Source organism: Ornithinimicrobium humiphilum (assembly GCF_006716885.1).
Taxonomy (GTDB): Bacteria; Actinomycetota; Actinomycetes; order Actinomycetales; family Dermatophilaceae; genus Ornithinicoccus; species Ornithinicoccus humiphilus.
In genome coordinates this window covers 1084276-1140280 of the sequence record NZ_VFPU01000001.1, presented here as the reverse complement: position 1 = coordinate 1140280, position 56005 = coordinate 1084276, and the positions used below count along the sequence as shown (strand labels likewise).

Genomic DNA, 56005 nt, shown 5'->3' with positions numbered 1-56005 from the left:
GGCCTCTACGCCGAGATCTTCAAGCGCAACGTGCACGCCTCGGGCGTCATCCCGCAGATCTCCCTGGTCATGGGGCCCTGCGCCGGCGGCGCGGTCTACTCCCCCGCGATCACCGACTTCATCGTCATGGTCGACCAGACCTCGCACATGTTCATCACGGGCCCGGACGTCATCAAGACCGTCACCGGCGAGGACGTCACCTTCGAGGACCTCGGCGGTGCCCGCACCCACAACACCACCTCCGGCGTGGCCCACTACATGGCCTCCGACGAGGACGACGCGCTCGACTACGTGCGCGAGCTGCTGGGCTTCCTGCCGCAGAACAACCTCGAGGACGCGCCCGACTTCCACGTCGAGCCCGACGAGGAGGTCAACGACGCCGACCTCGAGCTCGACACGCTCGTCCCGGACTCGGCGAACATGCCCTACGACATGCACAGCGTCATCCGGGCGGTGCTCGACGACGAGGAGTTCCTCGAGGTCCAGGAGCTCTTCGCCCCCAACATCGTCGTCGGCTTCGGCCGCGTCGAGGGCCGCTCGGTCGGGGTCGTGGCCAACCAGCCGATGCAGCTCGCGGGCACCCTCGACATCGACGCCTCGGAGAAGGCCGCGCGCTTCGTGCGCACCTGCGACGCCTTCAACATCCCGATCCTGACCTTCGTCGACGTGCCCGGCTTCCTGCCCGGCACCGACCAGGAGTTCGGCGGCATCATCCGCCGCGGCGCCAAGCTGCTCTACGCCTACGCCGAGGCCACCGTCCCGCTCGTCACGGTCATCACCCGCAAGGCCTACGGCGGCGCCTACGACGTCATGGGCTCCAAGCACCTCGGCGCGGACGTCAATCTCGCCTGGCCGACCGCCCAGATCGCGGTCATGGGCGCCCAGGGCGCGGCCAACATCCTCTACCGCAAGCAGCTGCAGGCGGTCGCCGAGGCCGGCGGGGACGTCGAGGCCGAGCGAGCCCGCCGCATCCAGGAGTACGAGGACACCCTCGCCAACCCCTACATCGCGGCCGAGCGCGGCTACGTCGACGCGGTCATCGAGCCCTCCGAGACCAGGATCCAGGTCGCCCGCGCCCTGCGGCACCTCCGCTCCAAGCGCTCCAACCGGGCGCCCCGCAAGCACGGGAACATCCCGCTGTGACCGGCGACATCGCGGTCGAGCTCGGCGCCCTCGCGGCGTCCGAGGAGTCCTCCCCGTCGGCCCCGGAGCTTCCGGTGATCCGCGTCGAGCGCGGCAACCCCACCCCGGCCCAGCTCGCGGCGCTCACCGTCGTCCTGGCCGCCGCCTCGGGCGGCGAGCAGGCGCCGCCGCAGCAGCGGCGCACGCTGTGGACCGCCCGGTCCCGCTTCGCCCGTCCGCGCCCCGCCGTCGGTCCGGGCGGCTGGCGGGCCTCCGCGCTGCCGCGCTGACGGCATACCCCGGGGGTCGACCCGGCCGGCCGGTGCGCACTGACGGGCGCGCGCCTCAGAGGCGCGCGCCGACCCTCCGGGCCAGGCGCTCGTGGTACATCGCCGGGAGGCAGCGAGCCTCGACGACCCGGCGCGCGGCGTCGTCGTCGCCCATCGCGGCCGCGAAGGCGGTGCGCATGTCGACGTCGTGCGCCGGCGGCTCGAGCACCTCGATCCGGTCGCCGGGCGCGATGACTCCCGGCACCGCGACGCGCAGGTAGGTCCCGCACCGCCCGCGCTCGGCGAACCGCCGCACCCAGGCAGGCTCCCCCATGTGCCCGGCGAAGGTGGCGCACGGCGTGCGCGGCACCGACACCTCGAGCACCACCTCGTCGCCGACCCGGACGCGCTGGTTGACGAGCAGCGCCTCCAGGTCGACGCCCTCGGTAGTGAGGTTCTCGCCGAACCACCCGTCGGGGAGCCCGCGCTGCAGCTCGGCCTCCCACCGGTCCAGCTGCTCGCGGGCGAAGGCGTAGACCGCCTTCTGCGCCCCGCCGTGGTGCTTGAGGTCGCCGACGTGGTCGCCGGCCACCCCGGACCCGTCGCCGTAGGACGGACCGGGCGCGGAGACCACGATCTCGGGCACCGGGCGCTTGTCGATGCCGGTGCGGTAGCGGCCGTGGTTGGGCTCGGCCTTGGGGCGGCCGACGTTGGTCGACCGGATGCGCTGGGTCATGCGCACACGGTATGCGGTGCGCTCCCGGGCGCGGTCGGGGGCGGGTAGTAGCGTGACGGGCTGTGACCGACCAGACCCGCCAGCAGACCGAGATCGACCGCCTCGCCGAGGCCCACCTGGACGCCGCCGCGGCGCTGAGCCCGTTGGAGGCGACCTACCTGGGCATCCCCGGGCGGGACGGCGAGATCGACGACCTCTCGATCGAGGGCCGCCGCGCCGCGCGCGACCTAGCGGCGCGGACGCTGTCCTCGCTGGACGAGCTCGAGCCGCAGGACGACACCGACCGGGTCACCGCTGCCGCGCTGCGCGAGCGCCTGGGACTGGAGGTCGCCCAGCACGACCTCGTCCTCGAGGGGCGCGCCCCCGTCGACCTCAACGTCATCTCCTCCGACGTGCAGGCCGTCCGCGACATCTTCGACCTCATGGGCAAGGAGACCGCCGAGCACTGGGACGCCGTCGTCTCCCGTCTCCGCGCGGTGCCGCAGGCGCTGGAGCAGTACACCTCCTCGCTCGCCTGGTCGGCCGAGCAGGGCCAGGTCGTGCCGCGCCGCCAGGTGGTCAAGGTCACCGAGCAGTGCCGCGACCAGGCCGGCGACGGCACCAGCACCTTCGAGGTCCTGCTCCGCGAGGCGGAGGGTCAGCCGGAGGCGCTGCGCACCGCCCTGGAGGAGGCGATCACCGGGGCGAAGGCGGCCTACGGCGCCCTCGCCACCTACCTCGACGACGAGCTGGCGCCGCGGGCGCCGGAGTCCGACGCCTGCGGCCGCGAGCTCTACGCCCTGCGCTCGCGCGGCTTCCTCGGCGCCACGATCGACCTCGAGGAGACCTACCGGTGGGGCCAGGAGGAGCTGGCCCGCATCACCCGGATGATGGAGGAGACCGCCGAGCAGATCCGGCCCGGGGCGACCGTCAAGGAGGCCGTGGCGATCCTCGACGAGGACCCGGCCTACCAGCTCGACGGCACCGATGCCCTCCGCGAGTGGATGCAGGTCAAGGCGGACGAGGCGGTCGCCGAGCTCGCGGGCACGCACTTCGACATCCCCGAGCCGGTCCGCCGCATCGAGTGCATGATCGCGCCCAGCCAGACCGGCGGCATCTACTACACCGGCCCCTCCGAGGACTTCTCCCGCCCCGGCCGCATGTGGTGGTCGGTGCCCAAGGGCGTCACCCGCTTCTCGACCTGGCGCGAGCTGACGACCGTCTACCACGAGGGCGTCCCGGGTCACCACCTCCAGATCGCCCAGACCGTCTACCGCTCCGAGCTGCTCAACCGCTGGCGCCGGCTGGCTTCCTGGACCTCCGGCCACGGCGAGGGCTGGGCGCTCTACAGCGAGTGGCTGATGGCCGACCTCGGCTACATGGACGACCCCGGCAACCGGATGGGCCTGCTCGACGGCCAGTCGCTGCGCGCCGCCCGCGTCGTGCTCGACATCGGCGTGCACTGCGGCTTCGAGGCCCCCGAGGAGGTCGGCGGCGGCGAGTGGACCTACGACAAGGCGTGGGCCTTCCTCGAGGCGCACACCAACATGGACGAGGGCTTCACCCGCTTCGAGCTGGACCGCTACCTGGGCTGGCCGGGCCAGGCCCCGTCCTACAAGATCGGCGAGCGCCTCTGGCTCGAGCTGCGCGACGAGGTGGCCCGCCGCGAGGGCGACGCCTTCGACCTCAAGGCCTTCCACCGACGCGCGCTCGACATCGGCGGCGTCGGCCTCGACACGCTGCGGGCGGCGGTCCTCGGCGAGCTCTGAGCGCCCCGCTCGGGACGGCATACCTGGCCACCCCCGCACCGCAGGCCCGCACCAGGGGGGTCGGCCGGTCCCGGACGCTCGGCGCCGGGGACCGGCCGACCGCCCAGTAGCCTGACGCCCATGATCCCGCTCGTGCTGGCCTCGGCCTCCCCTGCCCGCCTGACGACCCTGCGCAACGCCGGCGTCGACCCCGAGGTCGTCGTCTCCGGCGTGGACGAGGACGCGGCGCTGGCGGAGGCCACCGAGCGCTTCGGCGAGCTGGAGCCGGCCGACATCGCCCTCACGCTCGCCCGCGCCAAGTGCGAGGCGGTCGTCTCGCAGGAGGACCCGGACTCCCTGGTCCTCGGCTGCGACTCGGTGCTCGAGCTCGACGGCGCGATCTACGGCAAGCCGGGCGACGCGGCCGTGGCCACCGAGCGGTGGCGGCTCATGCGCGGGCGCTCCGGCGTGCTGCACACCGGGCACTGGCTCGTGGACAACCGCGAGGGCGGCACCGGCGGCACCCTCGGCGCGACCGCGTCGACGGTGGTCCACTTCGCCGACCTCACCGACGACGAGATCGACGCCTACGTCGCCACCGACGAGCCGCTGCAGGTGGCCGGCGCCTTCACCGTGGACGGCCTCGGCGGGCCCTACGTCACCGGCATCGAGGGCGACTACCACACGGTCGTCGGGGTCAGCCTGCCGCTGCTGCGGGAGCTGCTCGGCGAGCTCGACCTGCCCTGGCACGAGCTGCGCGGCTGAGGTCCGGCGCGGCCTGCCGACGGGCTCGTCCGGGCCGCGGCGACGCGGGCGCCGGCGGCCTTCCACCGTGCCCCTCCGGGGCCGGGGACCCCGGTGCGGGACACCGTCTCCGGGGTGGGACCATGGATGCCGTAACGGTTCGACGAGGAGGTCGTTGGTGTCTGGCAGCGTGCGCAGGGTCGCAGTGGTCGGTGCGGGGATGGTCGGGCTGGCGACGGCCTGGTTCCTGCGGGAGCGGGGCGTGGAGGTCACCGTCCTCGACCGCAAGGGTGTGGCGGCCGGCGCCTCCTGGGGCAACGCGGGCTGGCTGACGCCGGCGATCGCGACCCCGCTGCCCGAGCCCGCCGTGCTGCGCTACGGCATGCGTGCCGTCCTCTCGGCCAACTCCCCGGTCTACGTGCCGCCCACCCTGGACCCGCGACTGGCGCGCTTCGTCGCCGGCTTCGTCCGGCACAGCACGGACAGCCGCTGGGAGAAGGCCATGCAGGCCCTCATCCCGGTCAACGCCAGGTCGCTGGACGCCTTCGACCACCTCGCCGCCCACGGCGTCGCGGCCGAGGTGCTCGAGGCCGAGCCCTTCGTCGCGGCCTACGACCGTGCGGGCGACGTGCAGGTGCTCCTCGACGAGTTCGTCTCCATCGAGAAGGCCGGCGGCAAGGTCGAGCACGAGCTCATCGGCGGGGACGAGGCGCGGCGCCGCGAGCCCGCGCTCTCCGACGCCGTCCAGGCCGCGATCATCATCCACGGGCAGCGCTACCTGCGCCCCGTCGAGTACGTCGACGCCCTCGCCGAGGCCGTCCGCGCCCAGGGCACCCCGATCCACGTCGGCACCGAGGTGCTCGGCATCGAGGACCTCGGCAGCGGCGGCGTGCGGGTGCAGACCTCGGGCGAGGGTGGCGGCACCTACGACGCCGTCGTCGTCGCGACCGGCGCCTGGCTGGGCGACCTGGCCTCCCAGTTCGGCGTCCGCCAGGTGGTCCAGGCCGGGCGGGGCTACTCCTTCAGCGTGCCCACCGAGCACATGCCCGCCGGACCGCTCTACTTCCCCGCCGCCCGGGTAGCCCTGACGCCGCTCGGCGACCGGCTGCGGGTCGCCGGCATGATGGAGTTCCGCCGCGCCGACGCGGCCCTCGACCCCCGCCGCATCACGGCCATCGTCGAGGCCACCCGCCCGTTGCTGCGCGGCGCCGACCTCGACGACCGGCAGGACGAGTGGGTCGGATCCCGACCGGTCACCTGCGACGGTCTCCCGCTCATCGGCGGCACCGAGTCCGAGCGCGTCTTCGTCGCGGGCGGCCACGGCATGTGGGGCATCACCCTGGGCCCGATCACCGGCCAGCTGCTCGCCGAGCAGATCACGACCGGTCAGACGCCCTCCGAGCTGGCGCCCTTCGACCCGCTGCGCCGCCTCAGCTGGGCACCCTCGCGCCTCACCGCGGCGCGGGGGCGCTGAGCGGCCGAGCCGGCGAACGGCATACCTCTGCAGACGTCGAAGCGCCCCCGGTGGACCACCGGGGGCGCTTCTGGTCCGTCACCCTGTGCAGGCGCGGCACGCCGCTCCCGCCGCCCCCCGACGGCGGGTCCGACGCGGGTTCTCAGGCGTCGTAGTCGATCTCGACGGTCTCCGTGAGGGGGTGCGACTGGCACATGAGCCGGTAGCCGCGCTCCACCTCGTCGGGCTCCAGGGCGTAGTTGCGGTCCATCCGCACGTCGCCGCTGACCACCTTGGCGCGGCAGGTGCCGCAGACGCCGCCGGTGCAGGAGAACGGCGCGTCGGGACGCTCGCGCAGAGTGGCGTCGAGGATCGTCTCGGCCCGCGTCGGCATCGGCACGGTGGTGGTGCGGCCGTCGAGGGTGACGGTGACGACGGTCTCGGCCGGGGCGCTCTCGTCGACCTCGACGACGGGCGGCGGGGCGATGCCACCGCTCTCGTCGACGTGGAAGATCTCGTGGTGCACGTGGTGCGGGTCGACGCCGCGCTCCCCCAGCACCGCACGGACGGTCTCGACCATGCCGAACGGGCCGCAGAGGTACCACTCGTCGACCTCGTCCTCGGGGACGAAGGTGGCGAGGAACTCCTCGAACTTCTCGCGGTCGATGCGACCGCTGAGCAGCTCGACCTCCTGGCCCTCGCGGGAGAGCACGATGAAGAGGCTGAACCGGGCCGGGAACCGGTTCTTGAGGTCCATGAGCTCCTCGAGGAACATCACGGAGTCGGTGCGCCGGTTGCCGTAGATGAGCGTGACCCGCGAGCCGGGCTCCTCCTCCAGCACGGACGTCAGCAGCGACAGGACCGGGGTGATGCCCGAGCCCGCGGCGACGCCGACATGGTGCTTGGTGGCGGTCGGGTCGGTGGGGCACACGAAGGAGCCGAGCGGCGACATGACCTGCAGGGTGTCGCCGGGACGGATCTGCTCGTTGAGGTAGGTGGACATCACGCCGCCGGGAACGCGGGCGGAGGCCACGCGCACCTCGCCGCGCCGCTGCGACTCACCGCGCGAGATGCAGCAGGAGTAGGAGCGGCGGACGTCCTCGCCGTCGATGGTGGCGCGCACCGTGAGGTGCTGGCCCGGCTCGAAGGTGAACTCCTCGCGCAGCTCCTCGGGCACGGCGAAGGAGATCGCCACCGCGTCGTCGGTGAGGCGGTCGACGCTGCGGACCGTGAGGTCGTGGAAGGTGGCGCGCCGACGCGTCGGCTGCTCGATCAGGGCCAACGTGGTCTCCTTCGGGACGGACCGGGCCTGGGCCGGGTAGGGGTGCGGACCGGCGCTCGGCCGGCGGTGGGTCAGATGGTCTTGAACTCGTCGAAGGGCTCGCGGCACGACCGGCAGCGGCGCAGGGCCTTGCACGCGGTCGAGCCGAAGCGGGCGATCTCCTCGGTGTCGTCCGAGCCGCAGTGGGGGCAGCTCACGACACGCAGCTGCAGGGTCAGGCCCACCGGCCCCTCGGCGTGGGCGCGCTGCCCGGTGGGCGGCGCGATCCCGAAGCGGCGCAGCGACTCGCGGCCCTGCTCGCTCATCCAGTCGGTGGTCCAGGCGGGGGCCAGGCGCGTGACGACCTCCACGGGCATGCCGTGGCGCCGGCCGACCTGGCGGACCGCCTCCTCGATCATCGACATCGCGGGGCAGCCGGAGTAGGTGGGGGTGATGGTGACGCGCAGGCCGCCGTCGATCCGCTCGACCTCGCGGACCACCCCGAGGTCCTCGATCGTGATGACCGGGATCTCGGGGTCGGGCACCGACCGGACCTCCCGCTCGACCTGCGCGAGCAGGTCGTCGGTGGTCTGGCTCTGCTCCCGGACCTCCATCACCCCTCCTCCGATCACCAGGTGGCGCCGGGGTGGCTCCGCGCGATGTGCTGCATCTCGGCGAGCAGGTAGCCCATCGCCTCGGAGTGGATGCCGTCCCGGCCGCCGCGGGCGTGCCAGCGCGGGGCGTCGGGCATCGTCAGCGTGGCCTGCTCCAGGACGCTCGCGACGTAGGCGTTGACCGGCTCGGCGAGGCTGGAGGGCAGCACGCCGACCCCGGACTCTGCGGCCCAGCGGGCGGCGTCGTGGTCCTCGCCCAGCTCGGCGACGTAGGGGTGGACGGCCTCCAGGCCGGCCTGCATGCGCCGGTGGCTCTCCTCGGTGCCGTCGCCGAGGCGCAGCACCCACTGGGTCGCGTGGTCGCGGTGGTAGACGGCCTCCTTGACGGCCTTGCCCGCGATCGCGGCGAGGGTCTCGTCGGAGGAGGTCAGCAGGCGGGTCCAGAGCTCGTTCTGGTAGGTGGCGAACCAGAGCATCCGGGCCATCTCCTGGGCGAAGTCGCCGCGGGGGCGCTCCACGAGGTGGACGTTGCGGAACTCGCGCTCGTCGCGCAGCATCGCCAGGGCGTCCTCGTCGCGGCCGCGGCCCTCGACCTCGCCGGCGCGGGTCAGCAGGGAGCGGGCCTGCCCGAGCAGGTCGAGGCCGACGTTGCCGAGGGCCATGTCCTCCTCGATCTGGGGCGCGTGGGTCAGCCACTCGCCCAGACGCTGGGCGTAGACGAGGGCGTCGTCACCCAGGCCGAGCAGGTAGCGCACGTGCAGCGTGGTGGCGTCCGGCTCGGCCGGGGCGCGGGTGCCGGCGACGGCGGCCGACGCGTGGTCGACGGTGCTCACAGGTACTCCACGTCCTCGGGGACGTCGTAGAACGTCGGGTGGCGGTAGACCTTGTCGGCGGCCGGGTCGAAGAAGCTGTCGCGCTCCTCCGGGCTGGAGGCGGTGATGTCCTCGGACTTCACGATCCAGAGGGAGACGCCCTCCTGCCGGCGGGTGTAGAGGTCGCGGGCGTTGCGCAGCGCCATCTCGGCGTCGGGCGCGTGGAGCGAGCCCACGTGCACGTGCGAGAGGCCGCGACGGGCCCGGACGAAGACCTCCCACAGGGGCCAGGTGGTGCTGCTCATGCCACGTCCTCCTTCGCGCGGGCGGCCTGCTTGTCGGCGTAGGCGAGCGCGGCCTCCCGCACCCAGGCGCCCTCCTCGTGGGCGGCGACCCGGGTGGCGATCCGCTGCGCGTTGCACGGACCGTCCCCCTTCAGCACGCGCCAGAACTCGTCCCAGTCGATCTCGCCGAAGTCCCAGTGCCCGCGCTCCTCGTTCCAGCGCAGGTCGGGGTCGGGCAGGGTGATGCCGAGCTTGATGGCCTGCGGCACGGTCATGTCGACGAACTTCTGACGCAGGTCGTCGTTGGTGAAGCGCTTGATGCCCCACGCCATGTTCTGGGCGGTGTGGCCCTCGGTGGCCTTCTCGCCGGAGTCCGGCGGGCCGAACATCATCAGCGCCGGCCACCACCAGCGGTTGGCGGCGTCCTGCAGCATCGCGCGCTGCTCCTCGGTGCCCTGCGACAGCGTCCAGAGCAGCTCGAAGCCCTGGCGCTGGTGGAACGACTCCTCCTTGCACACGCGGATCATCGCGCGGGCGTAGGGGCCGTAGGAGCACCGGCACAGCGGGACCTGGTTCATGATCGCGGCGCCGTCGACGAGCCAGCCGATCGCGCCCACGTCGGCCCAGGTCAGGGTCGGGTAGTTGAAGATCGACGAGTACTTCTGACGGCCCGTGTGGAGCTTGTCCAGCAGCTCGGCGCGGTCGACGCCGAGCGTCTCGGCCGCGGAGTAGAGGTAGAGGCCGTGGCCGGCCTCGTCCTGGACCTTGGCCATGAGGATCGCCTTGCGGCGCAGGCTCGGGGCGCGGGTGATCCAGTTGCCCTCCGGCTGCATACCGATGATCTCGGAGTGCGCGTGCTGGGCGATCTGGCGGATCAGCGTCTGGCGGTAGCCCTCCGGCATGGCGTCCCGGGGCTCGATGCGCTGGTCGGACTCGATGAGACCGTTGAAGTACTCCTCGAGGACGGAGGAGTAGTCCTCGGTCTCCGCAGCGTTGAGGGGCGCGTCGTTGCCGGGCCCGAAGTCGTTGCCGTACATGACTGACAGTGTGCCATGTCGAGAAGCAAATGTGACAACCGAACCGTCGAACGCCGTTCTGCGTGTCATAAACCTGCAGGTCGGTCCGGGTCGGCTGCCGTAGCGGCAGGTGGAGCGTGGGAAAATGGCCGGACCATGGCCTCCCCCGAACATCCCTCGTCCCAGCCGCACGCCTCCGACGGGCCCGACCACGGCCACGCGCACGGGCACGCGCACGGCCTCGAGCACGGCGCCGGCGCCCCCGGCCCGCTGGCAGACGCGGCGGTGCGCACGGCGCGGCCGAACGACGCCCCGGCGGTCGGCCTGGTGCAGGCGTTCGTCTGGCGGCACGAGTACGCCCGGCTGCTCGATCCCGAGATCCTCGACGCCCTGACCGGCCCGCGCTTCGCCGCCGGCTGGAAGGAGTCGCTGGAGCACCCGCCCACACGCCGGCACCGCCTCCTCGTGGCCACCGCCGGCCCGCAGGTCGTGGGCTACCTGGCCATCGGTCCGGCCGGCGACGAGCCCGGGCTGGACCACGGCACCACCGGCATGATCTACGAGGGCGGTGTGCACCCCGAGGCCCGCGCGGCCGGGCACGGCTCGCGCCTGCTCAACGCCGGCATCGACACGCTGCGCGCGGCCTTCGACGAGCTCACCGGTGTGGCGACGTGGGTGCTCGCCGATGCGGAGGGCACGCGCGCCTTCCTGCAGGCGGCGGGCTTCGCGCCCGACGGCGCCTGGCGGGACCGCGTCGTCTCCGACGACGGTCGCACCGCCCGGGAGGTGCGCCTGGTGACCCAGCCGTGAGCCCGGCTGCGGGCATGGAGGCCGGGGCTGCGCAGGCCCCGGTCTGGTGGCGCACCCCCGCGGCACGCGAGGGTATGGCGGTCGGCCTGGTCGGCCTCTACGGCGTCAGCGCCGGGGCGCTGGGCGTGGCCGCCGGGCTGTCGGTCTGGCAGACGATCGTCACCTCGCTCTTCATCTTCAGCGGTGGCTCGCAGTTCGCGCTCTACGGCGTCATCGGCGCGGGTGGCGGTCCGCTGGCGGCCGTGGCGACCTCCACGCTGCTCGGCCTGCGCAACGGGTTCTACGGCCTGGAGCTGTCGCGGCGCCTGCGCCCCGGGCCGCGGCTGCTGCCGATCAACGCGCACCTGACCATCGACGAGTCCACCGCTGTCGCGCTGGCCCAGCCGACCCAGCGCGACTCCCGGATCGGCTTCTGGACCACGGGGATCGGGCTCTTCGTGGTCTGGCAGTCGACCACGGTCGTCGGCGCGCTGGCGGGCGAGGCGATGGGCGACCCGCGTGACTACGGCCTGGACGCGGCCGCCGCCGCGGCCTTCGTCGCCCTCGTCTGGCCCCGGCTGTTCGCCCGCGGCGCGAAGGGCCGCACCGGGCCGATCGCCACGGCAGCACTGGCCATGGTCCTCACGCTCGTGTCCGCGCCCTTCGTCCCCACCGGCGTCGAGGTGCTGATCGGCGCCTCCGCAGCCGTCCTCATCGGGCTGCGCGACCTCGGTCGCGACACCGGCGACGGCACCGACGACGCGTCCGCCACGCGGCCCGTCCTCCGGGACGCGGCACGGCATACCCACGACCACACGGGCGACGCGGACCACCACTCCACGGCGCACCACGGTGACGACGACCGGGCAGCCCGCGACGGAGGGCCGACGGCATGACGCTGTGGATCGCGGTTCTGGCCGCGGGGCTCCTCGCCTACCTCATCAAGCTCGGCGGCTACCTCGTGCCCGAGCGCGTGCTCGAGGTGCCGTGGATCGAGCGGGTCGTGCCGCTGCTCACCGTGGCGCTGCTGTCGTCGCTGGTGATCACGCAGGGGTTCCTCTCCGACGGGATCCCCACGCTCGACGCGCGTGCGGTCGGGATCGTGGTGGCGGTCGTGGCGCTGCTGCTGCGGGCGCCGTTCCTCGTGGTCGTCGCCTCTGCCGCCGTGGCCGCCGCACTGGTCCGGGCGCTCGTCGGCTGAGCAGCGCGCACCCGGGCGTTCGTCGGCCGAGCAGCGCGCGTCCGGCAGACTGCTGACCATGCCGTCCGCCGCCGCCCTCCCCCGCGCTCGCGACCGGGTGGTGGGTGTCGATCTGGCCCGCATGCTCGCGCTGCTCGGCATGTTCGCGGCGCACCTGGTGCCGGCCTCGCCCGACGGGGAGACGGTCGAGCCGCTCTTCCAGGTGGTGGCCGGTCGCTCGTCGGCCCTCTTCGCGGTGCTCGCCGGCGTGGGCATCGCGCTGGTGACCAGGGACGCCTCGACCGATCCGCGCACCGCACGGGCCCGGCTCGCGGTCCGGGCCGGCGTCATCGCGGTGCTGGGGCTGGTGCTCGGGTCCTTCGACTCGGGTGTGGCGGTGATCCTCACCTGCTACGGCGTGCTCTTCCTCTGCGCCCTCCCCGTGCTGACCTGGCGTGCGAGTTCGCTCGCCGTGCTCGCCGCCGGGTGGGCGCTGGTGTCCCCGGTGGTCAGTCTGCTGCTTCGGCGCGAGATCGTGGCTCCGCCCAAGATCGTGCCCAACCTCCTCTCGCTCGCCGAGCCCGGGACGCTCGTCACCGAGCTGCTCCTCACCGGCTACTACCCCGTGCTGACCTGGGCGACCTACCTCTTCGCAGGTATGGCGGTGGGGCGGCTCGACCTGCGGCGTCGGCTGGTGGGCCCCGGGCTCGTGGTGGTCGGCGCCCTGCTGGCGTTGCTGGCGCTGGTGGTCTCGAACCTGGTCACCTCGTCGGCGTCGGTGCGCGCCGTCCTGCTCCAGCACCCACGCCGCCCTGTGGACGGCTGGGACGAGCTCGTGGTGCAGATGCAGTCGGGATTCTTCGGCATCCACCCGACCGGGACGGCATGGTGGCTGGGCGTCTGGGCACCCCACAGCGGCAGCGTCGTGGACCTGGTGCACACGACCGGCACGGCGCTGCTCGTGCTCGGCCTGGCGCTCTGGCTCGTGGGGTCGACGCCGTCGGTGCCGTGGCGGGTGATCGCGGGCGCCGGGTCCATGACGCTCACGCTCTACTCCACGCACGTGCTCGTCCTCGCCACCGCGCTCGGGGTGCACGGCACCATGCCCTTCGTGATCCACTCGCTCTTCGCCCTGGTGGTCGGGGCGATGTTCGCCGCGGTGCCGGTCAAGGGGCCGCTCGAGCAGCTGGTGAGCTACGCGACCAGGTTGGTCCCCGCAGTGGGTAGCGCTCGCACCCGGCGTTGATGCTCCTCGGCCGCGGCCGGAAACCGCTCACGCCGGGCGTCGGGGCGCCACACCACCGCTGGGCCCCGGCCAGGCGTCGGGGCGCCGCACCACCGCCGGGCTCCGGCCAGGCCGGCGGCGGGCCGCGAGGCTCCCTGGTGCATGCCGGACATGCCTGATCGCCCGGCCGCCTCGGGCCGGGCTCGGGGCGGGGTCATCTCAGGTGCCACCGAACACCGAGGTCGGTCACGGTCGCCGTCAGGTTGCGGTCGTGCACGAAGGTGTGGTGCCTCGGGCACAGCAGGGCGTAGTTCGACAGGTCTGATCGGCCACCCATCGCCCAGGGGATGACGTGGTGGGCGTCGCACCAGGTCGCGGGCACGGTGCACCCCGGGATGGTGCACCCCCGGTCACGCGCCGCGAGCCGGACCCGTTGGGCTGGGGTGACGAGACGCTTGCGGCGGCCCTGGTCGAGGATCTCGCTTGGTCCGCCGAGGACGACGGGGATGATGTCGGCCTCACAGGCCAGCTTGCGGATCGCCTCGGCCCGCAGCGGGGTGCCCTGGAGGGTGGCGCCGACACCGGGCAGGTGGCCACCGGTCTCGGACAGCTGACGCTTGAGCGTCTCGAAGTCCAACGTCACCATCAGCATCGCCTTCGGCGTGGTCGGCTGCCCCTCGGTCCCGGCGACACCACGGCGCATCACGGTCAGGAACGCGTCGTACCTGCGCTGGGTCGCGGTCCGCAGGTCGAACTCACCGGTGGCGTCCTGCTCCTCCTGCGACGCCGGCGCCGCCAGCGGGGAGTCGATGATCGCCTTCGCAGCTTCGTAGTCGGCGTCGTCACCGAAGGTGATGATCCACCGCTTCACCGACCCGTCCGCCAGGCTCGACTCGTAGATGCCCCGCATCGCGTGCTTCTTGCGGGCCTTCGCCTCGTGGTCCCGCTCGTCCACGCACTGCGCGACGAGCCGGTCCACGATCCTGCCGATGTCCTTGTCGTCGAACACCGGGTCGGACCCGGCCTTGGCCAGCAGCTCCACGGCGGCGGCGTACTCCTCCGGTGGCAGGCCCGGCCGGACCCGCTGCAACGCCCGGTGCAGCCTCGCCGCCCGCGCCAAGCTCATGTCACCGGACTTGACGCGTTCGATCAACGGCGCGTGCACCGGCTCACGACCCGCCTGCGCCAACCGCGCCAGGTCCATCAACGCCCGCCGCTCCAGGTCCGGACACCGCAGCGCCAGCCAGTCCACCACCGAGAACCCCCCGGCAAGGTGCAACCCCCGGTCCACCGCCTCCGTGGCCATCACCAACCGCGACCGCTCCAGGTCGGACACCGCCCGGGAGATCCACCCCAACGACTCGACCACCAGGTCGTCCTGCACCAGCTCCGGCCGGCTCACGTCCGCGGGAAGCTCGGCCAGCAGCCAGGACTGACCGGCCGCCGACTCCGTCCCCCTCGGCGGCCGCACCGTCCCCAGCGGTTGCTGCATACCTCGATCATATGTTCTACAGCCGACCGCGTGCGGCACCGTGCCCAGGCTGTGGACAACGGCGAACCGACGGCAACCCATGTTCACATCGCGTTCACCCAACCGAACGCCAGACCCGTGACCAGCGCATTCTTGGCGCACTCACCCACGAGCACAATGGCCTTTGTCGTCGCGCTCGTGTACGGTAGGTGAACACCAGATGAACGACCGCGCCGATCGAGGCCGACGGCGCGGTTCGACGCTTTCCAGGGAGGTGCACGTCATGACCGAGATGATCCGCGAGATCCGCAGCACGCGGCGTCCGGCGCCGCTGACGTGGGTCCCCGTGCAGGGCGCCGACGGCCGCGTGCGCATGGAGATGCGCTGGCAGGTCGGCTCCCCCGCCCGGACGACGCCGCAGTCCGTGGCGCCCGGCAAGATCGCCTGACCCCACGGCAGAGTCTCGCCCTAGCGCGACGAGCTTCGCCGACGACGCACAAGGGCGGGCCCGGAGAACCGGGCCCGCCCTTGCGGCGTCAGGAGTGACGATCAGGCGTCAGCGGACTCCTCCGAGCCACCCTCGCCGGCCTCGCCGTTGGCGCCGCGACCGCGGCCACCACGACGGCGGCGCTGGCGACGGGGACGGTCGCCGTCCTCGCCGTTCTCGTCCTCGGACGAGTCGTCGGCGACCGGAGCGGCGGCGTCCACACCGGGGAGCTCGGCGTCGACGTCGGCAGCGGGATCCTCGGCCGGGGCCTCGGACGCAGCCTCGTCGGAGCCACCCTCGACGACGGCGGCCAGCGAGAGCTTGCCGCGCGGGTCGATCTCCTTGAGCTCCACCTGGACCTTCTGGCCCACCGAGAGCACGTCCTCGACAGCGTCGATGCGCTTGCCGCCGACGAGCTTGCGGATCTCGGAGATGTGCAGCAGACCGTCCTTGCCCGGGAGCAGCGAGATGAACGCGCCGAAGGTCGTGGTCTTGACCACGGTGCCCAGGAAGCGCTCGCCGATCTCCGGCATCTGCGGGTTCGCGATCGCGTTGACCGCGGCCCGGGCGGCCTCGGCCGAGGGGCCGTCGGTCGCGCCAATGTAGACGGTGCCGTCGTCCTCGATCGAGATGTCGGCGCCGGTGTCCTCTTGGATCTGGTTGATCATCTTGCCCTTCGGGCCGATGACCTCGCCGATCTTGTCGACCGGGACCTTCACCGTGATGACGCGCGGAGCGTAGGGGCTCATCTCGTCGGGGGCGTCGATGGCCTCGGTCATGACGTCCAGGATGTGCTGGCGGGCCTCGTGGGCCTGGCCCAGCGCACCGGCGAGGACCTCGGCCGGGATACCGTCCAGCTTGGTGTCCAGCTGGATCGCCGTGACGAACTCACGGGTGCCGGCGACCTTGAAGTCCATGTCGCCGAAGGCGTCCTCGGCGCCGAGGATGTCGGTGAGCGCGGCGTAGCGCATCTCGCCGTCGACCTCAGCGGAGACCAGGCCCATCGCGATGCCCGCGACCGGGGCGCGCAGCGGCACACCGGCGTTGAGCAGCGACATGGTCGAGGCGCAGACGGAGCCCATCGAGGTCGACCCGTTGGAGCCGAGGGCCTCGGACACCTGGCGGATCGCGTAGGGGAACTCCTCGCGCGACGGCAGGACCGGCATGAGCGCACGCTCGGCGAGCGCACCGTGGCCGATCTCGCGACGCTTCGGGGAGCCCACGCGACCGGTCTCACCGGTGCTGTAGGGCGGGAAGTTGTAGTTGTGCATGTAGCGCTTGCGGGTCACCGGGGAGAGGGTGTCCAGCTGCTGCTCCATGCGCAGCATGTTCAGCGTGGTGATGCCCAGGATCTGGGTCTCGCCGCGCTCGAAGATGGCCGAGCCGTGCGCGCGCGGGATGACCTCGACCTCGGCGCTCAGCGCGCGGATGTCCTTGAGGCCACGGCCGTCGATACGCACGCCGTCGCGCAGGATGCGCTCGCGGATGAGCTTCTTCTGCACCGAGCGGAAGGCGGCGTCGAGCTCCTTGTCGCGACCGGCGAAGGGCGCGTCCGCGGACACGTCGCTGTCGCCGGCGGCGTCCCAGGCCAGGCCCAGGAGCTTGGCCTTCATCGCGACCTTGATCTCGTCGATGCGGCTCTCGCGCTCCTGCTTGCCGGCGATCTGCAGGGCCTCGGCGAGGTCGGCGGAGGTGGCCTCCTCGACGGCGGCGTAGGCGTCGTCCTCGTAGTCGAGGAAGCGCGGGAACTCCTGCACCTCCTTGGCGGCCTCGGTGGCCAGGCGCGCCTGCGCCTCGCAGAGGACCTTGATGAACTTCTTGGACTCCTCGAGGCCCTGGGCCACGATGTCCTCGGTCGGGGCCTGCTTGCCCTCGTTCTTGACGAGGTTCCAGGTGGCCTCGGTGGACTCCGCCTCGACCATCATGATCGCGACGTCGTCACCGACGACGCGACCGGCGACGACCATGTCGAAGGTGGAGCGCTCGCTGTCCGAGAAGTTCGGGAAGGCCACCCACTGGCCGTCGATGAGCGACACGCGGGTCGCACCGATCGGGCCGCTGAACGGCAGACCGGAGATCTGCGTCGAGGCGGAGGCAGCGTTGATCGCCAGCACGTCGTACTGGTGGTCGGGGTTGAGCGACAGGACCGTGATGACGACCTGGACCTCGTTGCGCAGACCCTTGGCGAAGGTCGGGCGCAGCGGGCGGTCGATCAGGCGGCAGGTCAGGATCGCGTCCGTGGAGGGGCGACCCTCACGACGGAAGAAGCTGCCGGGGATCTTGCCCGCGGCATACATGCGCTCCTCGACGTCCACCGTCAGCGGGAAGAAGTCGAAGTGGTCCTTGGGGTGCTTGCTGGCCGTCGTGGTCGACAGCAGCATCGTCTCGTCGTCGAGGTAGGCGGTGACGGAGCCGCCGGCCTGCTTGGCCAGGCGTCCGGTCTCGAACCGGACGGTGCGGGTGCCGAAGCTGCCGTTGTCGATCGTGGCTTCGGCGAAGGTGATCTCTGGACCCTCCATGTGGGCCCTCCTTTACGTGTCTCTTCCGACAGCTCGGGGCATCGTCGTTGTGCCCGGCTGTGTCCTACATGCAGGGGGCGCGTCTCCGCGGCCCCGGGCGGGTCGGACGACCCGCCAAACGCAGGAAGAGCGGCCCCCGACGGACGGGAACCGCTCCCCTGCGAAACTCAGCGGCGCAGGCCGAGGCGCTTGATCAGCGAGCGGTAGCGCTCGATGTCGGTCTGCTCCAGGTAACGGAGCAGGCGCTTGCGCTTGCCGACGAGCAGCAGCAGGCCACGACGGCTGTGGTGGTCGTGCTTGTGCTCACGGGCGTGCTCGGTCAGCTCCTTGATCCGAGCGGTCAGCAGCGCGACCTGGACCTCGGGGGAACCGGTGTCGCCCTCGGCCGTGGCGTACTCCTTGATGATTTCCTGCTTGGCGGCAGTGTCCATCGCCATAGGGCGACTCCTTCACTCTCGTTGCGCGGCGCATCCTGGGCATGTCCACCAGGGCACTCTCGATCCGCGGCCGTTCTGACGGCGTCTGTCAGGGTAACAGCGGGGGCGGCCCCCGGCCCAATCGACCAGAGCGCCCAGGCGCGATCGGTGGCAGGGTGTCCGGTATGACGCTCTCACCGTTCCCCTCCGACTGGCAGCGGGCGCTGTGCATCGCTGCGCACCCGGACGACCTCGAGTACGGCACGGCCGGCGCGGTCGCCCGCTGGACCTCCGAGGGCAAGGAGGTGACCTACCTGCTCGTGACCCGGGGCGAGGCCGGCATCGACACGATGGAGCCGGAGCAGGCCGCGCGGGTGCGGGAGCAGGAGGAGCGCGACGGCGCCCGCGAGGTCGGGGTCACCGAGGTCGACTTCCTGGACGGCTTCCCCGACGGGGTGGTCCAGAGCAGCCTGGCCCTGCGGCGGGCCCTGGCCCGCGAGATCCGTCGGCGCCGGCCCGAGGTGGTCGTCACCACCACCTACGCGATGCGCTTCGACGGCGGGCACCTCAACCAGGCCGACCACCGGGTCGTGGGGCTGGAGGTCGTCGACGCGGTGGCCGCGGCCGGCAACCGGTGGATCTTCCCCGAGCTCGTCGGCGAGGGCTTCGAGCCGTGGGGCGGCGTGCGCCTGATCTGCTGGGTGGGCGCCGGCGCGACCCACGAGCTGGAGCTGACCGAGGAGCACTTCGAGGCGGCGGTCCGCTCGCTCGAGGCGCACCAGGAGTACAACGCCGCCCTGCCCGCCGACTTCCCGTCGCCGAGGCAGGTCGTGACCTTCTCGCTGGGCGACGCCGAGAGCGCCGGGGACGACGGCCGTCCCACCCGCTTCCGCTGGACCGCGGAGGTCGCCGGGCGCTGACCGGCGCCCGCCGACCGGCGCCCGTCAGGTCCGCCGCTGGCAGTTGCCGCACCAGAAGAGGTTGCGGCCGGCGACGACCTTGTGCCGCACCGTCGCGCCGCAGCGCAGGCACGGCTCCCCGTTGCGCTTGTAGACCGCGAACTCGCGGGGTACCACCACGGTCTCGCCGGCGGTGATCCGCTCGCGCACGTCCTCGAGCACGTCGTCGAGGGTGATGATCGACCCGGTCCGCACGCCCCAGGGCATGAGGTGCACCAGGTCGTCCCAGACCAGCTGCCACGACGAGCGCTTGAGCGACCTCCCCGGGCGGAGCGGGTGCAGCCGGTGCCGCCACAGCACCTCGCACCGGTAGATGTTGCCGACGCCCGCCACCACCGACTGGTCCATGAGAAGCTCGGCGATGGTCTTCCCCGACCGCGAGATCTTGCGGTATGCCGCGTCCGGGTCCTGGTCGGGCTGCAACGGGTCGGGTCCCTGCCGCGACACCAGCCGGGCGACCTCCTCCTGGTCGACGACGACGCAGGCCATCGGTCCGCGGAGGTCGGCCACGTGCTCCTCGTCCAGGAGGCGCAGCCGGACCTCCCCCACCGCCGGCGGCTCGCTGCCCGGCGGGTCGACCGGCAGCACGAACCACTTGCCGATCAGCCCGAGGTGGACGTGCAGGGTGCGCTCGCCGGCGAAGTCGACGAAGAGCAGCTTGCCGTGCGCCCAGGCCCGCTCGAGGCGGCTCCCGTCGAGCAGCGCGGCGCCGTCGGCGAAGCGCCCCTGCGGGCTGCTGACCTCCGGCACGCCGCCGGCGAACGCGTCGTCCAGGGCACCGGCGAGGCGGTGGAGGGTATGTCCTTCGGGCATGCGCCCATGGTCTCAGGGGCGCGCGAGCCGGACCGACGCCGCCTGCGGCTCAGCCCTCGCCCGTGACCTCGCCCGTCACCGGGTCGACGAGCAGCTCGACGTCCTCCTGGTCGGGGGTGTCGACCACGACCTGCCAGGTCCAGCCGCCGTCCCGCTCGACCAGCGCGGCCGACTCGAGCTGGCCGCGGGCGGCGCGCACCGCCTCGACGACCGCCTCGGCGAGGGTGAGCTGCGCCTCCGCGAGCGCCTGGCGCCCGGGGTCGGGCAGGGCGTCGGGGGTCTGCGACGGCGTGCCGTCGACGGTGGTGCCGTCGGGCCCCACGGTGACCCGCATCGCGCCGTCGGTCGTCGCGACGTCGACCTCCCAGAAGCCGTCCTCGCGGTCGTCGACGTAGTAGGCGTTGCCCTCGACCTCGCCCAGGGCGGTCTCGACCGCGGCGAGCGCCGACGGCGTGAGGTCGGCGGCCGGGCCGCCCCCGACGACGCCGTCACCATCGTCGTCCACGCCGTCGTCGTCCGGGTCGTCGTCGGCCTCGGTCGCCTCCTCGGTCGGTGCGCCGGTGGCGTCTCCGACGGTCTCGGTGGCCTCCTCGGACGGCTCCTCGGTCTCCGTCTCGTCCTCGGTCGGAGGTGCCGACGTCTGCTGCTCGTCCGTCGGCGCGGCCGAGGTCTCGGTCGCCGTCTCCGGCGCGTCGTCACCGCCTCCGGTGCACGCCGTGAGCACGGCGGCCATCGACAGGATCAGGGCTGCGGGCAGGGTCCGGGAGCTCCTCATCCCTCGATCTTGCCAACCGGACCTGGGTGGTCGCCGGGTGGGACGACGCCCGCGCGTGTCTGCCTGCCCGGCAGGGGCGACCAGGCAGACGGGTCAGCCGGTGTTGCGCAGACCCGCCGCGATGCCGTTGACGGTGGCCAGCAGCGCCCGCTCCATCAGGGCGGCCGTCTCCTCGTCGACGTCGGCGTCCTCGCGCAGCCGGCGCAGCAGCTCGACCTGGAGGTAGGAGATCGGGTCGAGGTAGTTGTCCCGGACGGCCAGCGTGCGCTTGAGCACCGGCTCGTCGTCGAGCAGGTCGGTCTCGCCGGTCAGCTCGCGGATCTCGGCGACCGTCAGCTCGAACTCGGCCCGGATGTCGTCGAAGACGTGCCGCAGCTCCTCCGGCACCAGGGTCTGCACGTAGTGCGCCGCGATGTCGAGGTCGGTCTTGGCCAGCGTCATCTCGACGTTGGACAGCACCGCCGCGAAGAAGTGCCAGCGCAGGAGCATCTCGCGCAGAGTCTCGCCGTGCCCCGCCTCGCGCGCCGCCCGCAGACCCGAGCCCACGCCATACCAGCCGGGGATGATCTGGCGGGTCTGCGTCCACCCGAACACCCACGGGATCGCCCGCAGGCCGTCCAGCCCCTGACCGGTGTCGGGGCGCTTGCTCGGGCGGGAGCCGATGTTGAGCCGGCCCAGCTGGTCGACCGGGGTCGCCGCGACGAAGTAGGCGGGCAGGTCGGGGTCGTCGATGAGCCGTCGGTATGCCGTGTACGCCGCGTTGCTCGCCAGGTCCATGACGGCGCCGTAGCGCTCCCGCTCGGCCGCCGTCGTGCGGGGGTCGCGGTGCAGGGCCGAGGCGCGAAGCACGGCGGCGATCGCCAGTTCGAGGTTTTCCTTGGCCAGTGCCGGCAGGGAGTACTTGTCGGAGATGACCTCGCCCTGCTCGGTGAACTTGATCTCGCCCTCGAGCACGCCGTTCGGCTGCGCGAGGATCGCGTCGTAGGTGGGACCGCCGCCGCGGCCGACAGAGCCGCCGCGACCGTGGAAGAGCCGCAGCCGCACCCCGTGCCGGGCCGCCACGTCGCGCAGCGCCCGCTGGGCCTGGTGGATCGCCCACTGCGAGGTGAGCACGCCGGCCTGCTTGTTGGAGTCGGAGTAGCCGAGCATGACCTCCTGCACGTCGCCCCGCAGGCGCACCAGCTCGCGGTAGGACGGCGTCGACAGCAGGGCGTCGACGAGCTCGGCCGCGCCGCGCAGCTCGTCGATGGTCTCCAGCAGCGGCGCGAAGCCGACGCGGGCGAAGGCGCCCTCCCCGCCCGGTCCCCCGTGCAGGTCGACGAGGCCGGCTTCGCGGGCCAGGACGGCGGCGGCGAGGACGTCGTCCGGTCCCTGGGTCATCGAGATGATGTAGGTCTCGATGGCGTCCGGGCCGTAGGTGGTCACGGCCTCCCGGATCTCGTCGAAGACGGCGAGCGTGCGCCCGCGCGGGGCGGCCCGGGTGAGCAGCGGGCGCCGCGAGGCGAGCTCCTCGCCGAGGAGGCGGGTGCGCGCGGCCCGGTCGAGCGCGGCATACCCCCGCCCGCCGGTGGCCCCCACCGCGTCGAGCAGCGGACCGAGCTCGTCGTGGTGCTTCTCGGAGTGCTCGCGGACGTCGAGCGTGGCGAGGTGCAGGCCGGTGCCGGCGATGGTCTGGGCGGCCTGGGCCACCCGCCCGTCGGCGACCAGCTCGCCGCCGTGCAGGCGCAGCGAGTCGGCGACCAGCCGCAGGTCGGCGAGGATCTCCTCGCCGCCGGCGTAGTCGCGGCCGGGCTCGTGCGGCGTGCCGGTCTCGAGCCGGCGGGCCGTGTTGAGCAGCTTGGCCCGCACGCAGGTCAGCTTGAGGCGGTAGGGCTCCTGGGCGTTGAGCTCGAGCACGCGCGGGTCGAGCCCGGGCAGGTGCGCGAGGTCCTCGCGCAGCGACTCCTCCAGCTCCGGCTCGACGCCCACCACCACCGTCGACGACGACACCTGGGAGATGAGCACGTCCACCAGCGAGAGCGCGACGTTGACCGCGTGGCGTCCCTGCAGCTGCAGGATCTCGCGGGTGACCTCCGGCGTGACGAACGGGTTGCCGTCGCGGTCGCCGCCGATCCAGCTGCCGAAGCGCACCGGCGGGCGGGTGACGTCGACGTCCACCCCGTGCCCGGCGAGCAGGTCGGCGAGGTCGCCGAAGAGCTCGGGCACGGTGCGGGTCAGCACCTCGTCGAGGTAGTACATGGCGTTGCGCGCCTCGTCGATCGGCGTCGGCCGGGTCTGGCGCAGCTCGTCGGTCTGCCACACCAGATCGATGAGCTCGGCCAGGTCGCGGTCCTGGCGGCGGCGGGCGACGGTCTCGGGCTCGGTGGGGACCGCGAGCGCGTCGGAGAGGTGGCGCAGCTTGGTGAGCACGCTGCGGCGGGAGGCCTCGGTCGGGTGCGCGGTGAAGACCGGGCGCACGTCGAGCTCGGCCACGGCGTCGGCCAGCAGCTGCGGACCTCCGGCGGCCACGACGTCGCGCACCGCGGAGGTCAGCCAGCCCTCGTCCTCCGGGCGGGCGCCGAGGGTGCGGACGCGGTGCACCTGCTCGGCGGCGTTGGCGAGGTGGAAGTAGGCGGCGAAGGCCCGCACCAGCGACGAGGCGGTCTCCAGCGGCAGCTCGGCGAGCACCCGCCGGACCTCCTCGGCCGCGCCCTCGTCGCCCTCCTTGCTGGCCTTGGTCGTCAGGCGCACGCGCTCGACGGCGTCGAGCAGGTCCTGGCCGTGGTGGCGGACGAGGGACTGGCCGAGCAGGGTCGAGAGCCGGCGCACGTCGGCGCGCAGCTCGGGGCTGATCGGGTCGGTCGACCGTCCGTGGTCGGGCGCGCTCGCGGTCTGGCTCACCCGTCGAACCCTACCGAGAGGTGCCGTGGCGTCAGCCGGTCGGGCGCCCCGTCAGCCCTCGACCATCGCGCGCAGCTTGCGCACCGTGGCGAGGTTGCGCGCGGTGCCCGCCCCCGTCCCCGCCCGGCGCCGCATCGCCGGCCGGTCGAGCAGCGGGAAGAGCACGCTGCGCCCCATCCCGTCCGGCGTGCGGACGTAGACGACGCGGCCGCGCACGACGGCCTCGTCGGGCGAGCCCTTCCCGCGTGCCTCCGCGACGGCCTCCGCCACCGCCTCGGCAGCGGCCTCGGGCAGCGGGTCGGCGAAGACGAGCGCGTGCACGTGCCGCAGGTCCTCGACGTCGGGCCACGGGCAGTCCTCGTCGAGGGCGACCACCTGCGTGCGGGTGAGCACGACGACCGCGAGATCGAGGCCGGTGCGCTCGTGCAGCCCCTCGGAGAGCGCCTGCGCCAGCTGCCTCGCCCCGCCGCGCGCGCCGAAGACGAGGTTGCCCGACCGGATGTAGGTCGCGACGTCGGTCCAGCCCAGGTCGGTCGCGACCTGCCGCAGGACCTCCATCGGCAGCTGGTTGCCGCGCCCGACGTTGATGCCCCGCAGCAGGGCGGCGTGGGTGACGCTCAACGTCCCTCTCCCTCCTAGTCGCGCTCGCGCAGCACGTCCCAGATCGCCCGGGCCGCCGGGGCCGCGGCGTCGGCGCCCAGGCCGCCCTCCTCGAGGACGACCACGACGACGTACTCGGGATCGTCCGCCGGCCCGTAGGAGGCGTACCAGGAGGTCGCCTCCCTGCCGAAGGCCTCGGCGGACCCCGTCTTCCCCGCGAGAGGGTATGCCGTGTGCGGCCACCCGCGGAAGGCCGCGGCCCCCGTGCCGGTCACGTTGACCCGCTCCAGCCCCTCGCGCACGACCTGCAGCGCCCGGGCCTCCAGGGCCACGCTGCCGAGCGGCACCGGCTCGAGCTCCTCGAGCAGCTGCCCGTCCTGGGTCTGGAAGGCCGCGGCGACCTGGGGCTGCCAGAGCCGGCCGCCGTTGGCGATCGCGGCGTAGACGACCGCCATCTGCAGGGGCGTGGTCGCGACGTCGCCCTGGCCGATGGAGAAGTTGACGGCGTCGCCGGGACGCCACTGCCAGCCGTCGGCGCAGTTCTCCTCGGCCAGCTGCTCGAGGAACTCGCGCCGCTCCTCGTCCTCCACCTCGGGATAGCCGTCCTCCGCCCGTGCGCAGGTCGCCTCCCGGGTGGCCTCCCAGTAGTCCCGGCGCCACTGCCGGGACGGCAGCGTGCCGCCCACCTCCCCGGGCAGGTCGATCCCGGTGGGTCGGCCCAGTCCGAAGCCGCGCGCGACGGCCAGGAAGCGGTCGTGCTGGTCGGTCGACCCGTCGGTGCCGACGCCCCCGAGCGAGCGCCAGTGGTCGTAGGCCCAGCGGTAGAAGGAGGTGTCGCAGGAGACCTCGAGGATCTCCGGCAGGGTGAGCAGGCCGTAGGCCTCGGACTCGTAGTTGGTGAACCGCTGACCGGCGATCGTCACGGCCCCCGGGCAGGCGTAGCGCGCGTCCGGGTCGACACCGGTCTGGAGGGCGGCCGGCAGCGAGACGACCTTGAAGGTCGAGGCCGGCGGGAAGGTCTCGGCGACGAGCCGGTCGAGCAGCGGCTGCCCCCGCTCGGGGTCGAGCAGCGCCTCGTAGTCGGCCTGGCTCACGCCGGTCGTCCAGATGCCGGGGTCGTAGGTGGGCCAGCTGGCCGCGGCGACCACGGCGCCGTCGTCGGGCCGCAGCACGACCGCCGCGCCGGAGGTGGCGGGGGCGCCGCCTTTCCGCGCCCGGGCGACGGCGTCCGCCAGCGCCTGCTCGGCCGCGGCCTGCACCTCGACGTCGAGGTGGGTGCGCACGTCGGCGCCCGGCCGGGGGTCGGTGCTCGACAGCCGCCCGGTGACGATCCCGCGCGGGTCCACGGTCACGGTGGTGCGGCCGGGGGTGCCCCGCAGCTGCTGGTCGTAGACCTGCTCGAGGCCGGCCCGCCCGACCCGGTCCTGCGGGTCCAGCGAGCCGTCGGAGGCGTCGACCTCCTCCTGGGTCGGCCGGCCGAGGTAGCCCAGGACGTGCGCGGCGTTGACGCCCTCCGGAGCCGGATAGCTGCGCACGGGCAGGGTCCTCACCCCGATCCCGGCGAAGTCTTCCGGGTGCTCGAGGACGGCGAGCGCCCGCACGGGGTCGACGTCGAAGGCGAGCGGCACCGGCTCGTAGGGCGACCCCGAGAAGCAGAGCGGCACGGGCGGGGCGTCCGCCGTGCCGCAGAGGCGGGTCCGGCCCCAGAGCTCCTCCACGGGCAGCTCCAGCGCGTCGGCCACCGACGTGATCAGGGCCCGCCCCTCGTCCTCGGACTCCAGGAGCACCTCGGGCTCGACCGTGACCACCGAGGACGGGGCGTTGGCCGCGAGCGGCGTGCCGTCGGCGGCCAGCAGCCGGCCCCGCAGGGCGGGTGTGGTGATCTCGCGGGTGCTGACCTCGGCGGCGGCCACGGCGGCCTCCTCGTGCTCCACGAGCTGCACCTGGCCGAGTCGGCCGAGGAGCAGCCCGCCGAGCACCAGGACCGCGAGGATGACCGCCCAGACCGGGCGGGTGGCCAGCTCGCGCCGCACGCGGGGCGGGGTCACGACGGGACGCGGCACCCGGACGACGGGCCGGCGCCGCGACGGGGGCACCCGGTCAGGGCTCACGGCCACCCCCGCGTTGCACCGGCGCGGGAGGGCTCACCGCCACGGAACGGTTCGGCAGCGCGTCGCTCCAGCAGCACGAGCGGGGCCAGCAGGAGGGCGGCGACGACGGCGGTCGCCACCCACGACCACCACAGGTCGGTGGGCGTCGCCCGGCCGAAGCCGGCCGCGGCCGCCAAGCAGCGGACGCCGAGCAGCAGGGCCGCGGTGGCCACCGTGGCGAGCCAGGGCAGCAGCGGAGAGGCGGCGACATGGCGCCGCACCAGCCCGAGCGCGGCCCCGGCCGCGGCGTAGGCGAGGCCGCCGGCGCCGAGGGGCTCGGCGCCCGGAGGCACCAGGTCGAGCAGCCAGCCGCCGGCGAGCCCGACGAGCAGCCCGGTCGTTGGCCCCCGGACCAGCGCGGCGGCCGCCACCACGACGAGCACGAGGTCGGCGCGGGGCACGCCCGAGACGGCCGGCAGCGCGCTGGGGAGCAGGACCGCGGCGACGAGCAGCAGCGCCCGGGTCAGCAGCTGAAGGGCGCCGCTCACCGCCGGTCCTCCCCGGGCATCACGACCGCGACGAGGTCGAGGGTCGCGGTCTCGACGAAGGGTGTGACGACGGCCGTCCGGCCGAGCTGGCCGCGGTCGGGGTCGACGGCCGTCACCGTGCCGAGCGGCACGCGGGCGACGTAGGGCCGGTCGTCGGGGCTGCCGAGCGTCGTCACCGTGTCGCCGACCGCGATCGGGACGTCCCCGAGCGCGGTGAGGGTGAGCTCGTCCGGCCCGCGGGCGGGGAGCCCGGGCGGGGCGGTCGCCGCCACGCTCCCCAGCGCCCCGCCGGCACCCTCGTCGTCCTCGCCGTAGCGGACGCCCACGACGACGCCCGGGTCGCCGAGCAGCAGGACGTCGGCGCTGCGCGGTGCCGTGCGCAGCACGCGGCCCACCAGCCCGTCGGCCGAGACCACCGTGAGGTCCTCCTGCACGCCGTCGAGCTCCCCCACGTCGATGGTCACCGTGCGCCCGCCGACCGGGGAGGTCGCCGGCGAGAAGGCCACCACCCGGGCCGGGAGGAGAAGGTGGTCGCCCCACGTCGTGGCGCGGTCGAGGCGCTCGAGCTGCCCGTGCCTCCGGACCTCCTCGCGCAGCCGGATGACCTCGGCGGCCAGGGCGTAGCGCTCCTCGGTCAGCTCGCGCACCCGGTCGTCGTCCCAGCCCGCGAGCGCCCGCTGCACCGGGACGGTCGCGGTCGCGACGGCGGAGCGGAGGGGGTCGGCGACGCCGGGCCGCGCCAGGTCCGCGACCAGCGCGGCGGCGGTCACCGCCGTGAGCACCGCGGCTGTGGCGCGGAGCGCCCGGGGGCGGGACGGCATACCCCTGCCCCCTAGACCCGCGGCGCGCCGACGAGGATCCGCCGGAGCACCGCGAAGTCGTCCACGCACGCGCCCGCCCCGCGGATGACGGCGTGCTCGGCCGCGTCGGCGACGCGCACCGGCACCCCCAGCTCGTGGCGCAGGCGCTCGGTCCAGCCGCGCAGGAGCGCCCCTCCCCCGGTGAGCACGACGCCGCTGTCGAGCAGGTCGCCCGCGAGCTCGGGAGGGCAGACGTCGAGGACCAGTCGCACGACCTCGACGACGTGGGCGGTGACCGGCTCGATCATCCGGCGCACCTCCTCGCTGCCCAGCTCGATCGTCCTCGGCAGCCCGGTCTCGAGGTCACGGCCGCGCACCCGCACCGTGAGCTCCTGCGCGAGCGGCCACACCGACCCGGCCCGCAGCTTGATGTCGTCCGCCGAGCGCTCGCCGAGCAGCAGGCCGTGGGTCTCCTTGACGCCGCGCACGACAGCCTCGTCGACCTCGTCGCCGCCGACCCGGACGCTGCGCGCGTTGACGATGCCGCCCAGCGAGATCACTGCGACGTCGGTGGTGCCGCCACCCATGTCGACGACCATCGAGGCCCGGGCGGACTCCACCGGCAGCCTCGCACCGATCGCTGCGGCCATGGCCTCCTCGAGCACGTGCACCGAGCGCGCGCCGCACCGGATCGCGGCGTCCTCGAGCGCACGCCGCTCGACCGCCGTGACACCGCTCGGCACGCAGACCACGGCCCGGGGCCGCACCAGCCGCGAGGGGCGGACGCGTGCCACGAAGTGCCGCAGCATCTGCTCGGTCACGTCGGGGTCGGTGATCACGCCGTCGGACAGCGGGCGCAGCGTGACGACCCGGTCCGGGGTGCGCCCGAGCATCTCCTGCGCGGCGGTGCCGGCGGCGACCAGGCGGCCCGTGCGGGTGTCGACGGCGACCAGCGTCGGCTCGTCGAGGACGATGCCGCGGCCGCGGACGTGCACCTGGGTGGTGGCGGTGCCCAGGTCGATGGCCAGGTCCCGGCCGAGGGGCGTCCAGCCCCCTGACCTCCTGCCGCCACCCGTGTCCACCCGGCGATCGTAGACAACGCGGCCCGCCCTCCGGCGAGGGCGCGCTGGGGCGGCCTGGCCCAGAGGTCAGCGGGGGTCGAGGACGCGCACGACGCCGGGGACGGGGACCCGGGAGACCTTCGGCGCGACGGCCTGGCAGGTGAGCCGGGCCGGCGGGCGGTCGTGCTCGCGCACCTCCACCTCGGCATCGCGACCGTCGGGCAGGCGCAGCCGGACGAGGGACGCGGCGGCGACCCCGTCGGGCGCCTCGAGCGGCTCGCTGCCGACCGCCTCCACCGAGCCGCAGGGCAGCGGACCGAGCTGGTCGTGCACCGCCACGATCGCGGCCTGGACCGGGCGGGGATGGCCCACCACCCCGCGCAGGTATGCCGTGCGCGGGCGGCCCGCGTGGTGCTCGGCGAGGACCTCGCAGGCCTCCTCGACGCCCAGGCCCCCGTAGGTCGCGCCGTCGGGCAGCACCACCACATTGGCGGCGAACCGGTCACCGCCGGTGTGCGAGCACTCCCAGGTCGACCCCGGCCAGCGGGAGGCGAGGTCGAGGGCGACGGGGCGGCCCCGCACGGCGCAGCAGACGTCCTTCTTGCCGTGGGTGCACACGAGCACGAGCGTCTCGTCGTCGCCGGGCGTCGCGTCGGGCGGCGCAGCCCGCTGGCGGTCCCACCGGTCGAGCTCCTCGAGCCGTTCCACTGCGTGGAGCAGCTCCGACGGGGCGCTCCACGTGCCCCAGGTGACCCGGTGACCGGTCGGGGCTGCGGTGTCGACGACGCACCACGCCCGCCGGTAGCCGACGGGGTGCCTCCCGGGCCGGCGGATGAGCATGATCCGGCCACCGACGGCCGCGGCCCGCTGCTGCGCCTCGGTGCGGACCTCGACCGGCAGGGGCGCGGAGGCGAAGCCGTCGAACGCCCAGCCGCTCTCCTGCTCGACCAGCAGGAACCGGTGCTGCGGCGGGGCGGTGCCGAGCATGGGGTCCTGCCGCTCGCGGGCGGCGTCGCTGCACCGGAAGGCCTGGTGGTCCTCGGTCGTGGGCATGGGGGTCAGTCTCCCAGCCGTCCGCCGTCGACCAGGACGAGGCCGTGCCGCACGAGCCGGCGGCCCAGGTCGAGAGCCGTCGCCGGATCTGCCGCGAGATCGGCGACGCGGCCGGACCGGGCGTCGAGCAGGGCGCGCAGCGCGGGGACGTGGTGGCTGTCGAGCGTCAGGCGGCCGGCCCGGGACGAGACGACGACGGTCCCCTCCTCCGGCCCCGGCAGCAGGTCGACGAGGAGGGCCTCGCGGAGGCGCAGGACCGTGTCCGCCGTGAGCTCCTCGGCGGCGGCGAGCTGGGCGAGCGGGCCGAGCGGCTCGGGACGTTGCGCGGCCCGCTCGCGCCGCCGCAGCACCCGCAGCACCTCGGTGTCGGGCAGCTCCTCGATCGCGCGCAGCAGCGCCCGCCGCGCCCCGGCGACCTCCTCCGCGAGAGAGCCCAGGTCGGTGAGGTCGGGGCCGAGGGGCAGGGACGCCCGCAGGTCGGGGTCGTCACCCAGCCGTGTCGTGGCGCGCTCCACGATCGCCTCGGCCAGGTGGTGCCGGGTCCACTGGTGGATGCCGAACGTCAGGTGCGCCGTGACGCCCCCGAGCGCCCGGGCGGCGTGGATCCAGCCGCGGGGCAGGTAGAGGACGTCGCCGGGCGCGAGGTCCACGTCGAGGTATGCCGCTTCCCGGGCCCGCGCGGCGACCTCGGCCGCCCGGTCGGTCCAGGGCTGGTCGCGCAGCGGAGCCGGCAGGACGGGCTCGGAGATCGTCCAGCGCTTGCGGCCGTGGACCTGGACGACGACCACGTCGTGGACGTCGTAGTGGGCGGAGAAGCCCTGGTTCTGCGGCGGCGTGACGTAGGCGTTGACCTGGACCGGGTGGCCGAGGTCGGCGGCCAGCCCGGCCGCGGCCCGGCGCACCGGGTCCCAGGTGCGGTGCAGCCCCTGCAGCACGATCGTGGCCCCGTCGCCGAAGAGCTGGAGCAGCCGGTCCTCGCTGACCTGGTCGCCGATGCCGGCGCCGATCCCGCCGCCCGACGTGAACTGCCGCTCGGGCAGCGTGGACCCGTCCTTGGCCACCCGCAGGAAGGGCGTGCGCAGCCCACGGCGCGAGACGAGCTCGTCGACGGCCTCGAGGGAGAAGAGGTCGCCGACGTCGTCCCCGCCCCGCTCGGCAGCCGTGCGCAGCAGGGGGCGTCGGCCCCAGCACTCCACCAGTGCCTCCGGCCCGTCGGCGCCGAGGAGGCGCCGCAGGGTCGGGCGGTCGGTCACCGGGGCCGGAGGCTCAGCGCTCAACCGGCGTGCCCGTCGGCACCACCGTCGGCTCCGCCGTCCGCACCACCATCAGCGCCGCCGTCGGCACCGCCGTCCGCACCACCATCGGGACCGCCGTCAGCGCCACCATCGGCACCGCCGTCACCGCCGGACCCCGCGTGGCCGTCGGCGCCCACGGCACCGGTCAGCGACTCGCCCGCGCCACCTCCGCCACCGGAGCCGACATCCGCCCCGCCGTCGGCACCACCATCAGCGCCACCGTCCGCTCCCCCGTCGGCCCCGCCGTCGGCACCTCCGTCAGCCCCACCGTCGAGCGAGGCACCGCCCTCGGACGCCGCCTCCATCGACTCGAAGGCCTCGTGCACGTCATCGGCGCCCAGCCCTGAGTCGTCGAACTCCTCGGTGCCACCGGTCGGGTTGCTGCTGTCCTGCGTGCTCATGCTGCCTCCTCCGCGATCGGCCGCCCGGACGGGTGGCCTGGATCACACTCTTGCGAGGTGGGTTCCCGCGCGCAACCGGGAGGCGCAGCGGGATCGGGCGCGGGGACGCAAGGTGGGTCCCGGGTCGGGAGACAGCGACCCGGCAGGGCGATCCCCACGTCAGGGTCGCCCCCACGTCAGGGGGACGCCACCGACCAGGGCGAGCCCCAGGCGACGAAGGCCCCCGCGAGCGGCAGGTCGGAGGCCGACGCGGCCGCGGCGAGCGCCTCGTCGACCTCGAGCCCGTCGGCGAGCGCACGGTGGTAGCGCGGCATGACGTCGGCGGCGGTGGCGTCGGGCACGCGGCAGGGCGAGGCGACGACGCTCCCGACGCCGAGGGAGAGCAGCCCGCTGGCCAGACCGAGGGTCGCGGCACCACCACGCGCCTGGACCCGGCCCGCCTCGCAGGCCGAGACGACGACGTGCGAGGCGCTGCGGTCGGCGCGCTCCAGGTCGGCCAGGAAGGCCGGGCCGTCCTGCAGCCACAGCGAGGAGAAGAGCGGGCTGTCGGAGCGGTGGCTGCCGTGGGCGGCGACGTGCACGACGTCGGCACCCGCCAGGCCCGCGGACAGGTCCTGCGACACCGCCAGGTCGGCCGGCGGAGGGGCTCCCCACACGGAGCTCACCCCGCCCGTCTCCTCGAGGGCGGACGGGAGCCCGGGCCCGGCCAGGGCGACGGCCCGCGGCGAGGTGACCTCGCGGGCGCCGCGCACCCACGAGCCCAGGCTCGGCGCGACCGTGGTGGGCCGGCCCGAGCGCGACGGCAGCGTGCCCCAGGCCACGGCCGCCAGCGCGGGGACGGGCACGACGACGAGTCGTCCCTCGACGCGCAGCGGGGCGAGGACCCGATCGTCGAGCGCCCGCGCCGAGGCCGTCAGCGAGGCCTGGACGACCTCGACCATGGGCCCGGACCCCACCCGGACGCGGGCCTCGAGGTCGGCGGTCAGCCGCCGCACGAGCTCGTGCACGTCGCCCGCGGGGCCGAGGTCGACCCACCGGGTGCGTCGGCCGGTGACGACGGCGGCCCCGAGCCGGCCGTCCACCTCCGCGAAGCAGACGGCGGTGGCACCACGGTGCTCCAGCTCGGCGCGGACCAGCGGGAGCGCGACGGCGCGACGCGGGCCGTGGGTCGCGTCCGCGCTGCTCGCCCACGACGCCGCGGCGATGCGCCGCTCGAGCGCACGGATGCGGTCGCGCAGCTCGCCGGCCCGGTCGGGCTCGTCGCGCACCTCCTGCCCCAGTGAGCGCAGCTGGGCGACCTGCCGGGCGAGACCGGGGTCGGCCGGCGGACGCACAGCCGGGGTGCGGGAGGAGACGTCGTTCCAGCGCTCGATCGCGGCCAGCCGGGCCGCGGCTCCGTCGCCGGCGAGCTCGAGGTCCAGCCGGGCCAGGTCCCGGGCGTGCTGCACGGTCACCGAGCGCAGGTCGAGGCTGGCGCTGCCGGTCAGCGCGGTGGACAGGTCGCGCAGCGCGGCCCGGACGTGCCGCCGCGCCTCGCGCAGGTCCTCCTCCGCCCGCGCCGCGCGCGCCAGCACCGCCCGGGTGCGCATGCGGGTGCCGAGCGACCCGACGCGGGCCAGGTCCGCCGACCGGGCGAGCAGGTCGACGGCCTCGGTGTGCCGGCCGAGACGGGTGAGCGCCTCGGCGGCGAACAGGCGGGCCAGGTCGGCGGCGACGTGGTCACCGTCGCGGTCGAACTGCTCGGCCAGCCTGGCCCCTCGCGCCGCCACCCGCCCCGGGGCGGCGCCCGAGCGCAGCCGGGCGGTCAGGCGCACGAGCTCCGCCCGGCGCCGCAGGGCCGGGGCGCCGGCGCGGGTCAGGGCGCGGGCGGCGCGCTCCGCGGTCGCCATCGCGGCGACCGGGTCGTCCAGCACGAGCTGGCCCTGGGCCAGGTCGATGAGCGACTCGCCCGCCTGCATCTCCTGGCCGTCGGCCAGGGCCGCCTCGGTGCTGCGCTCGAGCAGCTCGACGGCCTCGACGAGCAGCCCGGCCTCGAGCAGCAGCAGCCCGCGGCCGTGCCAGGCGGGGGCGCGGGAGATGTCGGTCGGCAGCTCGTCGGCCGCGAGCATGAGCGAGAGCGCCCGGGGCAGGTCGCCGGCGTTGAAGAGGGCCAGCGCCTGGTTGTGCCGGGCCATGAACTCCTGGCGGACCAGCCCGTTGGCGGCGGCCAGCTCGGCCGCGGTGGCGAAGTCGGCCGCCGCACCGTCGGTGTCGGGCACGTCGAGGCGCAGGTAGCCCCGGGTGAGGAGGATCGGGAACTGCTCGCGCGGCCCGAGCGCGTCCAGCTGCTCGGCGGCCACGTCGAGCTCGGCGAGCGCGTCCCGGGGTCGGCCGGCGCGGGCGTGCAGGACGGCCAGCTGGGAGCGGACCAGCGCCCCGAGGGCGCGCCGGACCCCGGCCGCCGGGACCGTCTCGGCGGCGGCCAGCGCCTGCTCGACGAGCGGTCGTGCCGCCGTCGGGCCGTGACGCTCGACGACGGACGTGCTCAACGACAGGCATACGCGGACCCACGCCTCGAGGGCCCCCGCGGGCGCCTCGCCGAGGGCGGGGAAGGGCTCCTGGTCCTCGACGTCGGGCACCGGCCGTCCGGTCTCGAGGTGCTCGAGGGCGCGCCGCAGGAGACGTTCGGCCTCGGCCGGTCGTCCCGCCGTGTTGGTGACCCGTCCCTGCTCGAAGAGGGTGGCGACTCCGGCGGGCACCGCTGCGTCCGGGGAGGGCGTCATGTCCCCGGAATCTACGCGGTCGCGATCAGAGGGTGAACTGCGGCGTCACGACGGCGCGCCCCTGGTCAGGGCGGACGAGCAGGTGCGCGGGACCGTGCGGGAGGTCGGCCAGGACGAAACGGCCGTCCTGGTCCGCGGTCGTGCTGCGGGTGCCGTGCCCACCCAGGTCGAGCTCCACCTCGCCCGGCCCGCACGTGAGCCAGCCGTCCAGCCGGGCGCGACCGGTCGCGTCGTAGGACACGCTGACCATGATGCTCGTGCTGTCGGTGCTGTAGGTGATCGTCGTCGCCTGCGCCGGCTCCTCGGCGGCCAGCGCCCGCGAGACGAGCTCGGCCTGGGAGGTCAGCTCGGCGACCTCGGCCTGCAGCGCCCGCACGGTGAGTGCGAAGGCGATGCGGTCGGTCAGGTGGGCGGGGCAGGGGTCGAGCCGCGACGCGGTCTCGCGCAGCTCGCGCAGGATCGCCTCGTCGGTGCTGTCCAGGGGCTCCAGGCCCGTGTCGGTCATGTTCATGCGTCCACCCATCGTGGGTCGGCGGCGAGGGAGCGCCGCAGCTTGTCGAGGCACCGGCCGCGCGTGGGGCCGATGCTGCCCCGCGGCATACCGAGCGCCGTCGAGACCTGGTCGTAGTCGGGGCGGTCGACGAAGGCCACCAGCCGCAGGAGCACCCGGCAGCGCTCCGGAAGGTCGGACACGGCCGCCCACAGGGTGCGCTGCCGCTCGGTGAGGATGGCCAGCGTCTCGGGATCCTCGGCGGTCTCGCCCGGGTCGACGGTGCCGCTCTCGTCGTAGTTGTCGCGGCGCGCGGCCCGGCCGTCGCGCCAGGCCTCACGCTTGACCGCGGTGACGAGCCAGCCCAGCACGGCGCGCGGGTCGCGCACGTCGTCGGCGTGGTCGACCAGCCGCAGCCAGACCTCCTGCACGGCGTCCTCCGCGGCGTGGGCCGCGCAGCCGTGGGAGCGCGCGACCTGCCAGAGCATGGGCGTGAGCAGCTCGACGAGCTCGCCCATCGCCTCCAGGCGGCCGGCGCGGTAGTCGGCGAAGCGCTCGCCGGCACGCTGCGCCAGCGAGGGCCGGGCGGTGCCGGCCTCGGTCCCGGGGCCTCCGGTCACTCGGACCCGCCGTCGGTCGTGTCGGTCGTGCCGCCCGGGTCACCACCCTGCCCGGACAGGTAGCCACCCTTGCCGTCGCCCGTCTGGCCGCCGTCGTCGCCGGTGCTCGCGCCGCCGATGGTGCCGGGCTTGATCTCCTTGGGCATGTCGGTCCCCTCTCCCTGCGGTCAGGACACGGCCAGCGTAGTGCCGCGCACCCTGTCAGAGACAGGGGTGGCCGCCCAGATACATCGCCAGGACGACCGGGGTCGCCACCGGGTCCGTCCCGAGGATGACGGGGCCGACGACGAGGCCGATGACGAGGACCGGAAGGCACGCGCGCCGCCGCCCCGGAGGGACGGCGGCGCGCCGTGTGTCGTGCGGGGTCGGTCAGGCCAGACCGGGGAACCAGATGGCGATCTCGCGGGCCGCCGACTCCGGGGAGTCGGAGCCGTGCACGATGTTCTGCTGGACCTTGAGGCCCCAGTCACGGCCGAGGTCGCCACGGATGGTGCCGGGTGCCGCCGCGGTCGGGTCGGTCGCGCCGGAGAGCGAGCGGAAGCCGGCGATGCAGCCCTGGCCCTCGATGACGGCGGCGGTCACCGGGCCGGAGGACATGAACTCCAGCAGCGGCTCGTAGAACGGCTTGCCCTCGTGCTCGGCGTAGTGCGCCTCGAGCTGCTCGCGGGTGGGGGTGGTGACGGCCAGCGCCACCAGGGTGTAGCCCTTGGCCTCGATGCGGCGCAGGACCTCCCCCGACAGCCCACGGCGGAAGCCGTCGGGCTTGACGAGGACGAGGGAACGTTCGGTCTGGGGGTTGTCGGTCACGCCTCCCAGGGTAGTTCCCCCGGGACCGGTCCGACCTCAGGCCTCCAGGACGCCGAACCCCAGCAGGGCGAAGAGCACCAGCGCCAGCACGATCCGGTAGACCATGAACGGCGTGAAGGTGTGCGTGCTGATGTAGCGCATGAACCAGGCGATCACGGCATACCCCACGGCGAAGGCGATGAGGGTGGCCACGGCGATCGGCCCCCACGCGGTGCCGGAGCCGCTCGCGTCGCCCGCGACAACCTTGGCGACCTGGTAGCCGCCGCTGGCGATCACGGCCGGGATGGCCAGCAGGAAGGAGTAGCGGGCCGCCGCCTCGCGGGTGTAGCCCATGAAGAGACCACCGGCGATCGTGCCGCCGCTGCGCGACACGCCCGGGATCAGCGCCAGGGCCTGCCACAGACCGAAGGCGAGGCCGTGCTTCCAGGTCATCTGCGTGAGCTCGCGCTGCTGCTTGCCCCACCGCTCGGCGGCCAGGATGACGAACGCGAAGACCAGCAGCATGGTCGCGGTGATCCACAACGAGCGGAACTCCGCCTCGATCCAGTCCTGGAGCAGCAGCCCCAGCACCCCGATCGGGATGGTGCCGACGATGACCCACCAGCCGAGCAGGGCGTCGGGGTCGGTGCGCGGGATCCGGCCCGCCAGCGACGCGGCCCACGCCCGGATGATGCGCACGATGTCGCGCCAGAAGTAGAGCAGCACCGCCGCCTCGGTCCCGAGCTGGGAGATGGCGGTGAAGGCGGCGCCCGGGTCCTCAGCCCCCATCAGCCGCCCGACGATCGAGATGTGGGCGCTGGAGGAGATCGGCAGGAACTCGGTGAGCCCCTGGACGAGGCCGAGCACGATGGCGGTGAGGAAGTCCACGAAGGAGTGCTCCTAGGGAGGGGCGGTCGGACCAGGGAAGGGTATGCGGTGTCAGCCGGCCTGGGCGGCCAGGCGGGCCCGCTCGGCGTCGATCCGGAGGCCGTGGCGCACGCAGACCCACCACAGGAGACCGAAGAGCAGGGCGACGACGACCATCGCGGGCAGCACGAGCGCGCTGGCCAGCGTGAGCACCTGGCAGAGCCAGCCGAGGAGCAGGCCGACCCGGCTCCGCATGGCGCCGGCGGCGACGAGGCAGAGGACCGCCAGCCCCGACCCGCCCCACAGCAGCAGGTCGCCGGTGCCGCCGCCGAGGGCCTTGTCGAGCTGCCAGGCGACGAGGGCCCCGAAGAAGACGCTGATCGCCTGACCGAGCAGGACCGCGGCGCACAGCCGGCGGGTGATCTGGCCGGGGCGTCGGGCGGGCATGGACGGCGCGTCGGGGGAGGTCACCCGAGCGATTGTCCCAGACCCCTCACCAGCAGCCTCCCAGGCGGACCCCCTACCCTGTCCTCCAACGTCCGACGGAGCCGTTGGCTCCCCAGTGCCGAGCCAGGAGCAACGCGTGCCCCGACCCGACCGCGCCACCGCCAACGACCGCGCCTCCAAGGTGGCCCAGATCCAGAAGGCCAACGCCTCGGCCGAGCGCCGCCGCGGCGCGATCATCTGGGGCTCCGCCGCCCTGGTCGTCGCGCTCATCGTCGGCATCGTCGCCGCCGCCATCATCAGGGACAGCCCGGTCAACGCCGACCTCTCCGCGGTCAAGGTCTTCGACAACGAGTCCGCCGACCACCGCACCGAGCCGATCGAGTACGACTCCGTCGTCCCGGCCGGCGGCCCGCACCACCCGGCGTGGTGGAACTGCGGCGTCTACGACGAGCCGATCCGGACCGAGCACGCGGTCCACTCGCTGGAGCACGGCGCCGTCTGGCTGACCTACCGCGAGGATCTGCCCGAGGACCAGGTGAAGATCCTCAAGGACCTCGGCGACTCCGACTACATGCTGGTCTCCCCCGTGCCCGAGCAGGAGTCCCCGGTCATCGCGACCGCGTGGGACCACCAGCTCGAGCTGGACACCGCCGACGAGAAGACCCTGCGGGCCTTCATCCGCGAGTACCGCCAGGGCCCGCAGACGCCCGAGCCGGGCGCCGCCTGCACGGGCGGGACGTCGACCTCGCTGCTCGGGCGATGACCGGGCAGGGCCGCTTCGAGGACGCCCGGGTCGACGACGCGGGTGCGGGCGGTCCGGGCGTGCCCGGTGCCGACGTGGCGCCCCGTGCCGAGCTCCCCGCGCGCGACCGCTGGCGCACCTTCGGGGCCCCCGCCCTGGCGGTCGTGACGATAGCCGCGCTCTGCCTCGGCACGCTGCTGGGCTGGCTGGTCTTCGACCCGCACCACCCTGGCGACGACAGCGCGGAGGCCGGCTTCGCCCGCGACATGAGCGAGCACCACGCCCAGGCGGTCCAGATGTCGCAGCTGGTCATGCAGCGCACCGACGACGAGGACGTGCGCCGGCTGGCGATCGACATCGACAACAACCAGAACTTCGAGCGCGGGCAGATGGCGGCCTGGCTCATCGAGTGGGGCCTGCCCCGTGCCCGCGGCGGCGAGCCGATGGAGTGGATGGAGGGTCACGACCACGCCTCCATGGAGCTGCCCGCGGGCGTCTCCATGCCGGGTATGGCGACCCCCGTCGAGATCCAGGAGCTCACCGACGCGCAGGGCGAGGAGGCGGAGGTCCTCTTCCTCCAGCTCATGACGACCCACCACATCGCCGGCGTCGAGATGGCCGAGGCCGTGCTGGGCCTGGCCCGCGACCCGGAGGTCCTGGCGGCGGCCCAGCGCATGGTCGACGCCCAGGTCGGCGAGATCCGGCTGATGAGCGACATGCTGGCCGAGCGCGGATCGCAGACCCGCGAGGACGTGTCCGGCTGGCTGTCCGGGGACCGGGCCGACGTGGGCACGGGCGGGCACGAGAGCCACTCGGGCTGACGCCGGAGCTGCTGCCGTGAGACGAGGGCCGGCCGCCATGGCGCCCGTCCTCGCCGCCGCCGCGCTGCTGGTCGCGGCCTGCACCGGGGGCGACGAGCCGACGGGCCCGACGGATGCGGACGACCCGGTGGACGGGACGACCTCGCTCGACCCCGCGCCGACGACGGACGAGAGCGATCCGACGACCTCACCTCCTCCCGACGAGGCTGCGGCGACGTCCGGTCCCCCCGTCGGAGCGGGGCTGCCCGAGGGACCCCTGACCGCGCTCGTCGTCGGCACGGACGGGCGCGGGGACGACCCCGCGGGGCGGGCCGACGTCGTCGTGGTCGCCCAGCTCTCGGCCGACCATGACGCCCTGACGCTCGTCTCGGTCCCCCGCGACTGCCTGGTCGAGATCCCCGGCGTCGGGCCCGACAAGGTCAACGCGGCGTGGGCGCTCGGTGGTGCTCCCCTGCTGGAGGAGACCGTCTCCGACCTGCTCGGCGGGCTCGAGATCGACCTCGTGGCGACCTCGGACTTCGTCGTCTTCGAGGACCTGACCCGATGGCTGGGCGGCTTCGAGGTCGTCAACCGCCACGCCAGCACCGCGACCGACGCCGAAGGACGCGAGGTGGTCTTCCCCGAGGGCCGGATCCGCCTCGAGGGCGCCGAGGCGCTGGCCTACGTCCGGCAGCGGCAGGGCCTGCCCCTGGGTGACCTCGACCGTGCCGAGCGGCACCGGGCCGCGCTGCTCGGCATGACCGAGCGTCTCGCCCAGGTCCGGGCCGAGGACCCGGCCCGGCTGCTCGAGCTGCTGCCGCTGCTGCGCGACGGCGTCGACCTGCAGGGCGACCTGGGGCTGCCCGAGCTGCTGGCCCTGGTCGAGGTCGGCTCCCGGCTCGGCCCCGAGGGCATCACCTCGCTGTCCGTCCCGATCACCGGCTTCGGCACCACCGCGACCGGGGCCTCGGTGAACCTCCTCGACGAGGCCCGGCTCGCCGAGCTGGCCGCCGGGCTGCGCGAGGGCGACCTGTCCGGCTACGTGGCGACCTACGGCGCCGGCTACGCACCGACCGGGGGCTGAGGCAGCCGGGCCGACCGCGACGCCGGTCGGGTCGGCACGCCGAGGCGGAAGACCGCGATGGGGGCCCGGCCCCGGGCGGCGGGCCAGGCGGCGAGGCTCTCCGGGCAGTCCAGGAGCGCGCTCAACGGGTGCGCCGACCAGCCCCGGTCCGCGGCGGCCAGCCAGACGCGCAGCAGCGCCTCCCCGAGGCGGCCGCGGTCGCCGAGGCTCGGCCCCGCGGGAGCCGTCAGGGCCACGACGGTGCCGAGCGGGCGGGCCGTGGCGGACGAGGCGACGAGCCGGCCGGCAACGGTGCGGGCGAGGACGGCCCGCCCGGGACCGGTGACGGCCAGCCGCAGCCCGGCGGCCTCGATCCTGCTCAGTCCCAGGGCCTCGTCGGTCAGCCCGTCGAGCTCGTAGCGCGGGTGACGGCGCGATAGCCGCAGCCAGCGCGCCAGCTCGGCCGCGGCCGGCCCCTCCAGCGCCCAGCGGTCCGCGACCGGCAGCCAGGTGTCCACCCACGCGGGGTCGACGACCTCCAGCCCGACGCGGTCGGGCAGCTGCGCGGCGGCCGCGACCTCCACCACCTCGGCGGCGGTCAGCCCCGGCTCGCGGTAGGCGGACCGGGCGGTGCGACGGGCGACCAGGTCGGCCGAGGTCCACGGGACCGGGCGGTCGCCCTGCAGGGGGGCGGTGCGGTGGAGCGTGGCCGCGCAACGGGTGGCGACGTCCACCTCCCATCGCGCGCCCACCTGCTCCCCCAGGTCGGCGGCCACGACGACCAGCGACTGGACGAGGGTGCCGAGGGCCAGCAGCAGGTCGCGGCGCGTGGGGTCGCCGACCGCCAGGTGCCGGGCCTCGTCCCAGCCGACGCGCAGCACGTGGTCCTCGCCGTCCTGAACGACGGTCACCAGCCACGGCTGGGTGTTGTGCGCCGACGGCGCCCGGCCCCAGACCTCCCGACGGGCGAGGACCTCCTCGGCCCAGCTCACGGCATACCCCCGCGGCGTGCGGTCGTCGAGCCGCTCACGCGAGGTCCATCCGGTAGAACGTCACGCCGTGCAGAGGACGACCGCCCATCGCCGCGAACTGCGCGGCCGAAGCGGTGTTCTCCTCGCCCACGAAGGTCACCCGCAGCCGCTCGTAACCGCCCGCCCGCAGGTTGCGGAGCAGCTCGCGCGACAGCACCGACATCAGGCCCAGTCCCCGGGCCGACGGCACCGTGCCCTTGATGATGAGGATCGCCTCGCGGCGGTAGCGGCCGCGGGTCGCCAGCAGGCGCACCTGGTCGAGCAGGGTGAGACGGCCGCCGGTGCTCATGACGAACTCCGACAGGTCCGGCACGGTCAGCACGAACGCGAGCGGGTCGTCGCCGCGGGTGACGAAGAGCAGCAGCGACTCGTCGAGCAGGTGGGCCAGGCCGTCGGTCGCGGCCTCGAGCTCGTCGGCCTCGATCTGGGTGAAGTAGGGCAGCTCGGCGAAGCTGGCGTTGAGCATCGTGCGCAGCAGCGGCAGCTGCTCGTCGAGGTGCCTGCGGTCGCCGTGGCGCAGCTGCAGGTCGGGCGCGAGCTCGCCCCGCGGGAAGACCTCGTCGGGGTCGAGCGCGCCGAGGTCCTCGCAGATCCACGTCGCGGCGGGCAGAACGGGCTCGAAGCCGGCGCCCTCCCAGGCGGCCGGGACCCAGTCGGGGTTCCAGGGCGAGTCGAGGAAGCCGCGCTGGTCGAAGCCCGAGGTGATCACGCCCCCGGTCTGGTTCGGCAGCAGCGAGCAGGGCCCGAAGAGAGAGCTGCGGCCGGTGCGGGCGGCCTCGACCTCGGCGTGCCGCACGATCGCCCGCAGCGCGTCCGCGTCGTGCACCTCGACCGCGCCGAGCAGCAGCGTGGGCGCACCCAGCTTGTCGTCCATGCGCCGGTCGGTATGCAGTGTCGCCCGGCCGACGACCATCCCCTCCGCGTCGCGGGCCAGGACGAGGCGCACGTCGCCGAACCGGGTGTGGGGGCCGACGCCGCGGTGCCAGCCCCGGATCGTGCTCTCCCAGAGCGGCACGTGGTGGCTGCGGGGGTGCAGCCGCAGCGGGAGCCGGACGAACTCGCGCAGGTCGGCGCGCGAGCGCACCGGCGTGACCGTCGCGGTCACGGGGCCGCCCCGGGATCGGTGCCCGTGCCGGCCTCGACGCCCGGCTCACCACCAGCACCGGAGGTCGTCCGGCGACGTCGGACGACCGGCGGGCCCTCGACCTCCCGTCCGATCGGCGTGAAGGTCTCGATGGTCGCCATCACGTCGCCCTCCGCACGCCACACCCCGTTGGAGTAGCCGTGCGGGCTCGCCTCGTAGACGCGGATCCAGCCGCCGGTCGCGTGCTTGCGGTCGACCACCCACTCCATGAGCTCGCGGTGCACGCCGGTGCGGGCGAAGAGCATGAGGTCGTCCATCGTCTCGAACCAGGCGACCGTGCCCAGCGTCCACGGCGGCTGCCAGTAGGTGCGGTGGCCGCAGTAGCCGCGGAAGCGCTCCATCTGGCGGATCATCGTGCGGTAGCGACGCGCGTGCCGGGTCCACGCCAGCGGCCCGGTGTAGCGCGTGCCGCCGACGAACATCGCCCCCGCCTGCGCGATACGCGGGGCCCTGGAGAAGTCATCGGTGCGCATCGGCGTCCTCCTGGATCGTGCGGCGCGCGTCCTGCTCGACGCCGTCCGCGTCCTCGGCCGCCCCCGGCGGGTCGACCGCTCGGAACAGCCGGATGTAGCCGCCGGTCGCGCGCCGCCGGTCCTCACCCACGACCCAGGTCATGAGCTCGCGGTGCTCGCCGCTGCGGGCGAAGGTCAGCAGGTCCTCACGGGTGGCGAAGAAGCCGACCGTGCCCAGGCTCCACGGGGGCGACCAGTAGACGCCGTGCGCGCGGTAGCCGGGCAGGCGTCGCATCTGGGCCACCATCCGGGTCCACCGCGGAGCCAGCCGCAGCCAGGCCCGCGGCCCGGAGTAGCGGGTGGCCCCGACGAAGACGGCGTCCGCGCCGGTGCCGGGCGGCTCGTCCGCGGAGGCGCGCCAGAACCTCATACCCGCCCCTGGTCCTTGCGCAGGTAGACGCGCTTGAGCTTGGTGCTGCTGCCGGCGAACGGCCCCGTCCCGGCGGCGTGCACGAGCACCCGCACCTCGCCGGCCCGGTCGGACTCCTTGAGCGACTCGGCGAAGTCACGGGAGACGCGGGCCAGGTGGCCCAGCACGCCCTGCCGGACGGCATCCGCCAGGTCGGCACGGTCCGCCTCGGTGAGCTCGACGTCCTCGCGCAGCTCGACGTGGATGACCGGCTGCTGGCGGGTGGCGTCGCCCTCGACGTCCTCCAGGCTGAGCGTGAAGGAGGCGATCCGGGCGGCGTGCTCGGGGTCGTCGTAGAGGCCGTTCTCGACGTCCTGGGGGTAGATGTTGGCGCCCATGAAGGAGATCGTGGCGTCGGCCCGGCCGAAGAGCAGCAGCAGCGGGAGCTTCATCCCCTGCCGGGCGAACGCCTCGGCCGACCCGGCGGCCCAGTCGGGGCGCTGCGCGAGGACGCCCGACAGCTCCTGCCAGTCCATCAGCCGCGCCTCGTCGTTGATGTTGTAGCGCAGCTTGGGGCTGAGCACCGAGGTCGACGTGAGCGTGCACAGCAGCTGGCCCTGCTCGTTGACCTCGAGGTAGGTCTCGAGGGGGTTGTACTGGAAGACCATCGGCGTGCGCGTCTCGTCCCCGCCCAGGATCGCCGCGCGCAGCCCGGGGTCGTCGAGCAGCCGCTTGCGCAGCCAGACGGTCAGGTCGGTCTCGCCGCCGATCCCGATCGTCAGGTCGGAGGCGCCGTAGCCCGAGCGCACCGTGAGGAAGCGCTCCTCGCAGTAGTCGCGCAGCGCCTCGGTCATGCCCTCGCCGCCCACCAGCCCGTGCAGGCGGTGGGCGTCCCAGTCGAAGCCGTCGGCGTCGAGGCGGTCGCGCAGGTCCTTGAGGAAGGGCGGGTAGGCGGTGACGAGGTAGGTGAACCCCGGGCCGAAGTGCCGGATCGTGTCGACGATCTTGTCGAGGTCGGGGCCGGTGTTCTTGACCATCGCGACCTTGGCCATCGCGATGCCGGTGTTGGTGCCCGTCGCCCACGCGCCCATCGAGTAGGCGTTGATGACGAACAGGCGTTCCTCGTGGCGCATCATCAGCGAGGTGAAGCCGGCGACGTTGCGGTGGATGTCGGCCAGCTCGCGCCGCCCGCGCACCCAGTTGAACGGCGTGCCGCTGGAGCCGGAGGACTCGTCAACGAGCGTGCCGACCATCGACAGCCGCCCGTGCCAGCACCGCTGCTCCTCCGGGTAGGCCGTGACGTAGGCGGACTTGTCCGTCTCGGGGTAGTTGGTCAGGTCCCACCACCGGAAGCGCCAGTCGCGCTCCTGCAGGTAGTCGCGGTAGGCCGGCACGTGCAGCGCGCTCATCTGGCAGGTCATCCAGGCGTGCAGGCGGGCGAACTCCCCCATCCACGGCTGGTAGTGGGTGGCGGTGGCCCGCCAGGTGGCCGGATGGACCTTGTAGAGCGAGTAGGCCGAGGTGAGCGCCTTGGTGCCGGCGCGCAGCAGCCCCCGTCGGGTGCGCGTCAGCGGCGCCGAGGTCCACACCAGCTCCCCTACCCTGTAGATCGGCGCGGGCACCCGCTCGCGCAACGAAGCCCCGCCGCCCTGCCGGTCGGCCACCTGTCCTGCCGTCATCGACCCCTCCGTTCTGCGCCGGGATGGTCCCCCGGCGCGGTGGAGATCCATCCAACCATCCGTCAGCCCGCGTGGAGGGCGTCCAGCACCTCCTCCAGGCCGGGGTGGTCCGGTATGCGGTGCCTCGTCAGTGCCCCTGGGTCCACTGCAGCGGACCGGGCGGGGTGCGCAGGTCGAGCTCGCGCAGCACCCGGTCGGCCACCTCCGGGTCCACCCCGGGCTCCTGCCGGGCGCGCAGCACCTCGGCGCGCGCGGCCACCAACGCCTGACGGCGCACGTCGTTGGCGACGGCGCGCAGTCGGCTGAGCTCGCGCACCCGCTCGACGTGCTCCTCGGGCGCCTCGCCGGCGAGCACCTCGTCGAGGTGGCGCAGCGACTCCTCGACCCGGGCCAGGATCTCCTCGGGCACGTCCCCCTCGCGCTCCCGCAGCGAGGCGACCGCGGCGCGGCTGGCCCGGCGGGCCAGCTGGAGCTCGGCACGACGCTCGGCGCCGTGGTCGTCGGCCAGGGCGAGGGCGCGCACCAGCCACGGCAGGGTGAAGGCGGGCAGCACCAGCGTCGCCACCACGACGGCGGCCGCGATGACGAGCAGCTCGTCCCGGATCGCGATCGGGGTGCCGTCGGCGGCGACGGTGGGGATCGCGAGCGCCAGGGCAAGGGTGGCGAGGCCGCGCATGCCGCTCCAGGTGAGCAGCACCGCCTCCTTCCAGGTGCGGACGGGCAGGCTCTCGTCGGTCGACCTGCGCCGCGCCAGCCAGACCCCGGCCATCCACAGGGCGCGGGTGCCGATGACGACGAGGCTGACGACCAGCGCACGGCCGAGCATGCCGGTCAGCTCGTCCCCGGCCTCGACGACCACGTGGTAGACCTCGATGCCCACGAGGCCGAAGGCGACGCCGGTGACCAGCAGCTCCACGACGTCCCAGAAGGCCTTGCCGGTGAGCCGTTCCTCCACCTCGTCCTCGCCGCGCATGCTCGCCATCTGGACGGCGGTCACCACGACCGCGACGACGCCGGAGGCGTGCACCTCCTCGGCGAGCACGTAGACGGCGAACGGCAGCACGAGCGTGATCGCGTTGCGGCCGGCCGGGGCGCCGACGTGGTCGCCGAGCCAGCTCGCGCCCCAGGCGGCGGCGAGGCCGATCGCGACGGCCAGCACGAGGCCGAGCAGGAACTCGCCCACGATGTCGAGGCCGAAGGGCCGGTCGGTCTGCGTGGCGGACACGGCCGCGGTGAAGACGACGATCGCGACGGCGTCGTTGAACAGGCCCTCGCTCTGCAGGGTCGCGGTCAGCCGTCGCGGGATGCCGACCGGCCCGGCGACGGCCTCGACCGCGACCGGGTCGGGCGGCGCGACCGCCGCACCGATCGCGATGGCCGCGGCGAGCGTGACCCCCGGGACGATGGCCGCGACGGTGCCCGCCACCGTGGCGATGGTGACGGCGGTGAGGATGAGCGCCAGCCCCACGACCGCGCGCCACCGGTGCCGGAAGAGCGCCCACGACGTGCGCTGGGCGGTGGCGTAGAGCAGCGGCGGGAGGAAGAGCGGCAGGATCAGGTGCGGATCGATGGAGATCTCGCGCCAGGCGGGCACCAGGCCGACGAGCATCGCGAGGAGCACCATCAGCGCCGGCCACGGGAGCCGGAGCCGCTCCCCGACGCTGACCATCGCGATGGTGCCGAGCATGAGGGCGATGAGAAGTCCGAGCACGTCCACGCGCGAAGCCTAGAACCCTGGCTCTGCAGCGCCCCGTGTGGCGCCTCGGGAACGCAGAGACCGCGTTGCTATCCGCTCGGGGGGTCCGGATAGCAACGCGGTCACGGGATAGATCGTCGGGCGCACGGATTCGTTACACGGAAGAAGTGTGACGTGCGTCACGTGGCACCGCAAGGGCGCCGCGACACGGCATACCCGCCCAGGCAAGGGGCTGCCCGGACACGCAGAGACCGCGTTGCCATCCGCTCGGGGGGTCCGGATGGCAACGCGGTCACCAGGTACATCGCTCGAGGGGGGCGATTCGTTACCAGCCGGTAGCGTGAGGTGCGTCACAGCGGGGAACGGGCCGGTCCGGCCCGCCTTGGGAGTTAGCTGTCGGGCACGCTCGCCCGGGCCCTCCCGGGACATGCAGAGACCGCGTTGCTATCCGCTCGGGGGGTCCGGATAGCAACGCGGTCACGGGATAGATCGCTCGAGGGTCCGCATTCGTTACACGCCGTTGCTGTGACGTGCGCCACACGTTCTCAGGCCGTGGCGAACGGCCGCACCGTGACGCCGGCGGCATCCAGCGCGTCCCGCACCGCGCGGGCGATCTCGACGGCCCCTGGGGTGTCGCCGTGGACGCAGATCGAGCGGGCCTCGAGCACGAGGGTCCCGCCCCGGTGGTCTTCGATCCCCTGGCCCGTGGCCATCGAGACGCAGCGCTGCGAGATGACCTGCGCGTCGTGCAGGACCGAGCCGCCCTCGCGGCGCGAGACCAGCGAGCCCTCGGGGGTGTAGACGCGGTCGGCGAAGGCCTCGCCCACCGGGGTCAGCCCGGCGGCGGCCGCCGCCTCGAGCCAGACCGAGCCGGGCAGCCCGAGCACCGGCAGGCCGGGGCGGAACTCCCGCAGCGCCTCGGCGACGGCCCCTGCCTGCTCGGGGTGCTGGGCGATGGTGTTGTAGAGGGCGCCGTGCGGCTTGCAGTAGGCGACAGTCGTGCCGGCCCGCTGGGCGAAGGTCTCCAGGGCGCCGATCTGGTAGAGCACCTCGTCGCGCAGCGCCTCCGGCTCCATGTCGATGAAGCGACGCCCGAAGCCGTGCAGGTCGCGGTAGGCCACGTGGGCCCCGATCGCCACGCCGCGCTCGGCCGCGGCCGACGTCACCGTCCGCATGATCGAGGGGTCGCCGGCGTGGAAGGCGCAGGCCACGTTGGCGCTGGTGACGATGTCGAGCAGGGCCAGGTCGTCGCCCATCGACCAGCTGCCCAGGCCCTCGCCCAGGTCGGCGTTGAGGTCGATCGTCGCGGTGCTGGTGGTCATGGGGAGCGCTCCTTGCTGACGACGTCTTTCGCGAGGACGGGTGGGCCCGCCCTTCCTAGTATCGGACGCAGGAGGTCGTCCCACATGTCCGGTGAGCACCACCCCCTGGAGGTCGGACTCCGGGTGCCGCTGGGGGCGCCCCTGCCCGAGCTCGCCTCCTTCGCGGCCCGCGCCGAGCGGGCCGGGCTGGACGGCATCGGGGTGCCGGACCACCACCACACCGGCCGCGACGCCTATCTCGCGCTGGCCGCGATGGTCCTCTCGACCTCGCGCCTCCGCCTCTTCCCCGCCACCTCCAACGTGGTCACCCGGCATCCCCTCGTGCTTGCCGCGCTCCTGGCCTCGCTGGACGAGCTCGCGCCCGGCCGCGCGGAGCTCACCGTGGCCCCGGGCTTCCTGTCGGTCGAGAAGGCCGGGAGGCCCCGCGCCACCCGCGACGCGCTCGGCCGGGCGGTGCGCACGCTGCGGGGCCTGCTCCACGACGGCGTCGCCGAGCAGGACGGCCGGACCCCTACGGCCCGGGCAGCGACTTCACCGAGACCCTGATCGTGCCGATCGGCCTCGGCTCCCGCGAGGAGGTCCGGGCCTGGCCGCGCTGCTGGTTCCGGGAGGGGCAGCCCTGGCTGCACTACCCGAGCCGCTCCAACCTGCGCTGGCTCGCGGCCTCGGGACTCGACATACCCCCGCTCGGGCCCGACACGGGTGGCACCGACCCCGCAGACCTGCCCGACGAGCTCGTCGACGCCTGGGCCACGACCATCGGCCCGGCGCTGGCCGCCGCCGCACCCCCCGACCTTGCCGACACCAGGAGCTGAGTCCATGGACACCCGCACGTTGCCCGACCGCGACGCCCGCGCCGCGATGCCGCCCTCCCGGGCCCGCGCCCTCTTCGCCGCCGGCCTGGAGGTGCCGACGACGGGCTGGTCGGCCGGATACGCCCAGGCCAACCTCATCGCGGTGCCCAGGGAGCTCGCCTTCGACATGCTGCTCTTCGCGACCCGCAACCCCAAGCCCTGCCCGGTGCTGGAGGTCCTCGAGGCCGGGTCGGTGCGTGCACCCGAGGGCTCGGCGGTCTACGGCGACCCCGGGGCGGACGTGCGCGTCGACGTGCCCCGCTACCGGATCTGGCGTCACGGAGAGCTGGTCGAGGAGGTCCCGGACGTGCTCGACCACTGGCGCGACGACCTCGTGACCTTCCTCATCGGGTGCTCCTTCACCTTCGAGCACCCCATGACCGAGGCCGGCATCCCGATGCGCCACCAGGACGCCGGCCGCAACGTGTCGATGTACCGGACCAGCACCCGCTGCCAGCCCGCCGGGGAGCTGAGGGGGCCGCTCGTGGTCTCGATGCGGCGGGTCCCGGCGTCGCAGGTGGCCGACGCGGTCCGGATCACCTCCCGCTACCCCGCGGTGCACGGCGCCCCGGTCCACGTGGGCGATCCGGCCCAGCTCGGGATCACCGACCTGGACCGCCCGGACTTCGGCGACCCACCGGTCGTCGAGGAGGGCGACGTGCCCGTCTTCTGGGCCTGCGGGGTCACTCCGCAGGCCATGGTGCTCGAGTCGCGTCCCGAGATCGCGATCACCCATGCCCCCGGCCACATGCTCATCACCGACGCCAAGGACGTCGTCTACGCCGTGCCCTGACCCCCGACCCCCGCCTAGAGTTCCGAGGCGAGCCGTCCGCCACCCCATACCCACGTCCCGGAGGCGACATGCCCGACACCCCAGACCCCGCACCCCGCGCCGACGCACCACCGCAGCGCACCGCGACCGGGCGAGGCACCCTGCTCGGTGCGATCTTCCTCATGGCGACCTCGTCCATCGGGCCGGGGTTCATCACGCAGACGACGAGCTTCACCGTCCAGCTGGGCGCGGCGTTCGCCTTCGCGATACTCGTCTCGATCCTCGTCGACATCGCGATCCAGACCAACGTGTGGCGCGTGATCGGCATCTCGGGGATGCGCGCCCAGGAGCTCGGCAACGCGACGCTGCCCGGGCTCGGCTACGTCATGGCCGGCATGCTGCTCGTCGGCGGCATCGTCTTCAACATCGGCAACGTCAGCGGCGCCGGGCTGGGCATGAACATCATGACCGACCTGGACGTCCGGATCGGCGCCGTCATCCTCGCCGCGCTGGCCGTGGGCATCTTCTTGTCCAAGCGCGCCGGGATCGCCATGGACCGGGTGGTGGTCGTCCTCGGCGCCGTCATGATCGCCCTGACGCTCTACATCGCGCTCACCTCCGGCCCGCCCGTCGGCGCCGCGCTGCGCAACACGGTCATGCCCGAGACGATCGAGCCGCTGGCGATCACCACCCTCATCGGCGGCACGATCGGCGGCTACATCATCTACGCGGGCGTGCACCGCCTGCTCGATGCCGGGGTCTCCGGTCCCGGCGCGCTGCGGCAGCTGACCCGTGGCGCGGTCACCGGCATCGTCGTCACCGGCATCATGCGGGTCATCCTCTTCCTGGCGATCCTCGGTGTCGTGAGCACCGGCGCAGACCTCGACCCGGACCGTCAGGCCGCGAGCGCCTTCGAGGCCGCGGCCGGGGCCGTGGGCTACCGGCTCTTCGGCGTCGTCTTCGCCGCCGCGGCGCTGACCAGTGTGATCGGGGTGTCCTACACGACGATCACCTTCCTCACCTCGCGCACCCGCACGGCGCCGCGCACCACCAACTACCTCGTCGTGGGTTTCATCGCGCTGTCGACGGTGCTCTACCTGGTCATCGGCGCCGCGCCCGCGCAGCTGCTGGTCTTCGCGGGCGCCTTCAACGGCATCCTGCTGCCGGTCGGCATCGGCGTCATGCTGTGGGTCGCCTGGCGCCGCCGGGATCTGCTGCAGGGCTACGACTACCCGAAGTGGCTCGCCGGGATCGGCACCGTGGCCTGGCTGGTGACGATCTACCTGGCCTTCAACTCGGTGCGTCCGGCCATCGAGCTGGTCACCGGCTGAGGGGCGGGGCATGCGGATCCTGCCGAGCGGCTCGCGCGGCCTGCTGCTGGAGCTCGACAGCCTCGAGGAGGTGCTGCGCCACTACGCCGCCCTCGTCGAGGAGGACCTGCCGGTGCTCGACCTCGTGCCCGCGGGGCGCACCATCCTGGTCGTGGGCGATCGCGACACCGACCTGCGCGCGCTCGCCGACCGGCTCGGCCAGGTCCGGCCGGCCGAGCACGGTCGCGAGAGCGGCCCTGCCGTGGAGGTCCCGGTGCGCTACGACGGCGAGGACCTCGCCGAGGCCGCCGAGCTGCTGGGGTGCTCGCCGGAGGAGCTGGTCCGCCGTCACCAGGAGGAGGAGTGGACGGTGGCCTTCTGCGGCTTCGCCCCCGGCTTCGGCTACCTGGCGGGCTCGCGCTTCGAGTGGGACACCCCGCGCCGGTCCAGTCCCCGCACCCGGGTCCCGGCCGGCGCGGTGGCACTCGCCGGGGAGTTCACCGGCGTCTACCCCCGCGAGTCCCCCGGCGGCTGGCAGCTGCTGGGCCACGCCCTGGTGGACGTCTTCGACCTCGACCGCGACCCACCGGCGCTGCTGGTGCCCGGCGCGACCGTCCGTTTCGTGGAGGCCTCGTGACGACCCTGACGGTGATCGAGCCCGGCGCGCTGACGACGGTGCAGGACTTCGGCCGACCGGGGCAGGCAGCCCTCGGCATCGGTCGGTCGGGCGCCTGCGACCGTGGTGCCCACCGGCTCGCCAACGCGCTCGTCGGCAACCACCCCACGCTGGCCACCCTCGAGGTCACGCTCGGCGGGCTGACCCTGGAGACCGACGCCGACGTCACGGTCGCGACCGCCGGGGCCCGCTGCCCCGGGGCGCCGCACCTGTCCGCCTTCCAGCTGCGCGCCGGCGAGCGTCTCGAGCTCGGTATGCCGCAGGCCGGCCTGCGCACCTACGTCGCCGTGCGCGGCGGCATCGACGTCGAGCCGGTGCTCGGCAGCCGCGCGACCGACATCCTCTCCGGCCTCGGCCCGCCGGTCCTGTCCGCCGGGGACACGCTGCCCGTCGGCACGACCGAGCGGCCGGTGCCCGGCGTCGAGGTCGCCCCGGTGCCCGAGCCCACGGCCGACCTGCTCCTGGTGCCGATCACGGCCGGACCGCGACGCGACTGGTTCGACGACGACGCCTGGGAGCTGCTGCGCACCCAGACCTGGACGGTCGACAGCAGGTCCAACCGGGTCGGCGTCCGCCTCGAGGGCGAGCCCATCCCCCGCCGTCGCGAGGGCGAGCTGGTCAGCGAGGGCATGCTGCGCGGCGCACTGCAGATGCCGCCGTCCGGCCTGCCGGTGCTCTTCCTCGCCGACCACCCGGTGACGGGTGGTTATCCGGTCATCGCCTACGTCGACGACGAGGCGGTCGACCGCTGCGCCCAGCTCCGGCCCGGCCAGCAGGTGAGGTTCGTCCAGGCCTGAGCCCGCGGTCGCGGACCCCCGCGTGGCCACGACATACCCGACCCGGTCGACCTCAGGGGTGCAGGTGCGCGCTCCAGGTCGTCCGGCCCGGGCGTGTCCTGACCTTGGTCGCGGTCCGGGGCGTGGCCTGCCACGATGGGCGCCCGGGACGAGGAGGTCTCATGTCGAGGAAGCGGTGGCTGCTGACCCTCGCCGCGCTGCTGGTGGTGGGCGGCCTGGCATGGGGTGCACTGAGCGGGGAGTCGTTGCCGCTCGTGCTCGTCCTCGCGGGCGGGATCGTGACCGGGCTCGTGGCGCTCGGCCCCAGCGGCACCCGCGCCGACCCGCGAGACGCCGAAGAAGCGTCGCGGCGGATCGCGCAGCGGTCGCCGACCAGCGGCTGGAGCGTCTGAGCGGACCTTCCCCGGCCGGCTCTCGCACGCTACGGTGCGGCCGTGGCGGGAGAGGACGGTGCGAGCGCGGGGGCAGCGCAGCAGAAGCGGATGCGGCTGCGCTACGCCGGGGTATGCCGTGCCTGCGCCACCGGGGTGCCGGCCGGGACGACGGCGGTCTACGAGAAGGACACGAGGACCGTCCTCTGCCTCACCTGCGCGGCGACGCTCACCCACGCGGCCCCCGCCGACCGGTTGCATGAGGTCGACCGCACGGTCGACGGCATACCGGCCCCTCCGCCGAAGAGCCCGGAGTGCAGGCCGCCCGTCTACCTCGACGGCGTGGCGGGCGCGTCGGCCCGACGGGAGCACGAGCGCCGACGGCAGGCACGGGAGCAGCGGGTCCGGGAGCGGCACCCCAAGCTCGGCGGGCTGATCCTCGCCCTCTCCGACGACCCGCAGTCGACCACGGCCTGGGCCGCTGGCGCGCACGGGGAGGAGCGCCTCGGCCGCCGTCTCGACGGTCTCGCCGGACCCGAGGTCCGTGTGCTGCACGACCGGCGGATCCCAGGCACCCGCGCCAACATCGACCACCTCGTGGTGACCCGTTCGGGGGTCTACGTGGTGGACGCGAAGCGCTATCGCGGACGGCCCCAGCGCCGGGTCGAGGGCGGCCTGCTCTCTCCACGGACCGAGAAGCTCCTGGTGGGGCGGAGGGACTGCACACGACTGGTCGACGGCGTCCTGAAGCAGGTCGAGCTGGCGCGCCAGGCGGTCGGCGACCCTTCCGTAGCCCTGCACGGCGTGCTGTGCTTCGTCGAGGCCGACTGGCCGCTGGTGGGCGGGGACTTCACCACACGCGGGGTCCAGGTGCTGTGGCCGAAGAGGCTCGCCTCGCGGCTGACCGCCGCTGGACCGGTGTCCGAGACCCACATCAGCACGATCTGGCAACGCCTGGGGGCCGCCTTCCCGCCCGCCTGAGCCGGCACGGGAGCGACCTGCGCAGCTCCACCCGCGCTCACGAGGTAGCCCGCACGCAGGCCCCAGGACCGGCCGCCCGGTCGTGCTCAGGGAGCCGCGCCAGGACGCCTGTTGCCCCGGCGTAGGCTCTGGAGCCATGCCACGCATCAGCGAACCGACGCTCGCGCAGCACCGCGCCGCGCGCGAGCGGGCGCTGCTCGACGCGGCCCACGAGCTGCTGCTGGAGACCGGTGAGGCACCGACCCTGCCCCAGGTGGCGGCTCGCGCAGGGCTGGCGCGCACCAGCGTCTACCAGTACTTCGACTCCAAGGCCGACCTGCTCCAGGCCATGGTCCGCGACGTCTTCCCGCGCTGGACCGAGCGCGTGACCAGCGCGATGGCGTCCGCGCCGACCGCGCCGGACCGGATCCTCGCCTACGCCGCCGCCAACGTGCAGCTGGTCGCCGACGGCTCCCACGCCGTGGGGGCGGCGCTCGCGTCGCTCGCCCCGGGCGAGGAGCTCGACGAGCAGGCCGCCCGCCTGCACGACGCGATCCGTGAACCCCTCGTCACCGCGCTCGAGGAGGTCGGTGTCGAGGGGCCCGGGGAGGTCGCCGAGCTCATCGGTGCCCTGGTCCACGGCGCCACCCGCATGCTCGAGGCCGGCGCGGACCATGAGCCGGTCCTGCACAGGCTGGGCGTCATCCTCGCGCCGCTCGTGCGCGAGCTCGGGGGCACCGGCCAGCTGCCCACGGAGGCCTGACCACCTGATTTCAGGCCACGGGTCCCGGTGTGTCACCATGGAGATATCCCGACACGCTGTCGACAAACCCCTCCGCCCGGAGGTCGTGGAGCGGCGGCGACCGACACCGAGAGCTGTGATGTTCCTAGCACTTCGTGAGCTGCGCTTCGCCCGCGGCCGGTTCGGTCTCATGGGCCTGGTGATCGCCCTCATGGCGGTCCTCATGGTCATGCTGACCGGCCTGTCCGCAGGGCTCGTCAACGACGGCGTCTCCGGCCTCAAGGCCATGCCCGTCTCCGCCTTCGCCTTCGACGAGGGGACCAAGACCGACAACGCCTTCTCCCGCTCCGTCGTCGACGCCGACCAGGTGGAGACCTGGCGGTCCCACCCGCAGGTGACCGCCGCCGAGCCGATGGGCGTCTCCATCGTCAACGCCGAGACCGAGTCCGGGGAGCAGGTCGACCTGACCCTCTTCGGCGTCGAGCCCGGCTCCTTCCTGGACCCGGCCGTCAGCGAGGGCGAGGGCATCGGCGACCCCGCCGGCCTGGTCCTCTCGACGACCGCCAAGGACGCCGGGATCGAGCTCGGCACCGTCGTCACCCTGGACCGCCTCGGCACCGAGTTCGAGGTCGTCGGCTTCACCGACGGCCAGGCCACCTTCGGCCACGTCGACGTCGCCTACCTGCCCCTGGGCACCTGGCAGCTGATCGCGGCCGGTCAGGCACCCGACGGCAGCATGCCGACCACCGAGCAGATCGAGGCGCTGGACTTCGACCAGGCCTCCGTGGTCGCCCTGCAGGCCGCCGACGGCTCGGCCCTGGCCTCGGGGGACGCCGACGTGCTGGCCGCCGGCGACGCCGAGGCCTCCACGACCACGATGACCCTGACCAAGGCGTTCAACGCCTCCCCCGGCTACCAGGCCGAGACGCTGACGCTCGACATGATCCAGTGGTTCCTCTACGCGATCGGCGCCCTGGTCGTCGGAGCGTTCTTCACCGTGTGGACGATCCAGCGCGGCCACGAGCTCGCCGTGCTGCGCGCCATGGGCGCCTCGGTCCGCTACCTGCTCGGCGACTCCCTGGCCCAGGCCGCGATCCTGCTCGTCACCTTCACCCTGGTGGGTCTGGCGGCCGGCATCGGGCTCGGCGCCCTCATGCCCGACGGTATGCCGTTCGCCCTCGAGGCGGGCCCGATCGCCGTCGCGAGCATCATCACCGTCCTGCTCGGGCTGCTCGGCGCGGCGGTCGCCGTGCTCCGCGTCGCCCGCATCGAGCCGCTGTCCGCCCTGGGAGGCAACCGATGAGCACCAGCACCGAGACGCAGAACGCGGCCGGCACCCCGGCCACGGAGGGCCCCGCGCTCCTCCTGCGCGACGTCGTCCTGGAGGTCGGCGACGGCGACGGCCGCATCCGGGCCCTCGACGAGGTCAGCTTCGAGGTCGCCCCCGGCGAGTTCGTCGCGGTGATCGGCCCCTCGGGCGCCGGCAAGTCCTCGCTCCTGGCCGTCGCCGGGGCGCTCGCCGCGCCGACCTCCGGCGACGTCTTCGCCCTGGGCCAGGACCTGGCCGAGGTGCGCCGCCGGGGCCAGGGCGCCCTGGCCCGCTTCCGCCGCCAGAACCTGGGCTTCGTCTTCCAGTCCGGCAACCTCATCCCCGCCCTCACGGCCGCCGACCAGCTGCGCCTGGCCCGCCGCCTGGGTCGGCGCCGGGGCGAGAGCACGCCCATGGACCCCATGCCGCTGCTCCGCGCCGTGGGCATGGAGCACCGCGCCTCGCACCGGCCCGGCCAGCTCTCCGGTGGCGAGCGTCAGCGCG

General features: G+C 74.1%; 59 protein-coding genes (2 of these 59 running past the window's edge). 26 read left to right on the top strand and 33 right to left on the bottom strand.

Features of this window, described 5'->3' with window-relative positions:
* Both FB476_RS05305 and FB476_RS05300 read left to right on the top strand, forming a co-directional pair.
* On the top strand, window positions 1-1143 hold the 3' portion of the coding sequence (locus FB476_RS05305; protein WP_141817853.1) for an acyl-CoA carboxylase subunit beta. 489 nt of this gene lie to the left of the window's left edge; only the last 1143 of its 1632 coding nucleotides appear in the window; the start codon falls outside the window, past its left edge; the stop codon is at window positions 1141-1143.
* Complete coding sequence (locus FB476_RS05300; RefSeq protein ID WP_202876907.1) at window positions 1140-1412, top strand: acyl-CoA carboxylase epsilon subunit; 273 nt, start codon at window positions 1140-1142, stop codon at window positions 1410-1412. The genes FB476_RS05305 and FB476_RS05300 overlap by 4 nt, the downstream gene beginning before the upstream one ends.
* A 55-nt stretch (window positions 1413-1467) precedes the next feature.
* Here the strand turns inward: FB476_RS05300 and FB476_RS05295 are convergent, their stop codons facing one another.
* Window positions 1468-2127: an MOSC domain-containing protein gene (locus FB476_RS05295; RefSeq protein ID WP_141817852.1), complete on the bottom strand. Its 660-nt coding sequence runs from the start codon at window positions 2125-2127 to the stop codon at window positions 1468-1470.
* A 62-nt stretch (window positions 2128-2189) separates the two neighbouring features.
* On the opposite strand from FB476_RS05295, the gene FB476_RS05290 reads away from it, so the two are divergent.
* The 3 genes from FB476_RS05290 (at window position 2190) to FB476_RS05280 (ending at window position 6072) form a co-directional block, all read left to right on the top strand.
* Complete coding sequence (locus FB476_RS05290) at window positions 2190-3875, top strand: DUF885 domain-containing protein (RefSeq protein ID WP_141817851.1); 1686 nt, start codon at window positions 2190-2192, stop codon at window positions 3873-3875.
* Between the two features lie 120 nt (window positions 3876-3995).
* Window positions 3996-4619, top strand: a complete 624-nt coding sequence (locus FB476_RS05285) for a Maf family protein (RefSeq protein WP_141817850.1) — start codon at window positions 3996-3998, stop codon at window positions 4617-4619.
* 157 nt (window positions 4620-4776) lie between these two features.
* Window positions 4777-6072, top strand: a complete 1296-nt coding sequence (locus tag FB476_RS05280; protein ID WP_272949389.1) for an NAD(P)/FAD-dependent oxidoreductase — start codon at window positions 4777-4779, stop codon at window positions 6070-6072.
* Between the two features lie 142 nt (window positions 6073-6214).
* Here the strand turns inward: FB476_RS05280 and paaE are convergent, their stop codons facing one another.
* The 5 genes from paaE to paaA all read right to left on the bottom strand — a co-directional run bounded on the left by paaE (window position 6215) and on the right by paaA (window position 10059).
* Window positions 6215-7333, bottom strand: coding sequence for a 1,2-phenylacetyl-CoA epoxidase subunit PaaE (gene paaE / locus FB476_RS05275; protein ID WP_141817849.1), 1119 nt, complete (start codon window positions 7331-7333; stop codon window positions 6215-6217).
* 71 nt (window positions 7334-7404) lie between these two features.
* Window positions 7405-7926 carry a 1,2-phenylacetyl-CoA epoxidase subunit PaaD gene (gene paaD, locus FB476_RS05270; protein WP_141817848.1) on the bottom strand — a complete coding sequence of 174 codons (522 nt, stop codon included), beginning with the start codon at window positions 7924-7926 and terminating at the stop codon, window positions 7405-7407.
* Window positions 7927-7940: 14 nt separating this feature from the next.
* The gene (paaC, locus tag FB476_RS05265; RefSeq protein ID WP_170233530.1) at window positions 7941-8759 is read right to left on the bottom strand and encodes a 1,2-phenylacetyl-CoA epoxidase subunit PaaC; all 819 of its coding nucleotides are present in this window, start codon (window positions 8757-8759) and stop codon (window positions 7941-7943) included.
* Window positions 8756-9043, bottom strand: a complete 288-nt coding sequence (gene paaB / locus FB476_RS05260; protein WP_141817847.1) for a 1,2-phenylacetyl-CoA epoxidase subunit PaaB — start codon at window positions 9041-9043, stop codon at window positions 8756-8758. The genes paaC and paaB overlap by 4 nt, the downstream gene beginning before the upstream one ends.
* A complete protein-coding gene (gene paaA / locus FB476_RS05255) occupies window positions 9040-10059 on the bottom strand; it encodes a 1,2-phenylacetyl-CoA epoxidase subunit PaaA (protein ID WP_141817846.1) in 1020 nt (339 codons plus the stop codon). Before paaA ends, paaB begins: the two co-directional genes overlap by 4 nt.
* Window positions 10060-10194: 135 nt before the next feature.
* On the opposite strand from paaA, the gene FB476_RS05250 reads away from it, so the two are divergent.
* From FB476_RS05250 to FB476_RS05235, 4 genes are read left to right on the top strand one after another with little or no spacing between them, the layout of a single operon-like run.
* Entirely contained in the window at window positions 10195-10848 is a 654-nt protein-coding gene (locus FB476_RS05250; protein WP_141817845.1) for a GNAT family N-acetyltransferase, read from the top strand.
* Entirely contained in the window at window positions 10845-11723 is an 879-nt protein-coding gene (locus FB476_RS05245) for an AzlC family ABC transporter permease (protein WP_238329562.1), read from the top strand. Before FB476_RS05250 ends, FB476_RS05245 begins: the two co-directional genes overlap by 4 nt.
* On the top strand, window positions 11720-12028 hold the full coding sequence (locus FB476_RS05240; protein WP_141817844.1) for an AzlD domain-containing protein: 309 nt from the start codon (window positions 11720-11722) through the stop codon (window positions 12026-12028). Before FB476_RS05245 ends, FB476_RS05240 begins: the two co-directional genes overlap by 4 nt.
* Window positions 12029-12086: 58 nt before the next feature.
* Entirely contained in the window at window positions 12087-13253 is a 1167-nt protein-coding gene (locus tag FB476_RS05235; RefSeq protein WP_141817843.1) for a heparan-alpha-glucosaminide N-acetyltransferase domain-containing protein, read from the top strand.
* Window positions 13254-13446: 193 nt separating this feature from the next.
* Here the strand turns inward: FB476_RS05235 and FB476_RS05230 are convergent, their stop codons facing one another.
* Window positions 13447-14724 carry an HNH endonuclease signature motif containing protein gene (locus FB476_RS05230; protein WP_238329561.1) on the bottom strand — a complete coding sequence of 426 codons (1278 nt, stop codon included), beginning with the start codon at window positions 14722-14724 and terminating at the stop codon, window positions 13447-13449.
* A gap of 262 nt (window positions 14725-14986) precedes the next feature.
* Here FB476_RS05230 and FB476_RS16375 point away from each other — a divergent pair, with 262 nt between their 5' ends.
* On the top strand, window positions 14987-15151 hold the full coding sequence (locus tag FB476_RS16375) for a hypothetical protein (protein ID WP_170233529.1): 165 nt from the start codon (window positions 14987-14989) through the stop codon (window positions 15149-15151).
* A gap of 101 nt (window positions 15152-15252) precedes the next feature.
* Here the strand turns inward: FB476_RS16375 and FB476_RS05225 are convergent, their stop codons facing one another.
* On the bottom strand, window positions 15253-17709 hold the full coding sequence (locus tag FB476_RS05225; protein ID WP_141817841.1) for a polyribonucleotide nucleotidyltransferase: 2457 nt from the start codon (window positions 17707-17709) through the stop codon (window positions 15253-15255).
* 167 nt (window positions 17710-17876) lie between these two features.
* Window positions 17877-18146 (bottom strand): 30S ribosomal protein S15, encoded by a 270-nt coding sequence (gene rpsO / locus FB476_RS05220; RefSeq protein ID WP_141817840.1) that lies wholly within the window; start codon window positions 18144-18146, stop codon window positions 17877-17879.
* Between the two features lie 164 nt (window positions 18147-18310).
* On the opposite strand from rpsO, the gene FB476_RS05215 reads away from it, so the two are divergent.
* Window positions 18311-19045, top strand: a complete 735-nt coding sequence (locus tag FB476_RS05215; protein WP_141817839.1) for a PIG-L deacetylase family protein — start codon at window positions 18311-18313, stop codon at window positions 19043-19045.
* A gap of 24 nt (window positions 19046-19069) precedes the next feature.
* Here FB476_RS05215 and FB476_RS05210 read toward each other — a convergent pair whose 3' ends face one another.
* The 10 genes from FB476_RS05210 to FB476_RS05165 all read right to left on the bottom strand — a co-directional run bounded on the left by FB476_RS05210 (window position 19070) and on the right by FB476_RS05165 (window position 30957).
* Entirely contained in the window at window positions 19070-19897 is an 828-nt protein-coding gene (locus FB476_RS05210; protein WP_141817838.1) for an Fpg/Nei family DNA glycosylase, read from the bottom strand.
* A 49-nt stretch (window positions 19898-19946) separates the two neighbouring features.
* A complete protein-coding gene (locus FB476_RS05205) occupies window positions 19947-20672 on the bottom strand; it encodes a PepSY domain-containing protein (protein ID WP_141817837.1) in 726 nt (241 codons plus the stop codon).
* A 93-nt stretch (window positions 20673-20765) separates the two neighbouring features.
* Window positions 20766-23552 (bottom strand): phosphoenolpyruvate carboxylase, encoded by a 2787-nt coding sequence (gene ppc / locus FB476_RS05200; RefSeq protein ID WP_141817836.1) that lies wholly within the window; start codon window positions 23550-23552, stop codon window positions 20766-20768.
* A gap of 51 nt (window positions 23553-23603) precedes the next feature.
* Entirely contained in the window at window positions 23604-24173 is a 570-nt protein-coding gene (locus tag FB476_RS05195) for a DUF1697 domain-containing protein (RefSeq protein ID WP_170233528.1), read from the bottom strand.
* 14 nt (window positions 24174-24187) lie between these two features.
* A complete protein-coding gene (mrdA, locus tag FB476_RS05190; protein ID WP_238329560.1) occupies window positions 24188-26200 on the bottom strand; it encodes a penicillin-binding protein 2 in 2013 nt (670 codons plus the stop codon).
* A 59-nt stretch (window positions 26201-26259) separates the two neighbouring features.
* Window positions 26260-26790 (bottom strand): rod shape-determining protein MreD, encoded by a 531-nt coding sequence (gene mreD, locus FB476_RS05185; protein ID WP_141817833.1) that lies wholly within the window; start codon window positions 26788-26790, stop codon window positions 26260-26262.
* On the bottom strand, window positions 26787-27611 hold the full coding sequence (mreC, locus tag FB476_RS05180; RefSeq protein ID WP_141817832.1) for a rod shape-determining protein MreC: 825 nt from the start codon (window positions 27609-27611) through the stop codon (window positions 26787-26789). Before mreC ends, mreD begins: the two co-directional genes overlap by 4 nt.
* Before the next feature lie 11 nt (window positions 27612-27622).
* A complete protein-coding gene (mreB, locus tag FB476_RS05175) occupies window positions 27623-28672 on the bottom strand; it encodes a rod shape-determining protein (RefSeq protein ID WP_141817831.1) in 1050 nt (349 codons plus the stop codon).
* A gap of 66 nt (window positions 28673-28738) precedes the next feature.
* Window positions 28739-29704, bottom strand: a complete 966-nt coding sequence (locus FB476_RS05170) for a sucrase ferredoxin (RefSeq protein ID WP_141817830.1) — start codon at window positions 29702-29704, stop codon at window positions 28739-28741.
* 5 nt (window positions 29705-29709) lie between these two features.
* The gene (locus tag FB476_RS05165; protein WP_238329559.1) at window positions 29710-30957 is read right to left on the bottom strand and encodes a cupin domain-containing protein; all 1248 of its coding nucleotides are present in this window, start codon (window positions 30955-30957) and stop codon (window positions 29710-29712) included.
* A 29-nt stretch (window positions 30958-30986) separates the two neighbouring features.
* Between FB476_RS05165 and FB476_RS16370 the strand changes: the two genes are divergently transcribed.
* Window positions 30987-31346, top strand: coding sequence for a hypothetical protein (locus tag FB476_RS16370; RefSeq protein ID WP_170233527.1), 360 nt, complete (start codon window positions 30987-30989; stop codon window positions 31344-31346).
* Between the two features lie 230 nt (window positions 31347-31576).
* On the opposite strand, the gene FB476_RS05155 is transcribed toward FB476_RS16370, so the two are convergent.
* The 7 genes from FB476_RS05155 to FB476_RS05130 all read right to left on the bottom strand — a co-directional run bounded on the left by FB476_RS05155 (window position 31577) and on the right by FB476_RS05130 (window position 37396).
* The gene (locus tag FB476_RS05155) at window positions 31577-34162 is read right to left on the bottom strand and encodes a CHAT domain-containing protein (protein ID WP_141817828.1); all 2586 of its coding nucleotides are present in this window, start codon (window positions 34160-34162) and stop codon (window positions 31577-31579) included.
* Between the two features lie 25 nt (window positions 34163-34187).
* A complete protein-coding gene (locus tag FB476_RS05150; protein ID WP_141817827.1) occupies window positions 34188-34673 on the bottom strand; it encodes a hypothetical protein in 486 nt (161 codons plus the stop codon).
* Window positions 34670-35272, bottom strand: coding sequence for an RNA polymerase sigma factor (locus FB476_RS05145; RefSeq protein ID WP_238329558.1), 603 nt, complete (start codon window positions 35270-35272; stop codon window positions 34670-34672). The genes FB476_RS05150 and FB476_RS05145 overlap by 4 nt, the downstream gene beginning before the upstream one ends.
* Entirely contained in the window at window positions 35269-35418 is a 150-nt protein-coding gene (locus FB476_RS16365; RefSeq protein WP_170233526.1) for a hypothetical protein, read from the bottom strand. The genes FB476_RS05145 and FB476_RS16365 overlap by 4 nt, the downstream gene beginning before the upstream one ends.
* Before the next feature lie 223 nt (window positions 35419-35641).
* The gene (ndk, locus tag FB476_RS05140; RefSeq protein WP_141817826.1) at window positions 35642-36079 is read right to left on the bottom strand and encodes a nucleoside-diphosphate kinase; all 438 of its coding nucleotides are present in this window, start codon (window positions 36077-36079) and stop codon (window positions 35642-35644) included.
* A gap of 36 nt (window positions 36080-36115) precedes the next feature.
* A complete protein-coding gene (locus FB476_RS05135; protein ID WP_141817825.1) occupies window positions 36116-36946 on the bottom strand; it encodes an undecaprenyl-diphosphate phosphatase in 831 nt (276 codons plus the stop codon).
* A 51-nt stretch (window positions 36947-36997) separates the two neighbouring features.
* Complete coding sequence (locus FB476_RS05130; protein ID WP_238329557.1) at window positions 36998-37396, bottom strand: DUF4233 domain-containing protein; 399 nt, start codon at window positions 37394-37396, stop codon at window positions 36998-37000.
* Between the two features lie 112 nt (window positions 37397-37508).
* Between FB476_RS05130 and FB476_RS05125 the strand changes: the two genes are divergently transcribed.
* The 3 genes from FB476_RS05125 to FB476_RS05115 are packed head-to-tail and all read left to right on the top strand — an operon-like array spanning window position 37509 to window position 39998.
* Entirely contained in the window at window positions 37509-38135 is a 627-nt protein-coding gene (locus FB476_RS05125; RefSeq protein WP_141817824.1) for a DUF3105 domain-containing protein, read from the top strand.
* A complete protein-coding gene (locus FB476_RS05120; protein ID WP_141817823.1) occupies window positions 38132-38935 on the top strand; it encodes a DUF305 domain-containing protein in 804 nt (267 codons plus the stop codon). Before FB476_RS05125 ends, FB476_RS05120 begins: the two co-directional genes overlap by 4 nt.
* A 37-nt stretch (window positions 38936-38972) precedes the next feature.
* Entirely contained in the window at window positions 38973-39998 is a 1026-nt protein-coding gene (locus FB476_RS05115; protein ID WP_141817822.1) for an LCP family protein, read from the top strand.
* On the opposite strand, the gene FB476_RS05110 is transcribed toward FB476_RS05115, so the two are convergent.
* From FB476_RS05110 to FB476_RS05080, 7 genes are all read right to left on the bottom strand, one after another.
* The gene (locus tag FB476_RS05110) at window positions 39977-40969 is read right to left on the bottom strand and encodes a hypothetical protein (protein ID WP_141817821.1); all 993 of its coding nucleotides are present in this window, start codon (window positions 40967-40969) and stop codon (window positions 39977-39979) included. The two genes, FB476_RS05115 and FB476_RS05110, sit on opposite strands and share 22 nt — an antisense overlap.
* 34 nt (window positions 40970-41003) lie before the next feature.
* Entirely contained in the window at window positions 41004-42113 is a 1110-nt protein-coding gene (locus FB476_RS05105; protein WP_141817820.1) for a hypothetical protein, read from the bottom strand.
* Window positions 42110-42625, bottom strand: a complete 516-nt coding sequence (locus FB476_RS05100; RefSeq protein WP_202876906.1) for a DUF4188 domain-containing protein — start codon at window positions 42623-42625, stop codon at window positions 42110-42112. The genes FB476_RS05105 and FB476_RS05100 overlap by 4 nt, the downstream gene beginning before the upstream one ends.
* A complete protein-coding gene (locus tag FB476_RS05095; protein WP_141817819.1) occupies window positions 42612-43034 on the bottom strand; it encodes a DUF4188 domain-containing protein in 423 nt (140 codons plus the stop codon). The genes FB476_RS05100 and FB476_RS05095 overlap by 14 nt, the downstream gene beginning before the upstream one ends.
* The gene (locus FB476_RS05090) at window positions 43031-44692 is read right to left on the bottom strand and encodes a phenylacetate--CoA ligase family protein (RefSeq protein ID WP_238329556.1); all 1662 of its coding nucleotides are present in this window, start codon (window positions 44690-44692) and stop codon (window positions 43031-43033) included. Before FB476_RS05090 ends, FB476_RS05095 begins: the two co-directional genes overlap by 4 nt.
* 127 nt (window positions 44693-44819) lie before the next feature.
* Entirely contained in the window at window positions 44820-46409 is a 1590-nt protein-coding gene (locus FB476_RS05085; protein ID WP_141817818.1) for a cation:proton antiporter, read from the bottom strand.
* Window positions 46410-46933: 524 nt separating this feature from the next.
* On the bottom strand, window positions 46934-47710 hold the full coding sequence (locus FB476_RS05080) for a LamB/YcsF family protein (RefSeq protein ID WP_141817817.1): 777 nt from the start codon (window positions 47708-47710) through the stop codon (window positions 46934-46936).
* An 84-nt stretch (window positions 47711-47794) separates the two neighbouring features.
* Here FB476_RS05080 and FB476_RS05075 point away from each other — a divergent pair, with 84 nt between their 5' ends.
* The 11 genes from FB476_RS05075 to FB476_RS05025 form a co-directional block, all read left to right on the top strand.
* Window positions 47795-48256, top strand: coding sequence for an LLM class flavin-dependent oxidoreductase (locus FB476_RS05075; RefSeq protein ID WP_141817816.1), 462 nt, complete (start codon window positions 47795-47797; stop codon window positions 48254-48256).
* A gap of 2 nt (window positions 48257-48258) precedes the next feature.
* The gene (locus tag FB476_RS05070) at window positions 48259-48525 is read left to right on the top strand and encodes a hypothetical protein (protein ID WP_141817815.1); all 267 of its coding nucleotides are present in this window, start codon (window positions 48259-48261) and stop codon (window positions 48523-48525) included.
* Between the two features lie 4 nt (window positions 48526-48529).
* Complete coding sequence (locus tag FB476_RS05065; RefSeq protein WP_141817814.1) at window positions 48530-49357, top strand: putative hydro-lyase; 828 nt, start codon at window positions 48530-48532, stop codon at window positions 49355-49357.
* A gap of 68 nt (window positions 49358-49425) precedes the next feature.
* Window positions 49426-50667, top strand: a complete 1242-nt coding sequence (locus FB476_RS05060; RefSeq protein WP_141817813.1) for an NRAMP family divalent metal transporter — start codon at window positions 49426-49428, stop codon at window positions 50665-50667.
* A gap of 10 nt (window positions 50668-50677) precedes the next feature.
* On the top strand, window positions 50678-51283 hold the full coding sequence (locus FB476_RS05055) for a 5-oxoprolinase subunit B family protein (protein ID WP_141817812.1): 606 nt from the start codon (window positions 50678-50680) through the stop codon (window positions 51281-51283).
* Window positions 51280-52119, top strand: a complete 840-nt coding sequence (locus FB476_RS05050) for a 5-oxoprolinase subunit C family protein (protein WP_141817811.1) — start codon at window positions 51280-51282, stop codon at window positions 52117-52119. The genes FB476_RS05055 and FB476_RS05050 overlap by 4 nt, the downstream gene beginning before the upstream one ends.
* Window positions 52120-52280: 161 nt before the next feature.
* Window positions 52281-52511 carry a hypothetical protein gene (locus tag FB476_RS05045; protein WP_141817810.1) on the top strand — a complete coding sequence of 77 codons (231 nt, stop codon included), beginning with the start codon at window positions 52281-52283 and terminating at the stop codon, window positions 52509-52511.
* A 42-nt stretch (window positions 52512-52553) separates the two neighbouring features.
* Window positions 52554-53471 (top strand): nuclease-related domain-containing protein, encoded by a 918-nt coding sequence (locus FB476_RS05040; RefSeq protein ID WP_238329555.1) that lies wholly within the window; start codon window positions 52554-52556, stop codon window positions 53469-53471.
* A 136-nt stretch (window positions 53472-53607) separates the two neighbouring features.
* A complete protein-coding gene (locus FB476_RS05035; protein WP_141817809.1) occupies window positions 53608-54213 on the top strand; it encodes a TetR/AcrR family transcriptional regulator in 606 nt (201 codons plus the stop codon).
* 118 nt (window positions 54214-54331) lie between these two features.
* Window positions 54332-55495 (top strand): ABC transporter permease, encoded by a 1164-nt coding sequence (locus FB476_RS05030; protein ID WP_141817808.1) that lies wholly within the window; start codon window positions 54332-54334, stop codon window positions 55493-55495.
* Window positions 55492-56005, top strand: the 5' portion of a protein-coding gene (locus tag FB476_RS05025; protein WP_141817807.1) for an ABC transporter ATP-binding protein. The gene runs 221 nt beyond the window's last position; 514 of the gene's 735 nt are visible here — the first part of the coding sequence; it begins with the start codon at window positions 55492-55494; its stop codon lies beyond the right edge, outside the window. The genes FB476_RS05030 and FB476_RS05025 overlap by 4 nt, the downstream gene beginning before the upstream one ends.

Coding starts and splice junctions, on each gene's coding strand:
- FB476_RS05295 (WP_141817852.1), bottom strand. CDS start 2,127: ATGACCCAGCGCATCCGGTCGACCAACGTCGGCCGCCCCAAGGCCGAG.
- FB476_RS05285 (WP_141817850.1), top strand. CDS start 3,996: ATGATCCCGCTCGTGCTGGCCTCGGCCTCCCCTGCCCGCCTGACGACC.
- paaD (WP_141817848.1), bottom strand. CDS start 7,926: ATGGAGGTCCGGGAGCAGAGCCAGACCACCGACGACCTGCTCGCGCAG.
- paaB (WP_141817847.1), bottom strand. CDS start 9,043: ATGAGCAGCACCACCTGGCCCCTGTGGGAGGTCTTCGTCCGGGCCCGT.
- paaA (WP_141817846.1), bottom strand. CDS start 10,059: ATGTACGGCAACGACTTCGGGCCCGGCAACGACGCGCCCCTCAACGCT.
- FB476_RS05250 (WP_141817845.1), top strand. CDS start 10,195: ATGGCCTCCCCCGAACATCCCTCGTCCCAGCCGCACGCCTCCGACGGG.
- FB476_RS05240 (WP_141817844.1), top strand. CDS start 11,720: ATGACGCTGTGGATCGCGGTTCTGGCCGCGGGGCTCCTCGCCTACCTC.
- FB476_RS05235 (WP_141817843.1), top strand. CDS start 12,087: ATGCCGTCCGCCGCCGCCCTCCCCCGCGCTCGCGACCGGGTGGTGGGT.
- FB476_RS05230 (WP_238329561.1), bottom strand. CDS start 14,724: ATGCAGCAACCGCTGGGGACGGTGCGGCCGCCGAGGGGGACGGAGTCG.
- FB476_RS16375 (WP_170233529.1), top strand. CDS start 14,987: ATGACCGAGATGATCCGCGAGATCCGCAGCACGCGGCGTCCGGCGCCG.
- FB476_RS05225 (WP_141817841.1), bottom strand. CDS start 17,709: ATGGAGGGTCCAGAGATCACCTTCGCCGAAGCCACGATCGACAACGGC.
- rpsO (WP_141817840.1), bottom strand. CDS start 18,146: ATGGCGATGGACACTGCCGCCAAGCAGGAAATCATCAAGGAGTACGCC.
- FB476_RS05215 (WP_141817839.1), top strand. CDS start 18,311: ATGACGCTCTCACCGTTCCCCTCCGACTGGCAGCGGGCGCTGTGCATC.
- FB476_RS05210 (WP_141817838.1), bottom strand. CDS start 19,897: ATGCCCGAAGGACATACCCTCCACCGCCTCGCCGGTGCCCTGGACGAC.
- FB476_RS05205 (WP_141817837.1), bottom strand. CDS start 20,672: ATGAGGAGCTCCCGGACCCTGCCCGCAGCCCTGATCCTGTCGATGGCC.
- mreC (WP_141817832.1), bottom strand. CDS start 27,611: ATGCCGTCCCGCCCCCGGGCGCTCCGCGCCACAGCCGCGGTGCTCACG.
- FB476_RS05170 (WP_141817830.1), bottom strand. CDS start 29,704: ATGCCCACGACCGAGGACCACCAGGCCTTCCGGTGCAGCGACGCCGCC.
- FB476_RS05155 (WP_141817828.1), bottom strand. CDS start 34,162: ATGACGCCCTCCCCGGACGCAGCGGTGCCCGCCGGAGTCGCCACCCTC.
- FB476_RS05150 (WP_141817827.1), bottom strand. CDS start 34,673: ATGAACATGACCGACACGGGCCTGGAGCCCCTGGACAGCACCGACGAG.
- FB476_RS16365 (WP_170233526.1), bottom strand. CDS start 35,418: ATGCCCAAGGAGATCAAGCCCGGCACCATCGGCGGCGCGAGCACCGGC.
- FB476_RS05120 (WP_141817823.1), top strand. CDS start 38,132: ATGACCGGGCAGGGCCGCTTCGAGGACGCCCGGGTCGACGACGCGGGT.
- FB476_RS05115 (WP_141817822.1), top strand. CDS start 38,973: ATGGCGCCCGTCCTCGCCGCCGCCGCGCTGCTGGTCGCGGCCTGCACC.
- FB476_RS05100 (WP_202876906.1), bottom strand. CDS start 42,625: ATGCGCACCGATGACTTCTCCAGGGCCCCGCGTATCGCGCAGGCGGGG.
- FB476_RS05095 (WP_141817819.1), bottom strand. CDS start 43,034: ATGAGGTTCTGGCGCGCCTCCGCGGACGAGCCGCCCGGCACCGGCGCG.
- FB476_RS05090 (WP_238329556.1), bottom strand. CDS start 44,692: ATGACGGCAGGACAGGTGGCCGACCGGCAGGGCGGCGGGGCTTCGTTG.
- FB476_RS05080 (WP_141817817.1), bottom strand. CDS start 47,710: ATGACCACCAGCACCGCGACGATCGACCTCAACGCCGACCTGGGCGAG.
- FB476_RS05075 (WP_141817816.1), top strand. CDS start 47,795: ATGTCCGGTGAGCACCACCCCCTGGAGGTCGGACTCCGGGTGCCGCTG.
- FB476_RS05065 (WP_141817814.1), top strand. CDS start 48,530: ATGGACACCCGCACGTTGCCCGACCGCGACGCCCGCGCCGCGATGCCG.
- FB476_RS05060 (WP_141817813.1), top strand. CDS start 49,426: ATGCCCGACACCCCAGACCCCGCACCCCGCGCCGACGCACCACCGCAG.
- FB476_RS05055 (WP_141817812.1), top strand. CDS start 50,678: ATGCGGATCCTGCCGAGCGGCTCGCGCGGCCTGCTGCTGGAGCTCGAC.
- FB476_RS05045 (WP_141817810.1), top strand. CDS start 52,281: ATGTCGAGGAAGCGGTGGCTGCTGACCCTCGCCGCGCTGCTGGTGGTG.
- FB476_RS05035 (WP_141817809.1), top strand. CDS start 53,608: ATGCCACGCATCAGCGAACCGACGCTCGCGCAGCACCGCGCCGCGCGC.
- FB476_RS05030 (WP_141817808.1), top strand. CDS start 54,332: ATGTTCCTAGCACTTCGTGAGCTGCGCTTCGCCCGCGGCCGGTTCGGT.